Annotated in this window: 55 protein-coding genes and 1 tRNA gene (1 of these 56 running past the window's edge); 36 read left to right on the forward strand and 20 right to left on the reverse strand. The window is 68.0% G+C overall.

Annotated elements, in window-relative coordinates; all coding sequences use genetic code 11:
- Positions 1–148: 148 nt before the first annotated feature.
- Positions 149–1,003 (reverse strand): hypothetical protein, encoded by an 855-nt coding sequence (locus K2Y56_RS11050; RefSeq protein WP_292507435.1) that lies wholly within the window; start codon positions 1,001–1,003, stop codon positions 149–151.
- Positions 1,004–1,309: 306 nt separating this feature from the next.
- On the opposite strand from K2Y56_RS11050, the gene K2Y56_RS11055 reads away from it, so the two are divergent.
- Genes K2Y56_RS11055 through K2Y56_RS11065 form a run of 3 tightly spaced genes read left to right on the forward strand, consistent with a single transcriptional unit; the run spans position 1,310 to position 4,093 of the window.
- On the forward strand, positions 1,310–1,537 hold the full coding sequence (locus K2Y56_RS11055; RefSeq protein ID WP_292507436.1) for a ferredoxin: 228 nt from the start codon (positions 1,310–1,312) through the stop codon (positions 1,535–1,537).
- Positions 1,534–2,859, forward strand: coding sequence for an FAD-dependent oxidoreductase (locus tag K2Y56_RS11060; RefSeq protein ID WP_292507437.1), 1,326 nt, complete (start codon positions 1,534–1,536; stop codon positions 2,857–2,859). The genes K2Y56_RS11055 and K2Y56_RS11060 overlap by 4 nt, the downstream gene beginning before the upstream one ends.
- Entirely contained in the window at positions 2,852–4,093 is a 1,242-nt protein-coding gene (locus K2Y56_RS11065) for a cytochrome P450 (protein WP_292507438.1), read from the forward strand. Before K2Y56_RS11060 ends, K2Y56_RS11065 begins: the two co-directional genes overlap by 8 nt.
- A 198-nt stretch (positions 4,094–4,291) precedes the next feature.
- On the opposite strand, the gene panB is transcribed toward K2Y56_RS11065, so the two are convergent.
- From panB to K2Y56_RS11085, 4 genes are all read right to left on the reverse strand, one after another.
- A complete protein-coding gene (gene panB / locus K2Y56_RS11070) occupies positions 4,292–5,107 on the reverse strand; it encodes a 3-methyl-2-oxobutanoate hydroxymethyltransferase (RefSeq protein ID WP_292507439.1) in 816 nt (271 codons plus the stop codon).
- A 356-nt stretch (positions 5,108–5,463) separates the two neighbouring features.
- Positions 5,464–6,075: a rhodanese-like domain-containing protein gene (locus K2Y56_RS11075; protein ID WP_292507440.1), complete on the reverse strand. Its 612-nt coding sequence runs from the start codon at positions 6,073–6,075 to the stop codon at positions 5,464–5,466.
- Positions 6,076–6,080: 5 nt separating this feature from the next.
- Positions 6,081–6,890, reverse strand: a complete 810-nt coding sequence (locus K2Y56_RS11080; protein ID WP_292507441.1) for a quinoprotein dehydrogenase-associated SoxYZ-like carrier — start codon at positions 6,888–6,890, stop codon at positions 6,081–6,083.
- A 34-nt stretch (positions 6,891–6,924) separates the two neighbouring features.
- Entirely contained in the window at positions 6,925–7,857 is a 933-nt protein-coding gene (locus tag K2Y56_RS11085) for a quinoprotein relay system zinc metallohydrolase 2 (protein WP_292507442.1), read from the reverse strand.
- Between the two features lie 289 nt (positions 7,858–8,146).
- Here K2Y56_RS11085 and K2Y56_RS11090 point away from each other — a divergent pair, with 289 nt between their 5' ends.
- From K2Y56_RS11090 to K2Y56_RS11165, 16 genes are all read left to right on the forward strand, one after another.
- Positions 8,147–9,118 carry a GTP-binding protein gene (locus K2Y56_RS11090; RefSeq protein WP_292507443.1) on the forward strand — a complete coding sequence of 324 codons (972 nt, stop codon included), beginning with the start codon at positions 8,147–8,149 and terminating at the stop codon, positions 9,116–9,118.
- 124 nt (positions 9,119–9,242) lie between these two features.
- Positions 9,243–10,409, forward strand: coding sequence for a putative peptidoglycan glycosyltransferase FtsW (locus K2Y56_RS11095; protein WP_292507444.1), 1,167 nt, complete (start codon positions 9,243–9,245; stop codon positions 10,407–10,409).
- Entirely contained in the window at positions 10,406–11,515 is a 1,110-nt protein-coding gene (locus K2Y56_RS11100; protein WP_292507445.1) for a UDP-N-acetylglucosamine--N-acetylmuramyl-(pentapeptide) pyrophosphoryl-undecaprenol N-acetylglucosamine transferase, read from the forward strand. The genes K2Y56_RS11095 and K2Y56_RS11100 overlap by 4 nt, the downstream gene beginning before the upstream one ends.
- Positions 11,516–11,564: 49 nt before the next feature.
- Positions 11,565–12,971 carry a UDP-N-acetylmuramate--L-alanine ligase gene (murC, locus tag K2Y56_RS11105; protein WP_292507446.1) on the forward strand — a complete coding sequence of 469 codons (1,407 nt, stop codon included), beginning with the start codon at positions 11,565–11,567 and terminating at the stop codon, positions 12,969–12,971.
- A 7-nt stretch (positions 12,972–12,978) separates the two neighbouring features.
- Entirely contained in the window at positions 12,979–13,515 is a 537-nt protein-coding gene (locus K2Y56_RS11110; protein WP_292507447.1) for a DUF559 domain-containing protein, read from the forward strand.
- Positions 13,512–14,450: a UDP-N-acetylmuramate dehydrogenase gene (murB, locus tag K2Y56_RS11115; protein WP_292507448.1), complete on the forward strand. Its 939-nt coding sequence runs from the start codon at positions 13,512–13,514 to the stop codon at positions 14,448–14,450. The genes K2Y56_RS11110 and murB overlap by 4 nt, the downstream gene beginning before the upstream one ends.
- Before the next feature lie 28 nt (positions 14,451–14,478).
- Positions 14,479–14,712, forward strand: coding sequence for an AbrB/MazE/SpoVT family DNA-binding domain-containing protein (locus K2Y56_RS11120; RefSeq protein WP_292507449.1), 234 nt, complete (start codon positions 14,479–14,481; stop codon positions 14,710–14,712).
- On the forward strand, positions 14,699–15,055 hold the full coding sequence (locus tag K2Y56_RS11125; RefSeq protein WP_292507450.1) for a type II toxin-antitoxin system PemK/MazF family toxin: 357 nt from the start codon (positions 14,699–14,701) through the stop codon (positions 15,053–15,055). The genes K2Y56_RS11120 and K2Y56_RS11125 overlap by 14 nt, the downstream gene beginning before the upstream one ends.
- 29 nt (positions 15,056–15,084) lie before the next feature.
- On the forward strand, positions 15,085–16,008 hold the full coding sequence (locus K2Y56_RS11130; RefSeq protein ID WP_292507451.1) for a D-alanine--D-alanine ligase: 924 nt from the start codon (positions 15,085–15,087) through the stop codon (positions 16,006–16,008).
- Positions 15,975–16,931, forward strand: coding sequence for a cell division protein FtsQ/DivIB (locus K2Y56_RS11135; RefSeq protein WP_292507452.1), 957 nt, complete (start codon positions 15,975–15,977; stop codon positions 16,929–16,931). Before K2Y56_RS11130 ends, K2Y56_RS11135 begins: the two co-directional genes overlap by 34 nt.
- 70 nt (positions 16,932–17,001) lie before the next feature.
- On the forward strand, positions 17,002–18,324 hold the full coding sequence (ftsA, locus tag K2Y56_RS11140) for a cell division protein FtsA (RefSeq protein ID WP_292507453.1): 1,323 nt from the start codon (positions 17,002–17,004) through the stop codon (positions 18,322–18,324).
- A gap of 94 nt (positions 18,325–18,418) precedes the next feature.
- Positions 18,419–20,134, forward strand: a complete 1,716-nt coding sequence (ftsZ, locus tag K2Y56_RS11145) for a cell division protein FtsZ (RefSeq protein WP_292507454.1) — start codon at positions 18,419–18,421, stop codon at positions 20,132–20,134.
- A gap of 316 nt (positions 20,135–20,450) precedes the next feature.
- Entirely contained in the window at positions 20,451–21,398 is a 948-nt protein-coding gene (gene lpxC / locus K2Y56_RS11150) for a UDP-3-O-acyl-N-acetylglucosamine deacetylase (protein ID WP_292507455.1), read from the forward strand.
- 218 nt (positions 21,399–21,616) lie between these two features.
- The gene (locus K2Y56_RS11155) at positions 21,617–22,495 is read left to right on the forward strand and encodes an outer membrane protein assembly factor BamD (RefSeq protein ID WP_292507456.1); all 879 of its coding nucleotides are present in this window, start codon (positions 21,617–21,619) and stop codon (positions 22,493–22,495) included.
- 113 nt (positions 22,496–22,608) lie between these two features.
- Positions 22,609–24,282, forward strand: a complete 1,674-nt coding sequence (gene recN / locus K2Y56_RS11160; RefSeq protein ID WP_292507457.1) for a DNA repair protein RecN — start codon at positions 22,609–22,611, stop codon at positions 24,280–24,282.
- 96 nt (positions 24,283–24,378) lie between these two features.
- The gene (locus K2Y56_RS11165) at positions 24,379–24,600 is read left to right on the forward strand and encodes a hypothetical protein (RefSeq protein ID WP_292507458.1); all 222 of its coding nucleotides are present in this window, start codon (positions 24,379–24,381) and stop codon (positions 24,598–24,600) included.
- Positions 24,601–24,612: 12 nt separating this feature from the next.
- Here K2Y56_RS11165 and K2Y56_RS11170 read toward each other — a convergent pair whose 3' ends face one another.
- Positions 24,613–24,840 carry a hypothetical protein gene (locus K2Y56_RS11170; protein WP_292507515.1) on the reverse strand — a complete coding sequence of 76 codons (228 nt, stop codon included), beginning with the start codon at positions 24,838–24,840 and terminating at the stop codon, positions 24,613–24,615.
- Positions 24,841–25,218: 378 nt separating this feature from the next.
- On the opposite strand from K2Y56_RS11170, the gene pstS reads away from it, so the two are divergent.
- From pstS to phoB, 6 genes are all read left to right on the forward strand, one after another.
- Positions 25,219–26,253, forward strand: a complete 1,035-nt coding sequence (gene pstS, locus K2Y56_RS11175; RefSeq protein ID WP_292507459.1) for a phosphate ABC transporter substrate-binding protein PstS — start codon at positions 25,219–25,221, stop codon at positions 26,251–26,253.
- Between the two features lie 122 nt (positions 26,254–26,375).
- Entirely contained in the window at positions 26,376–27,353 is a 978-nt protein-coding gene (gene pstC, locus K2Y56_RS11180; protein WP_292507460.1) for a phosphate ABC transporter permease subunit PstC, read from the forward strand.
- A 19-nt stretch (positions 27,354–27,372) separates the two neighbouring features.
- Positions 27,373–28,278 (forward strand): phosphate ABC transporter permease PstA, encoded by a 906-nt coding sequence (gene pstA / locus K2Y56_RS11185; protein ID WP_292507461.1) that lies wholly within the window; start codon positions 27,373–27,375, stop codon positions 28,276–28,278.
- Positions 28,279–28,324: 46 nt separating this feature from the next.
- Complete coding sequence (gene pstB / locus K2Y56_RS11190) at positions 28,325–29,143, forward strand: phosphate ABC transporter ATP-binding protein PstB (RefSeq protein ID WP_292507462.1); 819 nt, start codon at positions 28,325–28,327, stop codon at positions 29,141–29,143.
- Between the two features lie 67 nt (positions 29,144–29,210).
- Complete coding sequence (phoU, locus tag K2Y56_RS11195) at positions 29,211–29,930, forward strand: phosphate signaling complex protein PhoU (protein ID WP_292507463.1); 720 nt, start codon at positions 29,211–29,213, stop codon at positions 29,928–29,930.
- A 14-nt stretch (positions 29,931–29,944) separates the two neighbouring features.
- A complete protein-coding gene (phoB, locus tag K2Y56_RS11200; protein WP_292507464.1) occupies positions 29,945–30,646 on the forward strand; it encodes a phosphate regulon transcriptional regulator PhoB in 702 nt (233 codons plus the stop codon).
- Positions 30,647–30,772: 126 nt separating this feature from the next.
- Here phoB and K2Y56_RS11205 read toward each other — a convergent pair whose 3' ends face one another.
- A complete protein-coding gene (locus K2Y56_RS11205; protein ID WP_292507465.1) occupies positions 30,773–31,312 on the reverse strand; it encodes a GcrA family cell cycle regulator in 540 nt (179 codons plus the stop codon).
- A 400-nt stretch (positions 31,313–31,712) separates the two neighbouring features.
- On the opposite strand from K2Y56_RS11205, the gene K2Y56_RS11210 reads away from it, so the two are divergent.
- Positions 31,713–32,558 carry a cell envelope integrity EipB family protein gene (locus K2Y56_RS11210; protein ID WP_292507466.1) on the forward strand — a complete coding sequence of 282 codons (846 nt, stop codon included), beginning with the start codon at positions 31,713–31,715 and terminating at the stop codon, positions 32,556–32,558.
- Positions 32,559–32,580: 22 nt separating this feature from the next.
- On the opposite strand, the gene K2Y56_RS11215 is transcribed toward K2Y56_RS11210, so the two are convergent.
- Together K2Y56_RS11215 and K2Y56_RS11220 are read right to left on the reverse strand one after the other, a co-directional pair.
- On the reverse strand, positions 32,581–33,867 hold the full coding sequence (locus K2Y56_RS11215; protein ID WP_292507467.1) for a DNA polymerase IV: 1,287 nt from the start codon (positions 33,865–33,867) through the stop codon (positions 32,581–32,583).
- Complete coding sequence (locus K2Y56_RS11220; protein ID WP_292507468.1) at positions 33,864–34,163, reverse strand: DUF3572 domain-containing protein; 300 nt, start codon at positions 34,161–34,163, stop codon at positions 33,864–33,866. The genes K2Y56_RS11215 and K2Y56_RS11220 overlap by 4 nt, the downstream gene beginning before the upstream one ends.
- Positions 34,164–34,242: 79 nt before the next feature.
- Between K2Y56_RS11220 and K2Y56_RS11225 the strand changes: the two genes are divergently transcribed.
- Positions 34,243–34,623 (forward strand): response regulator, encoded by a 381-nt coding sequence (locus K2Y56_RS11225; RefSeq protein ID WP_292507469.1) that lies wholly within the window; start codon positions 34,243–34,245, stop codon positions 34,621–34,623.
- A 69-nt stretch (positions 34,624–34,692) separates the two neighbouring features.
- Positions 34,693–36,066: a PleD family two-component system response regulator gene (locus K2Y56_RS11230; RefSeq protein WP_292507470.1), complete on the forward strand. Its 1,374-nt coding sequence runs from the start codon at positions 34,693–34,695 to the stop codon at positions 36,064–36,066.
- A 5-nt stretch (positions 36,067–36,071) separates the two neighbouring features.
- Here the strand turns inward: K2Y56_RS11230 and K2Y56_RS11235 are convergent, their stop codons facing one another.
- The 4 genes from K2Y56_RS11235 to K2Y56_RS11250 form a co-directional block, all read right to left on the reverse strand.
- Positions 36,072–37,205, reverse strand: coding sequence for an O-antigen ligase family protein (locus K2Y56_RS11235; RefSeq protein ID WP_292507516.1), 1,134 nt, complete (start codon positions 37,203–37,205; stop codon positions 36,072–36,074).
- Between the two features lie 94 nt (positions 37,206–37,299).
- Positions 37,300–37,908, reverse strand: a complete 609-nt coding sequence (locus K2Y56_RS11240) for a DUF2059 domain-containing protein (protein WP_292507471.1) — start codon at positions 37,906–37,908, stop codon at positions 37,300–37,302.
- 56 nt (positions 37,909–37,964) lie between these two features.
- A complete protein-coding gene (gene rpiA, locus K2Y56_RS11245; RefSeq protein ID WP_292507472.1) occupies positions 37,965–38,675 on the reverse strand; it encodes a ribose-5-phosphate isomerase RpiA in 711 nt (236 codons plus the stop codon).
- Positions 38,676–38,816: 141 nt separating this feature from the next.
- Positions 38,817–39,323 (reverse strand): hypothetical protein, encoded by a 507-nt coding sequence (locus K2Y56_RS11250; RefSeq protein ID WP_292507473.1) that lies wholly within the window; start codon positions 39,321–39,323, stop codon positions 38,817–38,819.
- Between the two features lie 175 nt (positions 39,324–39,498).
- On the opposite strand from K2Y56_RS11250, the gene gph reads away from it, so the two are divergent.
- A complete protein-coding gene (gene gph / locus K2Y56_RS11255; protein ID WP_292507474.1) occupies positions 39,499–40,188 on the forward strand; it encodes a phosphoglycolate phosphatase in 690 nt (229 codons plus the stop codon).
- An 8-nt stretch (positions 40,189–40,196) separates the two neighbouring features.
- On the opposite strand, the gene K2Y56_RS11260 is transcribed toward gph, so the two are convergent.
- The 5 genes from K2Y56_RS11260 to K2Y56_RS11280 all read right to left on the reverse strand — a co-directional run bounded on the left by K2Y56_RS11260 (position 40,197) and on the right by K2Y56_RS11280 (position 45,011).
- A tRNA-Val gene (locus K2Y56_RS11260) sits at positions 40,197–40,271 on the reverse strand.
- 50 nt (positions 40,272–40,321) lie between these two features.
- Positions 40,322–41,944: an iron ABC transporter permease gene (locus tag K2Y56_RS11265; RefSeq protein WP_292507517.1), complete on the reverse strand. Its 1,623-nt coding sequence runs from the start codon at positions 41,942–41,944 to the stop codon at positions 40,322–40,324.
- Positions 41,945–42,036: 92 nt separating this feature from the next.
- On the reverse strand, positions 42,037–43,011 hold the full coding sequence (locus K2Y56_RS11270) for an extracellular solute-binding protein (RefSeq protein WP_292507518.1): 975 nt from the start codon (positions 43,009–43,011) through the stop codon (positions 42,037–42,039).
- Between the two features lie 218 nt (positions 43,012–43,229).
- Positions 43,230–44,312, reverse strand: a complete 1,083-nt coding sequence (locus K2Y56_RS11275) for an ABC transporter ATP-binding protein (protein WP_292507475.1) — start codon at positions 44,310–44,312, stop codon at positions 43,230–43,232.
- 15 nt (positions 44,313–44,327) lie between these two features.
- Positions 44,328–45,011 carry an alpha/beta fold hydrolase gene (locus K2Y56_RS11280; RefSeq protein ID WP_292507476.1) on the reverse strand — a complete coding sequence of 228 codons (684 nt, stop codon included), beginning with the start codon at positions 45,009–45,011 and terminating at the stop codon, positions 44,328–44,330.
- A gap of 156 nt (positions 45,012–45,167) precedes the next feature.
- On the opposite strand from K2Y56_RS11280, the gene K2Y56_RS11285 reads away from it, so the two are divergent.
- Positions 45,168–47,351: a primosomal protein N' gene (locus K2Y56_RS11285; protein WP_292507477.1), complete on the forward strand. Its 2,184-nt coding sequence runs from the start codon at positions 45,168–45,170 to the stop codon at positions 47,349–47,351.
- A 48-nt stretch (positions 47,352–47,399) separates the two neighbouring features.
- Positions 47,400–47,762 carry an STAS/SEC14 domain-containing protein gene (locus K2Y56_RS11290; RefSeq protein WP_292507478.1) on the forward strand — a complete coding sequence of 121 codons (363 nt, stop codon included), beginning with the start codon at positions 47,400–47,402 and terminating at the stop codon, positions 47,760–47,762.
- Between the two features lie 13 nt (positions 47,763–47,775).
- Here K2Y56_RS11290 and K2Y56_RS11295 read toward each other — a convergent pair whose 3' ends face one another.
- Positions 47,776–48,177 carry a nuclear transport factor 2 family protein gene (locus K2Y56_RS11295; RefSeq protein WP_292507479.1) on the reverse strand — a complete coding sequence of 134 codons (402 nt, stop codon included), beginning with the start codon at positions 48,175–48,177 and terminating at the stop codon, positions 47,776–47,778.
- Between the two features lie 187 nt (positions 48,178–48,364).
- Between K2Y56_RS11295 and K2Y56_RS11300 the strand changes: the two genes are divergently transcribed.
- The 5 genes from K2Y56_RS11300 (at position 48,365) to K2Y56_RS11320 (ending at position 54,446) form a co-directional block, all read left to right on the forward strand.
- On the forward strand, positions 48,365–49,543 hold the full coding sequence (locus K2Y56_RS11300; RefSeq protein WP_292507480.1) for an ABC transporter substrate-binding protein: 1,179 nt from the start codon (positions 48,365–48,367) through the stop codon (positions 49,541–49,543).
- Positions 49,544–49,550: 7 nt separating this feature from the next.
- Positions 49,551–50,420, forward strand: coding sequence for a branched-chain amino acid ABC transporter permease (locus tag K2Y56_RS11305; RefSeq protein ID WP_292507481.1), 870 nt, complete (start codon positions 49,551–49,553; stop codon positions 50,418–50,420).
- Between the two features lie 4 nt (positions 50,421–50,424).
- Positions 50,425–52,887, forward strand: a complete 2,463-nt coding sequence (locus tag K2Y56_RS11310) for a branched-chain amino acid ABC transporter ATP-binding protein/permease (protein WP_292507482.1) — start codon at positions 50,425–50,427, stop codon at positions 52,885–52,887.
- A 30-nt stretch (positions 52,888–52,917) separates the two neighbouring features.
- On the forward strand, positions 52,918–53,835 hold the full coding sequence (locus K2Y56_RS11315) for a polysaccharide deacetylase family protein (RefSeq protein WP_292507483.1): 918 nt from the start codon (positions 52,918–52,920) through the stop codon (positions 53,833–53,835).
- Positions 53,836–53,912: 77 nt separating this feature from the next.
- Positions 53,913–54,446, forward strand: a complete 534-nt coding sequence (locus tag K2Y56_RS11320) for a cupin domain-containing protein (protein WP_292507484.1) — start codon at positions 53,913–53,915, stop codon at positions 54,444–54,446.
- A gap of 47 nt (positions 54,447–54,493) precedes the next feature.
- Here the strand turns inward: K2Y56_RS11320 and K2Y56_RS11325 are convergent, their stop codons facing one another.
- A protein-coding gene (locus tag K2Y56_RS11325; protein WP_292507485.1) for a DUF3616 domain-containing protein crosses the window boundary here: on the reverse strand, positions 54,494–55,397 show its 3' portion. The gene runs 161 nt beyond the window's last position; the window shows 904 of its 1,065 coding nt (coding positions 162–1,065); the start codon falls outside the window, past its right edge — the gene reads right to left on this strand; it ends in the stop codon at positions 54,494–54,496.

Here is a 55,397-nt window from a genome sequence, read left to right on the forward strand (position 1 = left end):
CTCGTGGGTGCCCGCCCCCATCGATGGCGGCCAATCCGATCCGGCCACGGCGCGCCTCGTTGGCGCCGGGTTGAACGGCTACAAACCGCCGGCACCAGCTGCCGTGCCGTGGCCGGCTGCGCCACCCCAACCCACTTCGCCGGCCACCTCAAGCTTGGTCGACAAGCTTGCAATGCATTAGATTTGAACCGGGCCACCTAACGGGGGCAGACCAGTTCGCCAGTGTGCCCTGGGTCACGAGCACGATACGACGCGACGGATCGCGCCGATCCCACCATTCCGGAAGGGCGGCGGCGACCGCCGGCACAGGGAGAGCGCCGACGAAGTGGACGCTGGGCGGCAGCGGGCCGTAATCGAACTCGAACTCCGGCACGGTGGCTTGGACGAAGGCATCGGGCAAGGTCACGATCGATTGCGTCAGCGAGGCTGGCAGCCCGGGCAATCCCTCATTGGCCAGAAGTCCATCGGTATAGCGGCGCACCGGGTCGGTGAAGGCGACATCGACGCTCGCCTTCAGGGCGCCGTAGCGAGCGGCGTCCTCGGCATTCCTGGCGGGAGGCAGGCCGAAGCCGAGCGGTGCGTTGTCGAGCCGATCGTGAAACAGGAAGCTTACGTTGTAGATCACGATCCGCGGTCGCGGTCCCGCACCGAGCAGGAGGGGCAGTATCCCGAGCACCATGCAGCCGGCGACGATCACGTCGGGCTTTTCTTCGGCGATGAGCGCGCGCAATCGTTCCGCCTGGCCGGGCATCGCGTAGACGAAGCGGCGCTCGAACTCCCGCCGCGACCGCTCGGCGCCTGCGGGAAGGTCCGTGGCCCGGAATTCCGGCTCGCCTTCCGCCGCGATCCACGCGTAGCGCAAGCCGGCCGCCTCGACTTTCGCCTCGAAGGCCGCCCCGGTCACGAACAGGACGTTATCGCCGCGTGCCGTCAGGAGACCGGCCAGCGCGAGCAGAGGATTGACGTGTCCGGTGAGCGGTGTCGCGGCGAGCAGAACCTTCATGGCGGCCTCCTGTTGCGTCGGCGGCCGACGCCGAACGGCGCTCGGCTCGGCCGATTATCGGCCATCTCGCCATCGCGTCCGGGCAGGTTACGGGTCCCGCGCGGGAGGCGAGAGGCGGCGTGAGAAACCGCACGGCTCCTCGCAACTCCGATGGAGAAGCGCCGAATGACAGGGCGGAGACAGTGCGGTTGGGAGCCCTTTCGCTCGTGCGCGTCTCACTCCGGCGTCGGCATTCGGCGAAAGCGCTGCCGAGCGATCGGATCCGAACCCTGACCCCCTGCGAGATCCAGTAGGAGCATCCTGATCGTGCGTGTCGTCGTCGACCTCAACCGCTGCCAGGGCTACGCGCAATGCTGCTACGCGGCCCCCGGTCGCTTCGAACTGCGCGGCCGCGAGATCCTGTTCTACGATCCCGCGCCGCCGAACCACGAGAGGGCGGAGATCGAACGGGCGGTCGAGGCGTGCCCGGTGCACGCCATCAGCGTAGCGTTCGCCGATATTGATCTGAAGCGCCCTCCCGGCACCGCCCGATGAGCGGAACGCCCGAACCTTTAGGGATCGCCATCGTCGGTGCGTCGCTGGCCGGCCTGCGCGGTGCGGAGGCCTTGCGCCTCAACGGCTATGACGGGCCGCTCTCGATCGTCGGCGACGAACCCTACCGTCCCTACGATAGGCCTCCGCTGTCCAAGCACGTGCTCGCCGGAGAGTTGGCGGCCGGCGCCACCCAACTCCCCAACCTCGTCAGCCTCGATGCGCGATGGCACCTCGGCCAAGCCGCGATCAAGCTCGATCGCGAGGCGCGCATCATCGCTCTGGCGGGGGGCACCGCGCTGAGCTTCGATCGACTTCTCATCGCCACCGGCGCCCAGGCGAGGCCCTGGCCCGATCCGGAGGCGGCCCGGCTCTCCGGCGTTCACACTTTGCGCGGACGGGACGATGCAGCCGACCTGCGTGCGGCGCTCGTGAAGAATCCTGGCCGCGTCGTCATCGTCGGTGCCGGCCTGATCGGCTGCGAGGCGGCATCCTGCTGCCGGGATCTCGGACTGCCGGTCACCCTGATCGATCCCAACCCGACGCCGCTCGCCCGCTCCCTCGGCGGCGCCATCGGCGGCGTGATCGCCGGATGCCTCCGGGATGCCGGCGTCGACTTCAGGCCGGGGACGCAGGTGCGGGCACTGGAGGGCGATGGCGCCGTTCGCCGCGTGGCCTTGTCGAACGGAGCGGCGATCGATGCGGATCTCGTGATCGTCGCCCTTGGCGCGGTGCGCGCCACGGGCTGGCTCGCCGCCGCCGCCCTCATGGCGGATGCCGGCGGCGTTACCTGCGATGGGGCCTGCCGCGTCCTCACCGCCGACGGAACCGCCGTTCCGGAGATCTACGCCGCCGGCGACGTCGCGCGCTGGCCGATCCCGCTCTACGACGGACGCCTCGTCAGCATCGAGCACTGGGGCAACGCCGTCGAGCAAGCTCGCCACGCCGCGCGCAACATGCTGGCCGCTCCGGACGATCAGCGGCCTTACGATCACCTGCCGGCCTTCTGGTCGAGCCAGTTCGGCATCAACATCAAGGCCGTCGGCCTGACGGAGGGGGCCGACAGCCTTGCTGTCGTGCAGGGCTCCCTCGCCGCGCGGCGCTTCCTCGCGGTCTACGGCCAGGCCGGGCGCAGCATCGCGGCCGTATCCTTCGACGAGGCGCGGTGGCTGCCGGCCTATGCCGAGCGTGTTGCGGCCCGCCGTCCGTTTCCGCCGATCCGGGATGCGAACGACCAGCCTGCGATCACCTCGCTGCCGCCCGGCTTCCCGCCCCCGCGTGCCGCACGGCACCATGGCGTGGCGATGGGAGGAGCGCATGGCTGACGACACGCTGTTCTCGCAGGTGCTGGACCCGGCCAACCGCGCGGATCCCTACCCGCTCTACGCGCGTCTTCGGGAGACGCCGGTGGCCCGCCAGAGCGACGGCAAGGTCGTGGTGAGCACCCACGCGGCGATCCGAAGTCTCGTTTTCGATCCGCGCCTCAGCTCCGAGGACCTGCCGCCCTCGCGCCGGCCGCGCACCGGCAATCCGCTTAAGGACTGGTTCCTGAACCCGCTCAAGGACCGGGTCGCCAACGCCCACCGTCCGCTGATCTTCCGGGACCCGCCGGCTCACGACGCCCTCAGGGGCTTCGTCATGGCCGAGTTCGGCGTGGAGAGGGTGCGCGCGCTCCATGGGCGGGTCTCGTCATTGGTGGACGCGCTGATCGAGAACTGCCGCGGCCGCGACGAGGTCTGTCTCGTCGAGGACCTGTCCTATCCGTTGCCCGTGGCGGTGATCTGCGACCTCCTCGGCGTGCCTGAGGCGGACGAGCCGCAGTTCCAGGCCTGGGCGACGCAACTCGCCACGGCCCTGGAGCCGGATGCGCGCGGCGACGAGGCGACCCGCCGGGCCAACGTCGCCGCGTTCGACGCGATCGCCTCCTACATGCGCGCCCTGATCAAGGCCAAGCGCCGCCACCCGACCGGCGACATGCTGAGCGGGCTCGCCGCCAGAGGCGCCTCCGGTGAAGCCCGGATGGGCGAGGTCGACCTCATCTCGACGGCGATCCTCCTCTTGGTCGCCGGCCACGAGACCACGGTCAATCTCATCACCAACGGCATGCTCACCCTCCTGCGCCACCCCGACGAGCTGGAGCGGCTGAAGTCCGAGCCGGCGCGCGCGCCCCGCGTGATCGAGGAATTGCTGCGCTATGAGCCGCCGGTCCACTTCCGGACGCGCAAGGCCCTCGGTGACATCGACATCGGCGGCACCATCATTCCGAAAGGCACGGCCATCATCCTGCTGTTCGCGGCCGCCAACCGCGACCCGGCCCGCTTCGCCGATCCGGACAGGTTCGATCCGGACCGCCCCGACATCCAGCATTTCGGCTTCGGCGGCGGCCTGCATTACTGCGTCGGCGCCCCACTCGCCCGGATCCAGGCGGAGATCGCGCTGCTGGCGCTGTGCCGGCGCCTGCACGATCCACGCCTCCTCGCCGACCCGCCGCCCTACCGCCCCGGCGCCTCTCTTCGCGGTCCGGAAATGCTTGGGATCTCGATCACCGGTATTACATGAACGAGCACGCATTCCGTCGGGTAAGCGCGCTTCTTTCTAAAGTCCGAAGATGGAAGACGGCGAGGAATCATGCAGCGACGAAATCGACCCACAGGGACCGGGAACGATCCTCGCGGAACAAGGCGTCCTCGCAGGGCCTCGGGTGAACTCAATTGTCCGGCGCAGCGTCGATATCACAACGAATGAACTAATGCCCGGTCAGTACGTGTTCTCTTCGGCCGGGAAGCGTCCGCTGCGGACCTCCTCGGCGTAGTCGCGCACGGCGGCCTCGATCTGGCCGCGCAGGCTGCCGAACCGCTTGACGAATTTCGGCACGCGATCGCTCAGACCCAGCATATCCTCCAGGACCAAGATCTGGCCGTCGCATTCGGACGAGGCGCCGATGCCGATGGTGGCTGCGGCGAGGGACCGGTCGGCCGCGATGGCGCGTGCCACCGGCTCGACGATGCCTTCGAGCACGATGGCGAAGGCGCCGGCCTGGCTGATGGCGCGGGCGTCCTCCATCAGGCGGCGCTGGCCGTCCTCGCCCCGGCCCTGGACCTTGAAGCCGCCCATCGTGTTCACCGATTGCGGGGTGAGCCCGATATGGCCCATCACCGGCACGCCGCGCTCGACGAGAAAGGCGACCGTCTCGGCGAAGCGCGCGCCGCCCTCCATCTTGATGGCGCCGGCGCCAGTCTCCTTGAGGACGCGGGCCGCATTCATGAAGGCCTGCTCGCGGCTCGCCTCGTAGGATCCGAACGGCATGTCGACGACGACGAGGGCGCGCTTCGTGCCCCGCATGACGGCTTGCGCCTGGACGATCATCATCTCGAGGGTCACCGGCAGGGTTGTCTCCATGCCGTGCATGACCATGCCGAGGGAATCGCCCACGAGGATGAAATCGCAATGCTCGTCGAGGATGCTCGCCGTATGCGCATGATAAGCGGTGAGCGCGATGATCTTGCGGCCTTCCGCCTTGCGCGCGGCCATATCGATCGCCCGAAGGCGTCGTGACGTCACAACCTGCGACATGGCTCGTCCATCCGGTTTCTCATGCCGAACCGTTCGCCGGGATCACATCTCTGCTCCGTGCAGGGCGAGGCCGCGCGATAGTGGTCGCAGGAACGCTTCTACACGTCCTTCGAGCGCGATGCACCGGATTGGATCGTGAAGTCGGCCGCGGCCAGCCAGATGAAAGCGGCCGTTCGGCGAGGGGCGCGATGGCGTCGCGGTCCCCGGTCAGTCACCGCCCTTGTGGGCGTTTTCTCCCTAAACGTCGGGTCGTCAGACGCGTGCCTTGTTTCCGCCACATCGCGTCCGAAGTCAACATGGCCATAGGGGTGGAGGTCGTTGAAGTTGCTGAATTTTCGCATCGCCTCGCGAAGTCGTCAGCGTTGTGCTCCCTCGCCTCGGACCGGCTTCGGCCGCGCTTCCCAATCCGGGTCGGGCTTGGTCGCGACGGTGGGGTGACGGTCCTGCCAGCCCTCGATGCCCTCGGGGAACCAGAACACATTGGTGTAGCCCTGCTGGACAAGGCGCTTGCCGAGATTCCAGCTGCCCCAGCATTCCGGACGGCAGAAGGCCACCACGGCCCGAGTTCGGTCGCCCGCGGTGAGCGCGGCGATCCGGGCAAGAAGCACCGCCTCCGCGGCGGGATCGAGGGGCGCTGCGCCTGCACCGGGCATCCACACGCTTCCGGGCAGGGAGCGATGGGTCGGTAGCCAGGGCCGGTTCTCGGGGAAGCCTTTCGGCCGATGGTCCTCGAGAGACACGTCGAGGAGAACCGGCTTCTCCTTCGCGATCAGTGCGTCGAGGCTGTCGAGATCGAGGACAGTCGCTCCCTGCAACGTCGCCGGCGTGTAGCCCCGGGCCGGTCCCGTCCAGAGCCCGTCCGGCTCCGGCACGTTGACCGGGGAATCCGCCGGGCCTGCCGCCATCAGCAGCAAGGACCCGGCGATGGCCACGATAGCGCGAGCCGCGCGGCCTGACAGAAAGCCCATTCCGGTCAGTTGCTGACGGCCGGAGCCGTGAAGCTGTGCTCCCAGCGGCCGTTCTGGTTGTCGATCGCCACCACGCGGATCGGCTCCTTGCCCTCCGGAACGAACGAGAAGCCGATCACCGGGTTCGAGGAGATTGAGATGTCGCCGTCGAGGGTGAAGACGTTGGACGATCCGCGCGAGACCTCGACCTTCGTGATGTAGCGCGCCGGAGTGTAGTCGCGCGTCACCTGGTTCATCTGCATGCCGCTGAAGTTCGGGTGGCGGATCATCAGGGTCGCCTCCATCGGCTTGCCCGGAGCGGCATCGCCGGCGAACTTCATGCGCATCTCGCCCATGCCCTTCATCGCCTCCTCGTCCGTCATGCCCATGGGAGCCGAGCAGCCGCCCGAGGCTTTGACGAACTTCACCGTCTCGAGGAGCTTGCCATCCTTCGTCTCGGCGATGGCATGGATATTGGTGTAGTTGTTCACCCGCACGCGCAGCTTGATCTCGCCCGGGTCGGCCGCCGGCCCGAAGGTGAACTTCGCCGCGTAGGGCGACGGGTTGTCGTCGATGACGAGGTGCAGCCCCGTGATCTTGTCCTTCTCGGGCATGGTCAGGGTGATCGGCACCAGCGAGGCATCCATGGCGCGGTTCGGCGCGTCGATCTTCACCATCGCCTCGGTCGCCTCGAGCTTGCGCTCGCCGAAGATCGAGGTCTGGATCTCCTTCCAGCGGGCCAGTCTCTCGGAATCGTCGTCGCCCGCACCGAGCGCCCAGGCGGGGCTGGTCAGGACCGAGAGGGATAGGCCGAAGGCCACGGCAAGATGTTTCATGGTGCGTCTCCTCGATGTGAAGTGTAGCGCACAATCATTCCCACTCAAGCTCCTTGTAGGCCTGAGTGACGTTGCGCCCGTGATAGCTGTCGAACAGGAGCCACTTGTCCCCCTCGTCACGCCCGACGGTCTGCACGGCCTTCTCGATCGGCATGTCGGTCGAGATGGCTTCGCGGGTCCCATCGCGAAGGACCGATAGGTAGCGGGTGAGATCGGCCAGAGCGGGCGCGAGGTCGACGAGGGTCGGGCCGTGGCCCGGCACCGCCTTGGCCGCGCCCATGCCCTTGAGGCGTTCCACCTCCTTCAGCCACCCGACGAGACTGCCGTCGAGCGAGGGAATGCGGGCGACGAAGAGCAGGTCGGCGGGAAACAGGATGCCGCTGCGCGTATCGAGCATCGAGAGGTCGCAATTGGTATGGGCGGTGCCGTGCGCCGTCAGCCGCAAGGTGCGGCCGCCGAGATCGATCTCGGCGGTATCGGCCACGTTCATCGTCGGCTTGACCACCGTCCCCGCTCGCTCTGCACCTAGAACTTCGGCGAGGCGGCCGCGATAGAACTCGCCGCGCGAATCGAGGGCGGCGCTCAAGCCGTGATGGCCGATGAAGGTCGGGTAGTCCTGAGCGAAGGCGGATGCGCCGAAGCAATGGTCCGGGTGGACGTGGGTGAGAACCACGTGGCGAATGGGCTTGGCCGTACGCTTGACGATTTCGGCGCGAAGCCAGGCGCCGTCGGCATGGCTGCCGCCGCTCTCCGTCACCAGCACGGCCTCGTCGCCGACGATGAAGCCGATATTCGCGATGGCGTCGGCGTTCTCGGCCGTGGCCTCGCCGTCGATGCCGCGCCGCATGAAGATGCCGGGGCCGATCTCCTCCATCGCGAAGGCATCGGCGGCGCGCCCGAGCGTCGGCAGGCAGCACAGGCAGAGGCCGCCGAACAGGGCCTCGCGGCGGGTCCGCGACATCCTCATCGACGAGTTAACTCTTCGGCATGAGAAACCTGAACCGGCATGGGCACTTCCTTCGCTCACCTCCCGGCCGCTCGTGCTCGGCGACCTCGGACGCGGTCGGAGGAAGCGTCCGAACTCGGCGCGGGTCAAGCCGTCGCCGACGCGTCGCCAATTGCGGTCGGATGACGTTCCCGCGACGAACGGGACGGTAAGTCCGCCCGCCGTCCTTCACACCGGCGGGGACTGATACGATATGACATCGCCGACAAGGGCGCCCCTCGCGCCGATATCCGAACCGCAAAGAGCCGCCATGTCCGACGCTGCCCAGAAGATCCCCGTCACGGTGCTCACCGGTTACCTCGGCGCCGGCAAGACGACGCTCCTCAACCGCATCCTCACCGAGAACCACGGCAAGCGCTACGCGGTGATCGTCAACGAGTTCGGCGAGATCGGTATCGACAACGACCTCGTGGTCGGTGCCGACGAAGAGGTGTTCGAGATGAACAACGGCTGCGTCTGCTGCACCGTGCGCGGCGACCTCATCCGCATCATGGACGGCCTGGTGAAGCGGCGCGGCAAGTTCGACGCGATCATCGTCGAGACGACCGGCCTCGCCGACCCGGCTCCGGTGGCCCAGACCTTCTTCGTCGACCAGGATGTCGGCGACGCCGCCCGGCTCGACGCCGTGGTGACGGTGGCCGACGCCAAGTGGCTGTCCGACCGACTCAAGGATGCGCCGGAGGCCAAGAACCAGATCGCCTTCGCCGACGTCATCCTCCTGAACAAGGCCGATCTCGTCTCCGCTGAGGATCTCGACCGGGTCGAGGGCCAGATCCGCGCGATCAACCCCTACGCCAAGATCCACCGCACCAGCCGCTGCGACGTGCCCCTCGACGCGGTCCTCGACCGCAATGCCTTCGACCTCGGGCGCATCCTCGATATCGAGCCCGAGTTCCTGGAGGAGGGCCACCACCATCACCACGACGACGAGATGCAATCGGTCTCGGCTAGGATCGACGGGCCGGTGGACCCTGAGAAGTTCATGCCCTGGATCTCGAACCTGACCCAGGTCCAGGGCCCCGACATCCTGCGCTGCAAGGGCATCGTCGCCTTTCCGAACGAGCCTCAGCGCTTCGTCTTCCAGGGCGTCCACATGATCCTCGACGGCGATCTCCAGGGGCCGTGGAAGGAAGACGAGGCGCGCGTCTCGCGAGTGGTGTTCATCGGGCGCAAGCTCGACGCCGATGCGATCCGGGCAGGGTTCTTCGGGTGTAAGGCGTAGCGGATGGGAAAAGCCCTCCCCCGCAGAGGGGAGAGGGAAGAGCGGTGCTCGCAAGGATTGGTTTACCATTCCGTCACAGGATCGCGCCGCGCCGGCCGTCTCCGGCGTTCGGAGAGCGCTCCCCATGATGTCCCGCGCGGAACGCACGCCCCTCACCGATTGGTGGTGGACGGTCGACAAGGGCCTGCTCGCGGGCCTCGCCGCGTTGATGGTGGCCGGCCTCGTCTTCCTGATGGGCGGTGGGCCGCCCGTCGCCGAGAAGATCGGGTTGCCGACCTTCTACTTCCTCAATCGCCAGGCGATCTATCTCGCGCCGACGCTCCTCATCATCGTGGCGGTCTCGTTTCTCAGCCTGCGCCATATCCGGCGCGTGGCGCTCGGGACCTGGATCGTCGGCGTCGCCCTCTGCATTCTGGCCGGCAAGTTCGGCCCCGAGATCAAGGGCGCGCATCGCTGGATCCAGCTCGGGTCCTTCGGCCTGCAGCCGTCCGAATTCGTGAAGCCCTCCTTCGTCGTCGTGGCGGCCTGGGCCTTCTCCGAGGGTGCGCAGCGCCGCGACATGCCGGGCGGCCTTCTTGCCATCCTGCTCCTGCCGATCACCATCGTGCCGCTGGTCCTGCAGCCGGATTTCGGCCAGACCATGCTGATCACCATCGTCTGGTGCTCGCTGTTCTTCGTGGCCGGCCTGCACTGGTTCTGGGTCGCGGGCCTCGGCCTCGGCGGATTGCTCGGCGTGGCGGTGGCCTACCGCTTCCTGCACCATGTCCGCGAGCGCATCACCCGCTTCATGGACAAGGATTCCGGCGACAGTTTCCAGGAGTTCTGGGCGCGCGAATCCTTCCATTCCGGCGGCTGGTTCGGCACCGGGCCGGGGGAGGGCGTCGCCAAGCGCCACCTGCCCGACGCCCATACCGACTTCATCTTCTCGGTCACCGGCGAGGAATTCGGTGCGCTGGTCTGCCTCGGCCTCGTCTGCCTCTTCGCCTATATCGTGATGCGCGGGCTGAAGCTGGCGCGGCGCACCGACGACACCTTCTCGCGCCTGGCGATCACGGGGTTGACCACATTGTTCGGCTTGCAGGCCTGCATCAACATGGCGGTGAACGTGCGGCTGATGCCGGCCAAGGGCATGACCCTGCCCTTCGTCTCCTATGGTGGCTCGTCGCTGATCTCGCTGGCCCTCGGAATGGGGTTCCTGATCGCGCTCACCCGCAAGCGGCCGCGCACGGTGATGCTGAGCCAGAAGCCGCCCGGGACCGCGCCGGCGACCGTGGCCGGAGTGATGCGATGACGGTGGCGCAGGCGACGGTGCTGCTCTGCGCCGGCGGGACCGGCGGGCACCTGTTTCCCGCCGAGAGCCTCGCTCATGCCCTGCGGGCTCGCGGCCTGCGGGTGGCGCTCGCCACCGACGCGCGGGTCGATTCCATCGCCACCGGCTTTCCGGCCTCCGAGATCGTCACCATCGCGTCGGCGACACCGTCCGGCCGCTCGCTGGTCAGGCGGGCGACTGCCCTCCTCACGCTCGGCCGCGGCTTCGGGGCCGCCGCCAAGGAGATCAGGCGCCTGAACCCGGCCGCCATCGTCGGCTTCGGCGGCTATCCGACCGTGCCGCCGATGCTCGCCGGTCAGATCCTCCGGGTCCCGACGATCCTGCACGAGCAGAATGCCGTGATGGGCCGGGCCAACGCTTTCCTCGCCCGCGGCGGGCGGGCCATCGCCACCGGCTTCCGGGAGGTACGCGGCATCCCCGACAAGGCGACGGCGCCCCGCACCCATACCGGCAACCCACTGCGCCCAGCCGTCCTGTCGGCGGCAGAGATGGCCTATCCGGCGCTCGGCGAGGTCGACGGCCTTCATCTCCTCGTCTTCGGCGGCAGCCAGGGCGCGGCCGTGATGGGACAGGTGGTGCCCAAAGCCATCGCCCAGCTCCCGGCCGACCTGAGGGCGCGGCTCCACCTCGTGCAGCAGGTCCGGGCCGAAGATCTCACCGAGGTCCAGAACCTGTATCTCGGCCTCGGCCTCGCCGGGCTGGAGACTGCGCCGTTCTTCAAGGACCTGCCGGACCGGATGGCTCGGAGCCACCTCGTCATCGGCCGCTCGGGCGCCTCGACCGTGTCCGAGCTCGCTGCGATCGGCCGGCCGGCGATCCTGGTGCCGCTACCGGGCGCGCTGGACCAGGACCAGGCCGCCAACGCCGCGACACTCGCGGCGATCGGCGCAGCTCTGGCGATTCCGCAATCGGCCTTCACGCCCGACCGCCTCACGGCGGAGCTCGTCGACCTCTTCACCACGCCGGCAAAATTGACCGCGGCGGCGGCAGCGGCCAAAAGCGCAGGCATTCACGACGCCGCCGAACGGCTCGCCGACCTCGTCGTCGCGACGGCGGCGCGCACCTGATTCCGACGGGTCCGCTTGGTCGGCCCCGCCCTAAACGAGACTGGCTCCCATGAAGCTGCCCGACAAGCTCGGCCCCATCCACTTCATCGGCATCGGCGGCATCGGCATGTCCGGCATCGCCGAGGTGATGATGAACCTCGGCTACACGGTCCAGGGCTCGGATGCGAACGACAACGCCAATGTCCGGCGTCTCGCCGAGAAGGGCATCCGGACCTTCGTCGGCCATGCGGCTGAGAATGTCGAGGACGCTGCCCTCGTCGTGGTCTCGACCGCGATCCAGCGCGACAATCCCGAGCTCGTTGCCGCCCGCGAGCGCCGCCTGCCGGTGGTGCGCCGCGCCGAGATGCTCGCCGAGCTGATGCGGTTCAAGTCCTGCGTCGCCATCGCCGGCACCCACGGCAAGACCACGACGACCTCGCTGGTCGCCACGCTCCTCGACGCCGGCAACCTCGACCCAACGGTCATCAACGGCGGCATCATCAACGCCTACGGCACCAATGCCCGCATGGGCGAGGGCGAGTGGATGGTGGTGGAGGCCGACGAATCGGACGGCACCTTCCTCAAGCTTCCGGCGGATGTGGCCATCGTCACCAATATCGACCCGGAGCACCTCGACCATTTCGGCTCGTTCGACGCGGTCAAGGACGCCTTCCGGCGCTTCATCGACAACATCCCGTTCTACGGCTTCGCCGTGATGTGCATCGACCATCCGGTGGTGCAGGACCTCGTCGGGCATATCGAGGATCGCCGCATCATCACCTATGGCGAGAACCCGCAGGCCGATGTCCGCCTGATCGACGTCGACCTCAAGGGCGGCCAGAGCCGCTTCCGGGTGATGATCCGCGACCGCCGTCCCGGCTTCCGCCTGGAGATGGAAGACCTCGTCCTGCCGATGCCCGGCAAGCACAATGCGCTGAACGCCACCGCAGCTCTCGCCGTCGCCCACGAGCTCGGTGTCGAGCCGGAGGCGATCCGTAAGGCGCTTGCCGGATTCGGTGGGGTGAAGCGGCGCTTCACCAAGACGGGCGAGTGGAACGGCGCCCAGATCTTCGACGATTACGGACACCATCCGGTAGAGATCAAGGCAGTGCTCAAAGCCGCACGCGCCTCCACCGACGGCGACGTCGTCGCCATCGTCCAGCCGCACCGCTACACCCGGCTCGCCTCGCTGTTCGACGATTTCTGCACCTGCTTCAACGATGCCGACACGGTCATCGTCGCCCCCGTCTACGCGGCCGGCGAGGCTCCGATCGAAGGCATGGACCGCGACGGCTTGGTCTCCGGCCTGAAGTCCCGCGGCCACCGCGACGCGCTGCCCCTGGAGCGCACCGAGGATCTCGCCGGTCTCGTGGCAAGCCGCGCCAAGCCCGGCGACTACGTCGTATGTTTAGGGGCCGGCACGATCACGCAATGGGCCTATGCCCTGCCGGGAGAGTTGGCGGCGTTGAAGGGGTGAGGCCGCGATGAGTTCCGGCGACCCCGAAGAAACGGGGTTCCGCCGGCGCTTGAGGCGGACCGAAACCGAAGCGGAGCGTCGATTATGGCATCGGCTACGGGACCGCCGACTTGCCGGTTTCAAGTTCATCAGACAGGTAAGCATAGGTCGCTACGTGGTCGATTTAGCCTGCCGCGAGGCGAGGCTGATCGTCGAGGCAGACGGTAGTCAGCATGCCGAGAGCCCGTACGACAAAGACAGGGATGTCTGGTTGACCAATCAGGGCTTCCGCATCCTCAGGTTCTGGAATCATCAGATCATGAATGAGATCAGCGTTGTGCTCGACACGATTCTGGCAGCGCTCCCCCCCTCTCCCCGCGGGCGGGGAGAGGACGCCGGCTCCCTTGCCGGGGCCGGCGTGAGCCCGAAGGGCGAGGGTGAGGGGGTCTCTCCAAGTGAGACTCTTCCGACGAAGCCCCCTCACCTTCGCTCCGCTCGCCTCGTTCCCGACAAGGGGAACGAGGCCCTCTCCCCGCAAGCGGGGAGAGGGGAGGAGCACGCATGACCCCCTTCCCCGACATCACTCCTGACATCCGCGCCCGTGCGCCCGCCTTGCGCGGGCGCCTCGTCGCGAACCAGTCCCTCGCCGACCTCACCTGGTTCCGCGTGGGCGGGCCGGCGCAGGTGCTGTTCAGCCCCGCCGACGAGGAGGATCTCGCCGCGTTCCTCGCCGTCATCGGTCCGGACATGCCCGTCACCGTCATCGGCCTCGGCTCGAACCTGATCGTACGCGACGGCGGCGTACCGGGCGCCGTGATCCGTCTCGGCGGCAAGGCCTTCGGCTCGGTCGAGATCGACGGGGACAGCCTGCGGTCCGGCACCGCCGTGCCCGACATGCGCCTCGCCAAGGCGGCGGCGGAAGCCTCCCTCGATGGGCTCGCCTTCTTCCGTGGCATTCCCGGCTCGATCGGCGGCGCCCTACGGATGAATGCCGGCGCCCATGGCGGCGAGACCACGGACGTGCTCGTCGAGGCCCGCGGAATCGACCGCCAAGGCAACCTTCGCATCCTCGGCCACGCCGAGATGGGGTTCGCCTATCGTCATTCCTCGGCGCCCGGCGACATCATCTTCACGAGCGCGCTGTTCAAGGGGCGGGAAGGGGATCGCGCGGCGATCGAGGCGGAGATGGAGCGGGTCACCGCCGCCCGCGAGGCGGCCCAGCCGATCCGCGAGCGCACCGGCGGATCGACCTTCAAGAACCCGCCGGGCGGCAAAGCCTGGCAACTCGTCGACGCGGCCGGCTGCCGGGGGCTCCGCGTCGGCGGCGCGCAGGTGTCGGAGATGCATTGCAACTTCCTGATCAACCGCGACGGCGCCACGGCCGCCGATATCGAGGGCCTCGGCGAGGAGGTGCGTCGGCGCGTGCGGGAGAATTCCGGAATCGAGCTTGATTGGGAGATCAAGCGGATTGGAATCGACAATGCTGGCGTAAGACGGTAAGCCGTAAGTCAAGCAACGGGGATCTCGCATGAACGCCCGTGCCATTCGAACGGCCTACTCAAAGGTCTCGGTGAAGAGCCAAACCGTTCTCCCGGCCGAGGTGCGGGAGCGGCTTGGCATCGCGCCGGGGGACCGTCTCCGCTACCTCCTCACGCCGGATGGCATTCGCATCGAGAAGGCACCGCTTGAGGGCGAGGATCCGTTCGTCGCCTTCACCGAATGGGCCGGCCCGATCGACGACGAAGACTATGCCGACCTCTGACGTCGGCATGCTCAGCCCTGGATCGGTCGTCGTCGTGCCGTTCCCATATTCGGATCGACTCGCCGAGAAGCGCCGGCCGGCGCTCGTCGTTTCCGGAGAGGCGGCCGGTCGCCTCGGCTTCGTCTGGATTGCGATGATCACGAGCGCGCGCAACACGGCGATGGCGGGCGATCTCGTGATCGAGGACTTGGCTCAGGCGGGGCTCGCCGTCCCTTCCGTCTTGCGGCCGATAAAGATCACGGCCCTCGAAACTTCGCGGGTCCTTCGGCGGATCGGCGCCCTGCATCCTGAAGAGACCGAGCGAGCCCTCGACCGGGTCCGCTCGATGATCGGCAATCCCTGAACCTAGACCTCCCTTCCAGGAGACATCCCATGCCCAAGCACGTCGCCGTCCTGATGGGAGGGTGGTCCTCCGAGCGGGAGGTCTCGCTCAATTCCGGCACCGCTTGCGCCCGTGCGCTCGAAGGGGAGGGGTTTCGCGTCACGCCCGTCGATGTCGGCCCCGATATCGCGACCGTCCTGACCGAGCTGAAGCCCGACGTCGCCCTCAACGCCCTGCACGGGCCGGCCGGCGAGGATGGGACGATTCAGGGCATGCTCGAAATCCTGAAGATTCCCTACACCCATTCGGGCGTGCTCGCCTCGGCGCTGGCGATGCATAAGGAACGTGCCAAAACGATCATGAAGGCGGCCGGCGTGAGCGTGCCGGAGGGCATCGTCGTTAACCGTCACGATGCAGCGAAGTCACACCCGCTGCCGCCGCCCTACGTCGTCAAGCCGATCGCCGAAGGCTCGTCGATGGGCGTCATCATCGTGCGCGACGGGCGCTCGCATCCGCCACAGATTCTCGGCTCGGACGAGTGGGTCTACGGCGAGCAAGTCCTTGCCGAGACTTACGTTGCGGGCCGCGAACTGACCTGCGCGGTGATCGGCGACAGGGCCCTCGGAGTCATCGAGATCAAGCCTGCTTCAGGCGAGTGGTACGACTACGATGCGAAGTATGCCGAGGGGGGGTCGATCCACGTTCTCCCGGCTGAAATTAAACCAAATGTTTACCAGCGTGTCCAAGAGTTGTCGTTAACGGCGCATCAAGCACTGGGCTGCCGGGGCGTCAGCCGTGCCGACCTTCGTTACGACGATACACCGGGTGGAACCGGTGCCCTCGTCGTCTTGGAGGTCAACACGCAACCCGGCATGACCCAGACGAGCCTTGTGCCCGAGATCGCGGCCCATGCGGGCCTGTCATTCGGTGAGCTCGTCCGATGGATGGTGGAGGACGCAACGTTGGGCCGCTGACCGGCGCCGGCTATGCCGGCGAGGGCCGAGCCCTCGCGCGCCTCTCGGGGCTCGCCGCCCGGCTTCCGGTGCTCGGCCGCCGTCTCTCTCCCTCCCGGCGCCAGCGTTTCGGAATCCCGCTCGCGCAGCGCCTGCCGCGCCACATTGGTTCCTTGGGTCTTGCCACCGCCTTCGGCGCCCTCGCGATCTCCGGCTTCGTCGCGAGCGGCCGCTACGACGGCTTCGTCGCCGAGAACGGGCGCCCCCTCGACATCCTTGCCCGTATCGCCGGGTTCGGCGTCGAGCGGGTCACCATCTCGGGGATCGCCCGGCTCTACGAGCGCGAGGTGCTGGAGGCCGCCGGAATCGACGCCCGCTCGTCCGTCGTCTTCCTCGATGTGAAGGAGGCCCGCGAGCGCCTGCTGCGGGTGCCGCTGATCGCAAGCGCCTCGGTCCGCAAGATCTACCCGAACGAGATCCAGATCACCCAGGTCGAGCGCGAGCCCGCCGCCCTGTGGCAGCGCAACGGCGAATTGTCGGTGATAGCCGCCGACGGCACCGTCATCGACGAGATGCGGGACGACCGCTACGCCTCCCTGCCGCTGGTGGTGGGCGAGGACGCGAACCTGCGCCTGCAAGACTATCTCGCCCTCATCGAAGCGGCGGGTCCTCTCGCCGAACGCGTCAAGGCAGGGACCTACGTCTCCGGACGGCGCTGGACGCTGAAGCTCGACGGCGTCGACATCCGGCTGCCCGAGACCGGTGCGCAGGAGGCCCTCGCCCGCCTCGTCCGCCTCGAACGGAACAGTCGCATCCTGGAGAAGGACATCATCGCCGTGGACCTGCGCATGCCGGACCGCGTCGTCGTCCGCCTCACCGAGGAGGCCGCCGCCGCCCGCCTGGAGTTCCAGAAGAAGCCCAAGGCCAAGGGGACCAGCACATGAGGTGCACGATCCGCCCGCCGCACCGCAGTCTCTCCGTCCCCGCCCGTCCTCGACAAGTCCGGTAAGCACCATGCACGCTCATCACGGACTGACGCCCCGCCTGAAGCCGCTCTCCGCACGGCGGAGCGCGACTCTGTCGGTGCTCGACATCGGCACCAGCAAGGTCGTCTGCCTCATCGCGGAGCTGCAGCCGGCCGAGGCGCTGTCGTCCTTGCGGGGCCGCACACACCTCGCCCGGATCATCGGCATCGGCCATCAGCGCTCGCACGGGCTGAAGGGCGGCGCCATCGTCGATCTCGAAGCCGCCGAAGGCGCGATCCGGCAGGCGGTCCACGCCGCCGAGCGGATGGCGCGGGTCGAGGTCCAGTCGGTCATCGTCAACATCTCCGGCGGCCGCATCGGTTCGCAGCACTTCGATGCGCGCGTCCCGGTGCGGACAGGGTCCGTCACCGCTGCCGACGTCGAGCGCGCGTTGGAGACGGCGAGCGCCCATGGCGTCGGTCCGGGCCGCGCCGTGCTCCACGCCCTGCCCACCGGCTACTCCCTCGATGGCCAGGGCGCGGTGATCGATCCTTCGGGCATGATCGGCGACGCACTCGGGGTCGACCTCCACGTCGTCACCAGCGAGGCGGCGGCCGCACGCAATCTCATGCTCGCGGTGGAGCATTGCCACCTCGGCGTCGAGGCGGTGATCGCGACCCCCTACGCCGCCGGCCTGTCGGCCCTCGTCGACGATGAGGCCGAGATGGGCGTCTGCGTCGTCGACATGGGCGGCGGCACCACCAGCGTCGGCGTCTTCTCCGGCGGCCATCTCGTCCATGTCGACGCCGTCGCCGTCGGCGGACACCACGTCACCATGGACATCGCCCGCGGCCTCTCGACCCGCGTCGCGGCGGCGGAACGGCTGAAAACCCTCTACGGCTCGGCGATCTCCACGGCCTCCGACGAGAGGGACATGATCGCTGTCCACGGCGTCGGCGAGGACGAGGCCGATGCCCCCACCCACGTGCCGCGCTCGCAGCTCGTGCGGATCATCCGCCCCCGCGTCGAGGAGGTGATCGAGCTCGTTCGCGATCGCCTGCGGAGCGCCGGCTTCGCGGCCCAAGCCGGGCGCCGGGTGGTGCTCACCGGGGGCGCCAGCCAACTCGTCGGCCTGCCCGAGGTCACCCGCCGTATCATGCAGGGCCAGGTCAGGATCGGGCGTCCGCTCGGCATCCGCGGCCTGCCGGAGGCGGCCAAGGGGCCGGCCTTCTCGGCTGCCGTCGGGCTCCTCGTCTACCCGCAGGTCGCCCATGCGGAGCATTTCGAGCCGCGCGGGCAGGGCGCTTTCGCGGCGACCGGAACGGACGGCTACCTCTCGCGCGTCGGACGCTGGCTCCGCGAGAGCTTCTAAACCAAAGCCGGGCAAGCCCGGCGCAAGCAAATCGGCGCTCTTCTTCGACGGGGCGTCAAAATGAAACGTGAAAGGCACGCGAGGCTCGACACCCATGGCCATCTCCCTGCAAGCGCCGGATATCCGCGAACTCAAGCCCCGCATCACCGTCTTCGGTGTCGGCGGAGCCGGCGGCAATGCCGTCAACAACATGATCGAGTCGGGCCTGCTCGGCTGCGAATTCGTGGTCGCCAACACCGACGCCCAGGCGCTGACCTCCTCGAAGGCCGAGCGCGTCATCCAGATGGGCCTCAACGTCACGCAAGGTCTCGGCGCCGGTTCGCACCCCGAGGTCGGATCGGCCGCGGCCGATGAGGTGATCGACGAGATCCGCGACCAGCTCTCCGGCGCCCATATGTGCTTCATCACCGCAGGCATGGGCGGCGGCACCGGCACCGGTGCGGCTCCGGTCATCGCCCGGGCCGCCCGCGACATGGGCATCCTCACCGTCGGCGTCGTGACGAAGCCCTTCCAGTTCGAGGGCGTTCGCCGGATGCGCACGGCCGAGGCCGGCATCCAGGAGCTCCAGGCCGCCGTCGACACGCTGATCGTGATCCCGAACCAGAACCTGTTCCGGGTCGCCAACGAGAAGACCACCTTCGCCGACGCCTTCGCGATGGCCGACCAGGTGCTCTATTCGGGTGTCGCCTGCATCACCGACCTGATGGTCAAGGAAGGCCTGATCAACCTCGACTTCGCCGACGTCCGCGCGATCATGCGCGGCATGGGCAAGGCGATGATGGGCACCGGCGAGGCCTCCGGCGAGAATCGCGCCAACCGCGCCGCCGAAGCCGCCATCGCCAACCCTCTCCTCGACGACGTCTCGATGAAGGGCGCCCGCGGCCTGCTGATCTCCATCACCGGCGGCAACGACCTTACCCTCTACGAGCTCGACGAGGCCGCCACCCGGATTCGCGAGGAGGTCGATTCCGACGCCAACATTATCCTCGGCGCAACCTTCGACGAGAGCCTCGACGGCATCATCCGCGTCTCGGTCGTCGCCACCGGGATCGAGCCGGCGCTGATCACCGCCAATGGCGGCCAGAGCAGCACCGAGATCGCACAGACCGAGCAGCGGATCGCGGAAGTGGCCGAACGTCTGCGGGCGGAAGCGAGGGCGCGGGCCAGCCAGCCCGCGCCGACCTTTCGCGCCGCCGGCGGCGAGGTAGCCCCTGCACCGGTTGCGGCCGCTTCGCCTGTGCCGGAGGCCATGGCGCCGAAGCCCGAGCCCGTGCGGTTCGAGGCTCCGGCCCCCCAGCCGGTGCGCGACGAGGTCGTGCTCACCCAGACCCAGCCGCGTGCCGCCGTCGCCTACGAGCCGCCCCTGGCGCCTGTGCAGGAGCCGTCTCCGATGCCGGCCGCCGGTCCGTACACGCCGCCTCGCCCGGCGGTGCCGGTGGCCCGCGCCCCTCGCATGCCGCAGATCCAGGACCTGCCGATGCCGGCCCAGGCCCAGCTCCGCGCCAAGCAGGGCGAGGAGCCGATCGAGCAACCGGTGGATTCGAAGCGCATGACCCTGTTGCGCCGGCTCGCGACCGTCGGCTTCGGTGGACGCCGCGAGGATGCGGAGCCGGCACAGCCCGCTCCGGTCCGCGCCCCGGCACCGCCCGTCCATGCCGAGCCCGCCAAGCGTCCCGCAGCAGCTCAGGTGCCGCAGTATCGGGCGCCTCAGGGGCACCTCGACGCCCAGGGGCGTGCGCTGCCGCAAAACCGCATGATGGACGACGACCAGCTGGAGATCCCCGCCTTTCTGCGACGGCAGGCGAACTGATCCAGCAGGCGGCAGGCCGCAGCGGCATTTAGGCAACATCCCCGGGGTTCCAGGACCCCGGGTTTTCGCTTGCGTTAAGTCTTTGGCGGCAAATTGGAATCGCGATCGCTATCGGAAAGCGTGTCTGTAACAGTACGTAATAAACCGTGATTTGGACGCTTTGGACGGCGCGGCTATAGGGGCTGAGGAACGAGAAAAGGCGCGGCGGTTTCGCCGTCAGCGCTCGCAGAGGCTTCAAGCAGCGGACGGATCGAAGGGCTTCGCACCTGCCATGATGCGGCAGTGCGGTATGCAGATCACGGCCGGGGGCTATGGAATGCGAACGAACCAACAAACGACTTTAAAGGCGCCGGTGACCCTCAGCGGGATCGGCGTGCATTCCGGCAACCCGGTGGAGATCACGCTCCGGCCGGCCAGCGCCAACCATGGTATCGCCTTCCTCCGCACCGGTATTTCGAGCGGTAACGACCGTCTCATCAAAGCCCATCACGCCTGCGTCTCCGCCACCGAACTCTGCACGGTGATCGGCGATGTCGAGAGCGGCGCGGTCGCCACCATCGAGCACCTGATGTCCGCCTTCTTCGGGCTCGGGATCGACAACGCCCTCGTCGAGATCGACGGCCCCGAGATGCCGATCCTCGACGGCAGCGCCCTTCCCTTCGTGAATGCCATCGACGCCGCAGGTACCACGAGCTGCGGCGCCAAGCGCCGCTGGATCAAGGTGCTCAGGACGGTGCGAGTACAGGTCGAGCGCTCCTTCGCTGAGCTTCGCCCCATCGACCGAGGCTTCCGCCTCGACGTCGAGATCGATTTCGAAAGCCCGGTGATCGGGCGCAGCCGCAAGGCGATGGACCTGACGCCGGCCTCTTACCGCCGCGAGATCGCGCCGGCCCGCACCTTCGGCATGATGCGCGACGTCGAGCGCTACTGGAAGGCGGGCTTCGCCCTCGGTGCCTCCCTCGAGAACACCGTGGCCGTCGGCGAGAACGCGGTCGTCAATCCCGAGGGGCTCCGCTTCGCCGACGAGTTCGTCCGCCACAAGTTCCTCGACGCGGTCGGCGACCTCGCACTGGCCGGCCTGCCTATACAGGGCGCCTATCGCTCCTATTGCGGCGGGCACCGCATGAACGTCGCGATCATCGACGCTCTCCTGGCCGACCGGGCCAACTACGCCATCCTCGAAGGCGCCGGCACCCGCCGCGAGGCCGCCATCGCCGAGTTCGGCACCGGCCTGACCCTCGCCGCCTTCGCGGGCGACCTGTAGCATTCCAGACACGCCCGGCATGCCGAATGCGGGTATCGCGCCGCCGCCGCTTTCGCGCCCAAATCTGCCGTCAGACGTTCATCGTCTGTGAACGGTACCGCTGTCGCTGGTGACTCCCACCGTGATTCTGGCGATCTTGCCGGCTCCGTTCGATCGAGACTCATACAATGGCTGACGATGCGCGCCGGAAGGGCCGTATCCGTTGGGGGATGACAGGAATGGCCTTGGCTGATCTCAACCGCTCCGCGCTGGCGGCCGCGATGCTCGCCGTCTGCGGCCTCGGCCTCGGCGGCTGCGACGCCCTCGATTCGATCAACCCCTTCGCCGAGCGCTACAAGCCAGAGGTGATCCCGGACGTCCCGGCCAACACGCTCTACAGCGAGGGCCTGGCCAGGATGGAGGACCGGGATTACGAGGCTGCTGCCAAGAAGTTCGAGGCCCTCGACAAGCAGTATTCCTATTCCGAATGGTCGCGCAAAGCGCTGCTGATGACCGCCTACGCCAATTATGAGGGACAGAAGTACGAGGACGCGATTTCGGCCTCGCAGCGCTACATCAAGCGTCATCCGGCCAGCAAGGATGCGGCCTACGCCCAGTATTTGATGGCGATGTCGCACTACAAGCAGATCCCCGACGTCAGCCGCGACCAGGATCGTGCCGAGAAAGCCCTCGTCGGCCTGCAGGAACTCGTCCAGAAGTATCCGACTTCGGAATACGCCGCCGACGCCAAGGCCAAGATTCAGATCACCCGCGACCAGCTCGCCGGCAAGGAGATGGAGATCGGCCGGTTCTACCTGGAGAAGCGCAACTTCCCCGCGGCGATCAACCGGTTCCGCGACGTCGTCAGCAAGTATCAGACGACGCGCCATGCCGAGGAAGCCCTCGAGCGCCTGGTCGAGGCCTACATGGCACTCGGCATCACCGCCGAGGCTCAGACCGCCGCGGCCGTGCTCGGACACAACTTCCCGGACAGTCCCTGGTACAAGGATGCCTACAAGCTCCTTCAGTCCGGTGGTCTGGAGCCGCGGGAAGAGCGGAGCTCCTGGCTCAGCAAAGTGTACCGGTCGGTCATCGGCCGCACCGCCGAAGCGCAGTAAACGCGTGTCGCCGCGACGCTGACGAAGCCCGCGGCGATCTTTTGAGGTGAAGCGCGCGTCGCTTCGCCTTAAACAGCGGCCAGACGCCCTCCAGCCAAGGCCCCGCACGCGGCATGCTGATCCAGCTTGCGATCCGCGACATCGTCCTGATCGATCGACTCGAGCTCGGTTTTCGCGAAGGCCTCTCCGTCCTGACCGGCGAGACCGGCGCCGGCAAGTCGATCCTTCTCGATGCCTTCGCCCTTGCCCTCGGCGGCCGCGGCGATGGCCGACTGGTGCGCCAGGGCGAGAGCCAGGGCGGCGTAACCGCGGTCTTCGACGTTCCCCTCGACCATCCCGCCCGTCTCATCGCGGCCGAGTCCGACCTCGACACCGAAGGCGACATCATCCTGCGCCGCGTGCAGATGTCGGATGGGCGCACCCGCGCCTTCGTCAACGACCAGCCGGTGGGAGTCCAGGTGCTGCGGGCGGTGGGCGCTTCGCTCGTCGAGATCCACGGCCAGCACGACGACCGCGCGTTGGCCGATTCGGGAACGCATCGCGCCATCCTCGACGCCTTCGGCGGCCTCCTCGGGCAGGTCTCGCAGGTGGGCGAAGCGGCAAAGTCCGTCCGTGCCGCAAAAGCGGCGCTTGCCAGCCATCGTGCTCGCGTCGAGGCGGCGCGCAAGGAATCCGATTTTCTGCGCCACGCCGTCGCCGAGCTGGAGATCCTCGATCCGAAAGCCGGCGAGGAAGCGCAGCTCGCCGAGCGCCGCAGCATCATGCAGCAGAGCGAAAAGGTGGCGCGCGAGCTGAACGAAGCGCTGGAGGCCACCGGCGGCGCCCATTCCGGCGTGCCGCACCTGTCCTCGGCCCTGCGCAAGCTGGAGCGCCGATCCTCCCAGCTTCCCGCCCTGGTCGATCCCTGCATCGCCGCACTTGATGCGGCCCTCGTCGCCCTCGACGAAGCCCGAGCGGTCCTCGATGCGGCGGTGAGGGAAACCGAATTCGATCCGCGGGACCTCGAACGGACCGAGGAACGCCTGTTCGCTCTGCGCGCGGCTGCGCGCAAATACGACGTCGCAGCGGACGACCTCGCGCAGCTGCGCGAGCGCTATCTGGCTGACGTCGCCGCCATGGATGCCGGCGAGGAGGCCCTCGGCGGCCTCGAGGCGGCTCTCGGGACGGCCGAGACCTCCTATCTCAAGGCCGCCACCAAGCTGAGCGAAGGCCGCCGCAGGGCTGCGCGCAATCTCGACGCCGCCGTGAAGGCCGAATTGCCGCCGCTGAAACTCGAACGCGCCCGCTTCATCACCGAAATCGTCAGCGACCCAGAATCGCGGGATGCCGGGGGCCTCGACCGGGTCGAGTTCTGGGCGCAGACCAATCCCGGTACCCGCGCCGGGCCGATGATGAAGGTCGCCTCGGGCGGCGAGCTCTCGCGCTTCATGCTCGCCCTCAAGGTGGTGCTCGCCGACAAGGGCTCGGCCCCGACCCTCATTTTCGACGAGATCGATACCGGCGTCGGCGGGGCCGTGGCCGATGCCATCGGCGCCCGCCTCGCCCGTCTCGCCGCCCGGGTGCAGGTCGTCGCCGTCACGCATGCTCCCCAGGTGGCCGCGCGAGCCGGCACCCATTTCCTCATCGCCAAGGACGCGGTGAAGGGTGGTGACCGGGTCGCCACCAGGGTTGCCACATTGGCGCCTCCGGCCCGTAGGGAAGAGATCGCCCGGATGCTCGCCGGAGCGACGGTCACCGACGAGGCCCGCGCCGCGGCGGCGAGCCTGATCGAAGCTGCCGACGCATGAGGAAAAAATCTTAACGCTTTGTTAACCATGTTAGCGGACCGTGGGTCCTCACGCTCGCCTCGGGAGTCGGAAGAGGGCGGCTGGGTGGATCGCGACATGGACATCATTACGGATTGCGCCAACGATTCGGGTCAGACGGATACTCTGCCGCAATCGATCGGCCTGCCGACGATCACCCACGATGCCCGCGCCCGCCTGGGGACCGAGCTACGCTCGCTCTACGCGGTGCTGTGCGACGCCGAGCCGATCACCGATACCCAGGTCGAACTGCTCCTCCGGCTCCGCCACCGCGAACGCGACCGCCTTCGCGTCGCCTGAAGCGGAATCGGCTTACCAGCGTCTCGCGCCGGGCTGGCGCTTGTACTCCGCCGCCCTGAGCTGCGTGAGGATCCGGTCGAGCCTCGTCAGAAGCGCCGGCTCGTCCCGCTCTGCCTTAGCGACATCCTCCGAATCCTGTCCATAGAGCCGGCGTTGCCGAACCAGGACGAGGTCCCGTTCGACCGCTTGGCGCTCCGCATGGAGAGCGAGAAAAGCCGCGTCTTCGGGAGAATCGGCCATCGGCTCATCGATCGTATCGTTCGCCACGGTTCGCCACCTCCGCAGATGAGCCCCGTTCTGGGCCTTTCCTCTGCGACGAGGACAGAGCTGCCCGTCGTCCGGGACAATAAACGCACGAAGGGGCCGAACCGTGCCGTCCACCGCTCATGTGAATGATGAGCGGATCGGGGACACCTTGTTGAGCGCGGCCGCGGTCGCTGTCATCCATTCGTCATGTCAGCGTCATATGGCCGGCATCGTCGAGACGGTAACGGTCCGCCAGCCGCCGTCTACAGCGGTGCCGGTCCTGAGGGCGACCGGCGAACCGAAGGGTTCGCCGACCCGCGTGGACATGTCCGTCACGGATGATCGGCGACCGAACGAACCTGGAGAAACTCCATGAAACCCTTCGCCTACGCGCTCGCCCTCGGGCTCGCCACCGCGCAGATCGCGACCTCAACACTTGCCGCCGACATCACCGGCGCCGGCGCGACCTTCCCCTTCCCGGTCTATTCGAAATGGGCGGAGGCCTACCGCAAGGATACGGGCACCGGCCTGAACTACCAGTCGATCGGCTCGGGCGGTGGCATCAAGCAGATCCAGGCCAAGACCGTCGATTTCGGCGCGACCGACGCTCCCCTCAAGGGTGAGACCCTCGCCAAGGATGGCCTCGTGCAGTTTCCGACCGTCATGGGCGGCGTCGTGACCGTCGTGAACGTCGCCGGCGTCGAGCCGGGCAAGCTCAAGCTGACCGGCGAGCTCATCGCCGACATCTACGCCAACAGGATCACCAAGTGGAGCGACCCCAAGATCGCCAAGATCAACGAGGGCCTGAAGCTCCCCGACTCGCCGATCACTCCGGTCTACCGCTCCGACGCATCGGGCACGACCAACATCTTTACCACCTACCTGAGCTCGGTCTCCGAGACCTGGAAGAAGGAATTCGGTGCGGCGACGACCATCTCCTGGCCGGCCGGACAGGGCGGCAAGGGCAACGAGGGCGTCACCGCCACCGTCAAGCAGGTGCCGAACTCCATCGGCTACGTCGAGTCGGCCTATGCCAAGCAGAACAAGCTCAGCTACACGCTGATCCAGAACAAGGCCGGCAAATTCCCGCAGCCCGACGACAAGTCGTTCCAGGCCGCCGCCGCCAGCGCCGACTGGAAGTCGGCTCCGGGCTTCGGCATCGCGCTGACCAACCAGGGCGGCGACGACGCCTGGCCGATCACCGCGGCCACCTTCGTCCTCGTCTACAAGGAGCCGGCTGACGTCGCGAAGACCGCCGAAGTGCTCAAGTTCTTCGACTGGGCCTACAAGAACGGCGACAAGCTCGCTGTCGACCTCGACTACGTGCCGCTGCCCGACAACGTCGTCGCCCTCGTCAAGAACGAGTGGAAGGAGATCAAGGGCAAGGACGGCAAGCCCGCGATCTAACTCGATCCGGTCACAAGAGAGGCCGCCGCGAAGGCGGCGAGAATCGCTCGGCGAGACGAGGGACCCCCCTCGTCTCGCCTCCCGCCGCACGGTACGAGACCGCGTGAAGAGAAGATCCTCGGATGGCCGCCTTGACTGAACAGATCGCTCTGGCCCGCAGCGCAGATGCGCCGGCCCGCAAGACACCAGGCGGCATCGGCGACTCGCTGTTTCGTCTCGCCTCCTACGGCTCGGCCCTCCTCGTCCTCCTCTTCCTCGTCGGAATCCTCGGCTCGATCGCTTATGGTGGCTGGCCGGCCTTCCGCGAATTCGGCCCCGGCTTCATCACGTCCAGTGCCTGGAACATCGGCCAGGAACAATACGGCGCCTTTGTCGCCATCATCGGCACGATCGCCTCGGCCTTCCTCGCCCTGCTGATCGGCGTCCCGCTCTCCCTTGGCATCGCGGTCTACCTGACGCAGCTCTGCCCCGGCTGGGCGCGGAAGCCCGTCTCGATGACGATCGAGCTTCTCGCCTCTGTGCCGAGCATCATCTACGGCATGTGGGGTCTTTTCATCTTCGCCCCGCTCTTTGCCAGCTACGTCCAGATCCCGGTCTCGAGCCTCGTCGAGGGGATGCCGATCGTCGGCACGTTGTTCTACGCCCGCGTTCCCTCGGGCGTCGGCATTCTTACCGCCGGCATCATCCTCGCCATCATGATCGTGCCCTTCGTCGCTTCGATCACCCGCGACATGCTCGATCAGATCCCGACGGTTCTGCGCGAGAGCGCCTACGGCATCGGCTGCACCACCTGGGAGGTGGTCCGCCACGTCCTCGTACCCCAGGCCTCGGTCTCGATCATCGGCGCGATCATGCTCGGCCTCGGCCGCGCGCTCGGCGAGACGATGGCGGTGACCTTCGTCATCGGCAACGCCAATCGCCTCTCCGCCTCGGTCTTCGACCCCGGCTCGACGATCGCTTCGCGCATCGCCAACGAGTTCAACGAGGCCGACGGCATGCAGCTTCACGCGCTGATGGCGCTCGGCTGCATCCTTTTCGTCGTCACCTTCATCGTCCTGATCATCGCCCGGCTTCTGGTCCGGCGCGTCAAGGTCGCCTGAACGCAGGGAAATCGTACCGATGGACTCTGCAAATCCTCTCACCGCCCCCACCGTACGGGAAGCGGCACCGATCAGCGCGAGCCGCGTCCGCTCCGGCCGCCGGGTCGCCGACAAAATCCTCGTGGTGGCGAGCACCGTTGCCACCTTGATCGGCATCGTCGTCCTCGGCTCGATCCTCCTGATGCTCATCGTCGAGGGCGTGAAGGGGTTCTCCCCGCTGCTCTTCACCGAGCCGACGCCGGGCCCAGGGTCGGAAGGCGGCGGCATCGCCAACGCCATCCTGGGCAGCCTTGTCCTGACCTTCATCGGCATCGTCATCGCGACGCCGATCGGCGTGCTCGCGGGCACCTACCTGGCGGAGTACGGCCGCGCCTCGAAGCTCGCCGACCTGATCCGCTTCCTCAACGACATCCTGCTCTCGGCACCCTCCATCCTGATCGGCCTGTTCGTCTACACCCTGATGGTGAGGACCATGGGCAGCTATTCCGGATGGGCCGGCGGCGTCGCGCTGGCGATCATCGCAACGCCGGTGATCGTGCGCACAACCGAGGACATGCTCCGGCTGGTGCCCTCGACCCTGCGCGAGGCGGGCGCGGCCCTCGGCGCCCCGCCCTCCATCGTGATCAAGGCGATCACCTGGCGCGCGGCCAGCGCCGGCATCGTCACGGGCATCATCCTGGCCCTTGCCCGGATTGCCGGCGAGACCGCGCCGCTCCTGTTCACGGCGCTCAACAACAATAGCTGGTTCTCGCCCAACCTCATGGGCGGAATCCCGAACCTGCCCGTGATGATCTACCAGTTCGCCCTCTCGCCCTATCCGAACTGGCAGCAGCTCGCCTGGGCCGGCGCCCTCCTCATCACGATCACGATCCTCGCGCTGTCGATCGTGGCCCGCTTCGTCATCAAGAGCGAGCGCGCGCGCTGAGCCGCGAGCGTCGCCCCCGCCCATCTCCGTCGAAGGACGAATGACCATGAACGCGCCCACTGAGATCACCCAAGCGCAGCTCACAGGCCGCCACCAGGCCGACGAGAACGCCCCGATCCGCATCGCCGTGAAGGACCTCAACTTCTATTACGGCAGCTTCCACGGCCTGAAATCGGTCAACCTCAACTTCCACGACCGGCAGGTGACGGCGCTGATCGGCCCGTCGGGTTGCGGGAAGTCGACGCTGCTGCGCACCTTCAACCGCATCTACAGCCTCTATCCCGAGCAGCGCGCCGAGGGGCAGATCATGCTCGACGGCCGCAACATCCTCGACCCCAGGATCGACCTCAACGAGCTGCGCTCGAAGATCGGCATGGTGTTCCAGAAGCCGACGCCGTTCCCGATGTCGATCTACGACAACGTCGCCTTCGGGCTTCGCCTCTACGAGCGCCTGTCCAAGGCCGATCTCGACATCCGCGTCGAGGAATCCCTGCGCAAGGCTGCACTCTGGGACGAGGCGAAGGACAAGCTGAAGCAATCGGGCATGGGCCTCTCGGGCGGCCAGCAGCAGCGCCTCTGCATCGCCCGCACGGTGGCCCAGCGTCCGGAAGTGATCCTGTTCGACGAGCCGACCTCGGCCCTCGACCCGATCTCGACGGGCCGCATCGAGGAACTCATCGAGCAGCTTCGCTCCGAGTTCACGATCGTCATCGTGACCCACAACATGCAGCAGGCGGCCCGCATCTCGCAGTTCACAGCCTTCATGTATCTCGACGAGCTCGTCGAGTTCGGCCCGACCACGCGCATCTTCATGAACCCGGAGAAGCGGCAGACCCAGGATTACATCACCGGCCGCTTCGGCTGAGCCTGGAACCCCGTCAAAGCCATCGGCTGGCTGTGCCCGTCAGGGCCAGCGTTCGAGGAGTGCGAGCATGTCCGACCATATCGTCAGTTCCTACGACAAAGACCTCGAGGATCTGCGCCGCTCGATCTCCGAGATGGGCGGCATCGCCGAGAAGATGATGAACGAGGCGGGCCATGCCCTGGTCCGGCGCGACACTGAGCTCGCCCAGGCCGTCATCGCCGCCGATGCCCGCCTCGACGTGCTCCAGCGCGAGATCGAGGAGCGCGCCGTTCTTCTCATCGCCCGCCGTCAGCCCCTCGCCATCGACCTGCGCGAGACGATCTCGGCGATCCGGGTCTCAAATGATCTGGAGCGGATCGGCGACCTCGCCAAGAACGTCGCCAAGCGCGTCGTCGCCATCGCGAGCGAGATCCAGTCGCAGAAGATCGTGGTCGGCCTGCAGCATATGGGCGACCTCGTCCAGGAGCAGCTCAAGGACGTGCTCGACGCCTATGCCAGCCGCGACATCAAGGCGGCTCACGACGTGTGGGAGCGGGACGGGGCGATCGACGCCCTTTACAACTCGCTGTTCCGCGAACTCCTGACCTACATGATGGAAGATCCGCGCAACATCTCGTTCTGCACGCATCTCCTGTTTTGCGCCAAGAACATCGAGCGGATCGGCGACCACACCACCAACATCGCCGAGACGATCCACTACCTCGCCACCGGCGAGAACCTGCCGACGGATCGCCCGAAGAACGACGCGTCGAATTACACCATGGTCGAGCCCCCAGCCGGGGCCTGATCCTCAGAGACCACATGAGTACGCGCATTCTGATCGTCGAGGACGAGGAGGCCCTGACCCTCCTCCTCCGCTACAACCTCGAAGCCGAAGGGTTTACCGTCGACTCCGCCGCCCGTGGCGACGAAGCCGACCTGCGCTTGCAGGAACAGCTTCCCGACCTTGTCCTCCTCGACTGGATGCTGCCGGGCCTTTCGGGGATCGAACTTTGCCGGCGCATCAGAGCGCGGCGCGAGAGCGAGAGCCTTCCGGTCATCATGCTGACCGCACGGGGCGAGGAGGGCGACCGCATCCGCGGTCTCGGCACCGGCGCCGACGATTACATCGTCAAGCCGTTCTCGGTACCCGAACTGCTCGCCCGCGTCCGGGCGCTGCTGCGCCGCGCCAAGCCCGCACACGTCGCCAACATGCTGGTGGCTGGCGACATCGAGCTCGACCGCGTCAGCCATCGCATCCGGCGCCAGGACCGCGAGATCCATCTCGGGCCGACCGAATTCAAGCTCCTCGAGTTCCTGATGCAGAGCCCTGGCCGGGTCTTCTCCCGCGAGCAACTCCTTGACGGGGTCTGGGGCCACGACGTCTATATCGACGAGCGCACCGTCGACGTTCATGTCGGGCGCCTGCGCAAGGCGATCAACCGCCCCCGCCAGAGCGATCCGATCCGCACCGTGCGCGGCTCGGGCTATTCCTTCGACGAAATGTTCACCGTCGATGCGTGAGACTGGCGCTTCGTAAAACACCCTTGCCGCTCTACACTCGCCCTCACCGGTCGCTGTGTGGCGGCTCGGGACGAGATCGGATTCAATGCGATCAGTCCGATCCAGGCCGGCTCCAGCCGGGGATGGTCAGCGGAACCCGCCGACCCTGCGGTCGCGCTTGCGCTCTGCGGCGGGCTGGTAGGCGATCTCGGCATGGTGCGTGCAGTAGGGCAGCCCGGTGATCGACCTGTCGCCGCAATAATGAAAGTCCGTCGAGGTCGGGTCGCTGAGCGGCCAGCGGCACATCGACTCCCTCAGATCCATGATCGTGACCCGGCGCGAAACAGCAATGGCGGCCGTCGGGGACGCGGCGGGCATCGAAGGCTGCGGAGCCGGAACAGGCCGTTCGGCCGTCACCGGGACGAGATCGGGCGGCAGGGTCGCGTCCTCGATAATCGTCTCCACCGCGGTCTCGATCTCGCGCGTCGCCTTCTTGCGCGGGACGGCGGCGGGCTCGCCGGCCTTGACGCGCCCCGACAGCCCGAGGCGGTGGACCTTGCCGATCACGGCGTTGCGCGTGACTCCGGTGAGTTGGGCGGCGATCTGGCTGGCGCTCAGACCCTCCTCCCACAGCCGCCGAAGAAGCTCGACACGCTCATCGGTCCAGCTCGGGACTGTTTCCGCCATTGCCCCCTCCGACATTCGTCAATTCTTTCGGCCTGACGCAATACATAACCGAGGCTGCTTCCTGAAGATCTTTCGGGAAGAAAGCCAGCAATTCTTTGCGATGGTGCATTATGATTGGAAAATTGTACGCATTTGACGCGACCAACTTTCCGTGAACGACGCCGATCTGAAACACCGTCCGACGAACGCTTCCGGAACCTTCAGGCTTCGGTCGCCGAGGGCGAACCCTAGGCGACGGACGAGAACGTACAAGACGGGCTTGGCCGGACGCAAGGGAGAGCGTGGCCGTGATCGGCCTTTCCACTGACAAACCCGGTCGGGCAGGAGGGCAGCCGCATTGCCGCCCTCCGCGGCATGATTATGTGTGGGGTGGGCCTTGGGCCCGCCCAGGGGAGAGCAAATGCAGTTTCGACGGATCGCGGCCAGCGCGATACTCTTGTCCGGCCCCTTAGCCGGAGTTGCTCAGGCAGAGCCGGCCCGAAAGGACGCGGTGAACCTCGCGGGCCACCGGGCCGTCTACGAGTTGTCGCTGGCGGAGAGCAAGGCCAGCCGGGCGGTGGAGAGCGCGCGCGGCCGCATCGTCCTCGATTTCAGCGGCGATGCCTGCAAGGGCTACACGATGCAGACCCGGCAGGTCACGCAGCTCCAGAGCGGCGAGAGCGGCAACCGGACGTCCGACCTGCGCAACACGACCTTCGAGAGCGGCGACGGGCGTAGCTTCCGCTTCAAGACCGCGACCCTCCTCAACGAGGCCCCGAGCCAGGCCGTGGACGGGACCGCCGAGGTCGGCGCTGACGCGACGAAGGTGCGGCTCAAGGAGCCGAAACGCGACCAGTTCGAGGCCCAGAACCCTGTGCTGTTTCCGAGCCTGCACATGCGCCGTCTGATCGAGGCGGCGCGGGCAGGCGAGACGACGCTCTCGGTCAAGGTGTTCGATGGCTCCGATGACGGCCGGAAGGTCTACGACACGCTGGCGGTGATCGGTCGCAAGAGCGAAACTCCGCCGAAGGGCGAGGGCGACAAGCCCCTGCGCGAGGGCGAGATGACCACGATGGCGCGATGGCCCGTGACGCTGAGCTATTTCACGTCGGGCGGCGGCGAGCGCACGCCGGTCTACGTCCTGACCTTCGATCTCTACGAGAACGGCGTCAGCGGGGCCCTGCGCCTCGATTATGGCAGCTTCGCCATCGTGGGCGACCTGACGCGCCTCGACATGGCAGCCCCGGCGAAGGATTGCGCGCCCTGACGCATCTTCGCGGCGAAGGGGTTTAGCGGCCCTGCGGCTTCGGCCCCCCCGCCTTCGCCGTGAAGGAGAGGCCGCGCTGGACCGCGGCGTCCCCGAACTTCGCTCGAAGACGATCCAGGGCCGCCTCCCTCTGGCCTATCAGCGTCAGGTCTCCCTCGAGGAGGTCGCCGCGGTCCGCCTCGGCGGCGGGGCGCAGATCGCCGGTGCCGATGCCGATCAGTCGGTAGGACGTGCCGTCGCAGGCCTCGCGCAGCAGAGCCTCGGCGACAGGATAAAGGCGCGCGGCGAGCTGCGTCGGGCTGAGGCCCGCGCGGCTGCGGCTCCTGATGCGAAACTCCGAATCCTTGAGCTTCAGGGTCACGCTGGTTGCGGCGAGCTCCGCGCGTTTCAGGCGCTGCGATACCCGCTCGCATTGCCGCCAAAGGATCGGACGCAGGTCCGCGAAGGCGGAGAGATCGACGTGTAGCGTGGTCTCGGCCGAGACCCCCTTCGTCTCGCGCTCCGGCCGCACCGCGCGTGAATCCATGCCCCGCGCCAGAGCAAGAAGCCGGCCGGCATCGCGCCCGATCGCCGCGTGAAGCCGATCGGGATCGACGCGGATGAGGTCGCCGACCTTGGCGACGCCGAGCTTGGCGAGACGCGCCTGCGAGGCCGGCCCCACTCCCGGAAGGATCCCGACCTTGCGCCCGGCAAGAAAGGCTTGCGCCTCGCCGGGCCCGAGGATCGAGAAGCCGCGCGGCTTGTCGAGATCGGAGGCGATCTTGGCGAGGAACTTCGCGCCCGAGAGGCCGACCGAGACCGTGATCCCGATCTCGGCTTCGACGCGCCGGGCGAACCGGACCAGGGTCAGCGCCGGGCTCGTCCCATGGAGGCGCGCCGTGCCGGAGAGGTCGAGGAAGGCCTCGTCGATGGAGAGCGGTTCGACCATCGGCGTGAGGTCGCGCATCATCTGCCTCACCTCGCGTCCGACGCGGGCGTATTTCGCCATGTCCGGCCGCAGCACCACCGCGTCCGGGCACGCCTTGAGGGCGGCGAACATCGGCATCGCCGAATGGACCCCGGAGACCCTCGCGAGATAGCAGGCGGTGGCGACGACCCCGCGCCGTCCGCCACCGATGATGAGGGGCCGGTCGATGAGGGTCGGGTCGTCGCGCTTCTCGATCGCCGCGTAAAAGGCGTCGCAATCGACATGGGCGATGGCGAGGCTGTCGCGCTCGGGGTGGCTCAACAGACGCGGCGAGCCACAAGCGAGGCAGCGGGGCAGCCCGATGGCCTGCCCCGCGCTGCAATCGCGGCAGACCGCATTCAAGCGCCGAAATCCTCGGGCTCGGGCGGAGCGAGGCGACGCCATGCCAACGCGACGCGTTCCGGCGGCAGGTCGAGGGCGGCGGCGCAGGCGGTCAGCACCGCCTCGTCGCCGACGACGTAATCGAGCACGCCTGCGAGAAAGCCGGGTTCGCCAGCGCTCGCCCGCAGGTTCTCCGGGCTCAGCCCGGTGACGGCGAGGAATGGATAGAAGCGGTCCTCATCCCCAGCGATCCACCCGAGAATCGCGAGGGCGACCTGCTCCGCCGAGTCCTGCCCTTGATCCGATTTGCGTTTCATCAACATGTACCGATTAGTTCTGATCGGGCGGGGCTGACGTCTTTCAGAATGAGCCGCGGATTTGCCGGGACATCGGGCCATGAAGAAGACGGTTTTGATCGTCGAAGATAATGAGCTGAATATGAAGCTCTTCAATGATCTGTTGGAGGCCCACGGTTACGCCACCCTCAAGACCGCCAACGGTATCGAAGCCATCGCCCTCGCCCGTGCCCACCACCCCGACCTCATTCTCATGGACATCCAGCTCCCCGAGGTCTCCGGCCTCGAAGTCACGAAATGGCTCAAGGAGGACGACGAACTCAAGTCCATCCCGGTCATCGCCATCACGGCTTTCGCGATGAAGGGGGACGAGGAACGGATTCGTGAAGGCGGCTGCGAGGCCTATCTCTCGAAGCCCATCTCGGTCGCAAAGTTTCTTTCAACGGTTCGCACGTATCTTGGGGATGAGCGGGCGCCCTGACCGGCGCGCGACGGTCTTGCCGACGTCTGTCCGATCGCCGGCCGATCGCTTGTGGAGTGCCGAGGAACGATGTCCGCCCGGATCCTGATCGTCGACGACCTCGTGCCCAACGTGAGGCTCCTCGAAACCAAGCTGTCGCTCGAATATTTCGATGTCCTGGCCGCGATGAACGGGCCGGATGCCATCGCGATCTGCGAGAAGGGTCTCTGTGATCTCGTCCTGCTCGATATCATGATGCCGGGCATGGATGGGTTCGAGGTCTGTCGCCGCCTCAAGAACAATCCCGCCACCGCTCACCTCCCGGTGGTCATGGTCACAGCGCTCGACCAGCCATCCGACCGCCTGCGCGGCCTCGATGCCGGCGCCGACGGCTTCCTGACCAAGCCCATCGACGATACCGCCCTGTTCACCCGCGTCCGCAGCCTCGTCCGGCTGAAGGCCGTGACCGACGAACTGCGCAGCCGTGCCCTCGCTTCGCGCGACATGGGAATGGGCGACGCGATCGCGCTCGCCACCGCCGAGAACGGCCAGAATGCCAACGTCCTCCTCGTCGACGACCGGCCGCGCTCGGCCGAGCGCCTCGCGGCTGCGCTCCTGCAGCAGCACACGGTCACCGTCGAGCCCGACCCGCACAAGGCGCTCGTGCTCGCCACCGAGGGCGGCTTCGAACTCGCCCTCGTCAGCCTGGACCTCGAGGGGTTCGACGGCCTTCGCCTGTGCAGCCAGCTCCGCTCCCTCGATCGCACCCGCACCATGCCGGTGATCATGATCGCCGAGCACAACGACCGGACCCGGGTCATACGCGGCCTCGAATTCGGTGTGCACGACTACCTGATGCGGCCGGTCGACAGGAACGAACTCGTCGCCCGTGTGCGCACCCAGGTGCGCCGCCGCCGCTTCTCGGAAGTGTTGCGCGGTGCCGTCAACGCCTCGATGGAACTCGCCATCACCGACGGCCTCACCGGCCTGCACAACCGGCGCTACCTCGACAGTCATCTCGGTGCGCTGTTCGAGGAAGCACAGCTTCGCCAGCGCCCGGTCTCGGCGCTCCTTCTCGACATCGATCGGTTCAAGACGATCAACGACACCTACGGCCATGATGCCGGCGACGAGGTGCTGCGCGCCTTCGCCGAGCGCATTCGGACCCATACCCGCGGTATCGACATCGTCGCCCGCTACGGCGGAGAGGAGATCGTGATCATCCTGCCGGATGCGGATGTCGATGGCGCCCACCTCATCGCCGAGCGCATCCGCGAGCGCATCGAGGCGACGCCGTTCCTGATCCAGAGGGAGACTCGCAGCGTGCCCGTCACGGTGTCGATCGGCGTCTCCGCACGCCGGGCCGAGGACACGAGCCCCGCCGACATGATCAAGCGTGCCGACGTCGCCCTGTACCGTGCCAAAGCATCGGGCCGAAATCGCGTCGAGGCCGAAGCGGCCTGAGTGCCTTACGCCTCCGGTTGACGAACCGTACTCTCGCGCCACCAGGCGATCGCAGCTCCGAGCCCCGCGGTCCACCACGACTGCCAGGCGCCGTGCTCGACGAAGGCGATGGCTGCGGCTGCGGCCACGAGGGAGAGGGCAGGCAGGTGACTGGCGCGCGGCAAGGCGGCCAGAGCCGTGAGCATCAGCATCAGGATGGCGCCCGCAAGCGCCGCACCGATGATGCCGAGTTCGGCCCAGACCTGCAGGAAGCTGTTGTGAGGGTGCCCGACGGCGAGCATCTCTCTGAACTCGGGCGCGAGCCCGGCCGCGGCCGGCACCTCCGCGAACCGCGCCGAGGTTCCGTAGCCGGCTCCACGCCATGGTTCGGCTGCCACCGCTGCCCCGAAGCTCTGGGCAATGGCGACGCGCGCGCGTGAACTGCTCTGGACAAGGCGCTGATGCGCCGCCTCCGGCATGAAGCGCTGCAGGACATCGCCTTCGATGGGAGCGATAGTCAGGGCGAAGCCGAGACCTGCCCCGGCGAGACCGAGGGCCACGCGTTTCGGCGCCAGCCGCACGACGAGCGCGGTCGCGAGGGCAGCGACGAGCCCAAGGCTCGCTGCCCCGCTCACCGAGCGCAGGATCGCCGCGAGGCAGAGAGCGACGACGACGATGACGGCCCAACGCTGCCGCCGCATCGTCAGCAGGCCGGCGAGGGGGATGCCGATCAGCAGGATCGTCATCGCCGGTCGGTTATGGACGAAATAGGCGATCCGGCCGCCGAGCAGCCTGCGCAGGGCGAGGTCGCTGGCAAGGTCGACGACGATGAAGGCGCAGGCGAGCGCCAGCATCCAGGCTCCGAGGCTCGCCGCGCCCGGCGCCATCCGTCCTGGAGCCAGGCGCGCGAGGAGATAGGCCCCCGCCAGCGTCGGCGTGAATTCGCCGGCGACCTTCAGCGACAGCCCGGGAAACGGGCTCCAGGCCAGGGAGAGGCCGCACCAGCCGAGGAAGGCGAGGGCGCAGAGGCCGAGCGGCGTGGTCAGGGGTGCCGACAGGTTCCGCCAAGCGCCTCTGCGGTCCTCGATGAGGGCTGCGGCGAGGAACAACAGGGCGGCAAGGCCGACGACGACGGGGCTCGACCGATTGGCCAGGGCCATCGCCGCCGGCACGGCGCACAGCACCACGGTACCGGCCCTGCTTAGGCCCTCCGCGCGCGTGCCCGTGGCGGCGCGAGACGCCGTGGTCACGGGATCACTGGAGCTGGTGGCCGCGCTTTGCCATCTCGGCCCTGACCCGGACCATGACGTATTCCGACACCTCCTGCGTCCAGGTCTGCATCGCTCCCACCATCTCGTCGAGGACCTGCGGCTGGGTCTCGACGTAGCGCTTGCCCGCGGGCGAGCGGAAGAAGGTGACGATCTCGTTCAGCTCTGCCTCGGTCAGGCGCCGTGCGTAGATCCGCGCCGCCGTGTCGATCATCGACTGCTTCTGCAACTCCATTTCGGGATCGAGGCTGATCAGCACCTCGTTGAGATCCTTGATCAGCTCGGGCCGAGTCACCGCCGCCTGCCGGATCTGCTCGCCAAAGGCCGGGATGATCGAGTCGAATGAGCGCGCGATGCCCGAGCTCAGCATGACTTCGCGGGCCAGAGCGAGATGGGACGGGCTGATCGCCGGCGTCTGGGCGGCGGGCGTCGGGGGCGCAGCAGGCGGCGTCGCGGGCTTGGCGGCGGGTTTTGCCGGCGCGGGCTTCTGGGGCTGTTGTTGCGCCGTCGCGGGCCCCACGGCGAGGCCCGCCACGATCAAGGCGAGCGCGGCCGAGTGAAGGAGCCGATGGCGGAAGGTGGGGCGGCGGGACATGGCGTGCTCCGAAAAGGCGGCGTGATCAATGGGGAGAAGAGGGGAGGGAGCAGGTCTCAGACCGCGCCGAGGCGCTCGATCCGTGCCGTATCACCCTCGGCTCGCGCCAGGATCGCGCCTGTGGCGAGCCCGATGAAAAGACCGTGCTCGACGACGCCCGGCACCGCCCAGAGGGCCGCCGACAGGGCCGGCGCATCGGGGATGCGGCCGAGATGGGCATCGAGGATGAGGTGGCCGCCATCTGTGAGGAACGGCGCGCCGTCCGCACCTTTGCGCAGGGCCAGGGCGCCCGCGGAGCCGGTCCGCGACAGGGCCGTCTCGATCGCGCCGCGGGTCGACCCCAGCCCGAAGCGGTTCACCTCGATCGGGAGCGGGAAGGCGCCGAGCATCGGCACGCGCTTGGCCGCATCGGCGATCACCACCATGCGCCGGCTCGCATGGGCGACGATCTTCTCGCGCAGCAACGCGCCGCCGCCGCCCTTGATCAGGCTGAGCGCCTCGTCGATCTCGTCGGTGCCGTCGATGGTGAGGTCGAGTTCGGGTGTCTCGTCGAGGGTCGTCAGTCGAACGCCCGCGGCCTCGCAGGCAATGCGCGTCGCCTCCGAAGTCGGCACGCCGATCACGTCGAGGCCGGCACGCACGCGTTCGCCGAGCAGCGCCACGAAAACGTTCGCGGTGGAGCCGGTGCCGATGCCGAGCCGCATCCCGTTCTCCACGAGACCGACGGCGCATTCGGCAGCGGCGCGGCGCAGGTCCGGGCCGCTCACGCCGCGGCTCCGGCGGCAGGGGAAAGGAGGTAGGGCATGGGAGGCTCGGATTCTTCGCGGCAGGGCTGCCCGTAGCATGGCAGGAAGGCCCGGCAAACGCCGCCGCGGCTTTCCCGAGGTACTATCATGGCGCTTTTCGTCTCACGGGCGCCCCTGCGGCGGGGTCACGCTCGGCGCCGCCCGTCCCGGCGCCGCCCCGGGTATCGCGGTGACGTCCTCGGGTTCGGTCGGGTTGGACTGTGCGGTGCAGACCACGGCGCTCTTCTGGAGCTGCACGTAGCAGATGCTCATCTCGCCGGTGCGGTAATTGACCCGGAACACGCCGGCTTCACGGCTGTGTCGCGTCGCGACGAGGCCATATTGCGAGGGCGGCTGCGCGCTCGCGCCCTCGCCGGCGCCGTAGCAGACGGTGACGCCGACGCTGCCGGCCGCGCCTTCGCGCAGGCCGTACTGGCAGGAGGTGACTTCCCCCGTCACCGTATCGACGCGGTAGACGCGGTTGAGGTCGATCTGCGGCGCCGGCACGAACTCGTAGGAGCCTGCCGCAGCCGGGTCGGCGAGAACAAGAGTCGAAGCGAAGACGCCCGCTGCGAGACAAGCCGTCCAGCCCGACATCCATACGAAACGATACGCGACCCGACCCGTCATCTTTTGGCCCTGACCCTGATACGTCGCCACGACTGACGCTGCGTGACTTCTGATGCTCGTGACCGGTCGCCTAGCCGGGCCTTGCGGCGCAACCGTGACCCTCGGCCGCCGGCCTTGCGGTGCCTCACCTCGCCGGCTAGCCAGAACCCAACCCCATCCGACATCGCGAGACGTCATGCCAAGCCTGCCCCCCATCGTCGTGTTCGACCTCGACGGGACCCTTGCCGAGACCGCGGGCGACCTCGTGGGCACCCTCAACGCGATCCTGGAGCAGGAGGGTTTGAAGCCGTTGCCGTTGGAGAATGCCCGCGACATGATCGGCGCTGGTGCCAAGGCGCTGATCCAGCGGGGCTTCTCTGCGGCGGGCGAAGATTTGGACTCCGCACGTCTGGAGCGTTTGTTTGCAGAGTTCCTCGATCATTACGGACGCAACATCTGCATCCACTCGCATCTCTATCCCGGCGTGCTCACCGCGCTCGACGAATTGAGCGAGCGCGGCTTCCGGCTGGCGGTCTGCACCAACAAGGTCGAGGTCCATGCGGTGGAACTGCTGACCTTGCTCGGCGTTGCCGGCCGTTTCACCGCCATCTGCGGCCGGCACACCTTCCCGTTCTTCAAGCCCGATCCGCGCCACATCACCATGACGGTCGAGCAGGCCGGAGGCGATCCGGCCCGGGCCGTGATGGTCGGCGATTCACGGGCCGATATCGACGCGGCCAAGGCCGCCGGCATGCCGGTCGTCGGCGTCACCTTCGGCTATACCGACACGCCGGTCGATGCCCTCGGGGCGACCCGCGTGATCTCGCATTACGACGATCTGGTGGAGGCGGTGACCGCTGTGGTGCCGCTCGGCGCGGCGGCGTGAAGACGGAATGGTGGGCGCGACAGGGATCGAACCTGTGACCCTTCGCGTGTGAAGCGAATGCTCTCCCGCTGAGCTACGCACCCGGACCGTCGGGCCTTCTAGGGCCGTGCGAGCCGGCCCGTCAAGGGTCAGCCTATCTCCGTCGGCCGGGTCCGTCGAGGCGCAGCAGCAAGGCCACCGGGATCAGGCCGACGAGGACGATGAGGAGGGCAGCCACGGTGCCGTCCTCATAGGTGCCTCGCGCGGCCTCGCCATAGAGGTGGGTCGCCAGGGTCTCGACGTTGAGCGGGCGCAACAGGAGCGTCGCCGGCAGTTCCTTGACGCAATCGACGAAGATGAGGAGCGCGCCGCTGAGCACCGCCGGCCAGGCGAGGGGCAATTGCACCTGCCGCAGTGCGGCGGCCGGGCCGCGCCCGAGCATCCGCGCGGCGTCGGGCATGCTCTGTGGCAGCCGCGCGAGGCCGGCCTCGCAGGTGCCGATGCCGACGGCGAGGAAGCGGACCAGATAGGCGGTGACGAGAGCGCTGCCGGTGCCGAGGCCGATGAGCGCCGGGCTTGTCCCGAAGGCTGCCTCGGTGAAGCGGGACAGGCCTTCGTCCGCGAGCGCCAGGGGTCCGAGCAGGCCGACGGCCAGGATCGTCCCGGGGAGTGCATAGCCGAGGCTCGCGATGCGGATGAGGGCGCCGCCGATCCGCGGCGAGGCGAGGCGAGGTGCCGCCGCGACCAGCAACCCGATCACCGTGGCGATCACCGTGGCAATCGCGGCGTACAGGATGGTGTTGAGGATCTCCGCCGGCAAAGTCGACGGCAGACCGACGCGGAGGAACCGCGCCACCGCTCCGTGCGCCAGATAGGCGGCGGGGATCAGGAAGCCGATCGCCACCGGTGTCAGCCCGAGGCCGAAGGCCAGGGCGGCACGCCAGCCCGTCAGGGTCTGTCGCACCATGGGCCGAGGTGAACGCGCCGTGGCGGCGTAACCGCGGCCACGCCTCGCCCAGCGCTCGGCCGCGACGAGGGCGAGGACGAGGACGAGCATCACGAGGGCGATCTGCGCGGCCCCGGGCAGGTCGGAGCGATTGATCCAGGTCGCGTAGACCTGAACCGTCAGGGTCCTGACCCCGAGGAATTCCGCTGCGCCGACATCGTTGAGCGCCTCCATCAATGCGAGGCTGACGCCGATGGCGATGGCCGGGCGCGCCAGCGGCAGCGCGACCCGCAGGAACACGGCGCCAGGTTGGTGCCCGAGGGTCCGGGCGGCCTCCACCAGGCCACCGGCCTGCATCAGGAAGAGCGCCCGCGTCGGCAGGTAGACGTATGGATAGAGAACGAAGGCCAGGAGCACGATGCAGCCCGGCATCGAGCGAAGGTCCGGCAGGACGAGATCGCCCGGCCGCGCGACGCCGAGCAGCCCCCGCATCGCGGACTGAACCGGCCCGATCGGGTGCATCAGGTCGAGATAGGCGTAGGCGACGATGTAGGTCGGCACCGCAAGCGGCAGCAATAGGCCCGCCTCCAGCCAGCGCCGGCCAGGAAAGGCGTAGGCGGAGACGAGCCAGGCGCTGCCCGCGCCGATCACCACCACCAGCACCCCGATCCCGGCGAGGAGGAGGCCGGTATCGCGCATGGCCTGAGGAAGGACGTGGGCGGCGAGATGCGGCCAGAGCTCGCTCGTTCCCCCCAGCGCCGAGACGCCGAGGGAGACGATCGGGCTCAGGATCAGTATCGCGAGCGCGAGGCCCCCTCCGATCCAGGCCAGGCGGCCGAGGGGAAGGCTGAAGGTCCGGCGGCCGCTGGCCTCGACACCGACCGGCGTCAGACCATGCGCCGCCGCGGTGAGCGCGGAGCCGGTCAGTTGTCGAACCCAACCTTGTCCACCAGCAGGCTCGCCGCCTTGCGGTTGCGGGCGATGTCGGCGATCGAGACGGTGTCGATGGTCAGCGGACCAAGGGCGGCGAGCAGGGGCTCGACCGGCGCGCCGGCCTTGACCGGGTACTCGAAGTTACCCTTGGCGTAGAGGCCCTGCGCCTCGTCGGAAACGAGGTATTCGAGGAGCTTGACCGCGTCGTCGCGGTTCGGCGCGTTCTTGGCGACCACCGCGCCGGAGACGTTCACGTGGGTGCCGCTGCTGCCGAAGGTCGGCAAAACGACCTTGATCGCCTCGCCCCAGGCCTTCTGCTCGGGGCCGCCGCTGCCCGAGCGCATCAGCCCGACATAGTAGGAGTTGCCGATGCCGATGGCACAGGTGCCGGCGAGGATGTCGCGGGCGACGTCGCGGTCGCCGCCGGCCGGCTTGCGGGCGAGGTTGGCTTTCACGCCCTTGAGCCACTCCTCGGTCTTCTCTGGACCGTGCTTGACGAGGAAGTGGGCGATCAGGGCGGTGTTGTAGGGATGCTGGCCCGAGCGCAGGCAGAGCTTGCCCTTCCATTTCGGGTCGGCGAGCTCCTCGTAGGAGATCGCCTTCAGATCGGCGAGGTTCTTGTCGGCATAGGCGACGCGCGCGCGCATCGAGAGAGCGAACCAGCGACCTTCGGGGTCGCGCAAAGCGGCCGGGATCGCCGCTTCGAGCACGGGGGAGCGCACGGGTTGAGCGAGGTCGCGATCGACGAGCTCGATCAGGTTGCCCGCATCCACCGTCATCAGGACGTCGGCCTTGGAGCGCGGCCCTTCGGCGGCGACGCGCTCGGCGAGACCCTTCTCGACGAAGGCGGTGTTGACCGCGATGCCGGTCTTGGCCGTGAAGGCCTCGATCAGAGGCTTGATCAGGCCGGGCTCGCGAGTCGTGTAGAGGTTGACCTCGGCGGCCTCGACCGTATTCGCCGCCATGAGCGAGGCGGCACTGAAGAGGGCCACCCGCAGCGTTCCCGAGACCGATCGACCGAGCATCATCCGAACCTTCGTTGCATCAAGCGTGATAACGAGGGCTGCTCAGAAGCACCGGAATTAGAAAACCGCAAGCACGATCTCTTTTATTTAAAACACTTAAAAACTACAGATCTGCATACTCATCGGCTTTGCCCATCCGCGACGTTTGGCCGAATGACTTAATCCGGCTGCGGCATAAAGAAAAAGCGGCCTTCTTCTGTCGTTCCTAGACCGATCATGTCGCCCGCGGATGCCGGCATGTCGTGGGGTACCGCGACGCTCAACAGCGCATCGAGGCCCGCCACGGCGACCACGAGGAGAGCGCGGCTGCCCAGGAAGCGTCGCTCGAGTACCCGGCCGGCCGCACCGCATCCGACAGCTTCGGCCCGGATGGCCTCGGGCCTGAGACAAACCAGCACGGGATCGCCGTCCGAGAAACCCGGTGCAGCGAGGGAACCGAACGGCGTCTCGACCCGACCTCCTTCGCAGCGTCCCTCGACCTCGACGAGGTCGCTGAAGAATCGAGCGGCGAAATACGTCTCCGGACGCCGGTAGAGCTCCTCCCCGGTGCCAACCTGGATCGTGCGGCCGGCCTGCATCAGGACGATGCGGTCGCACAGGGCCAGCGCCTCTTCGGCGTCGTGGGTGACGAGGAGTGCCGTGGCGCCGCTCGCCCTCAGGACCGAGAGCGTATCGGCGCGGACATGGTCGCGGGTGCGCCGGTCGAGATTGGAGAACGGTTCGTCGAGCAGCAGGATGCGCGGACCCGGCGCCAAGGCGCGTGCCAGGGCCACCCGCTGGCTCTCGCCGCCCGACAACGTTTCCGGATAGCTTTCGGCCCGCTGGAAGAGGCCGACCTGTTCGAGCCGTGCCCGGACGATTGCCTGCGCTTCGGCTCCGGGTACCCGATTCAGGCCGAAGCGCACGTTCTCTGCCACGGTGAGATGCGGGAAAAGCGCGTAATCCTGGAACATCAGCCCGACGCCACGGGCTTCCGCCGGCACGCCGCCGCGTCCGCTGACGACCCGCCCGTCCAGAGCCACGGTGCCGCGATCGGGCTGCGCCAAGCCGGCGACGACGCGCAGGAGCGTGCTCTTGCCGCAGCCGGAATCGCCGAGGACGGCGACGATCTCGCCCGCCCGGACGCCGAGTGACACCTCGTCAAGGGCGCGGCTTCGCCCGAATCGCAGGCTCACCCCATCGAGGGCGAGCCGCATCGGCCCTGCCTCGGCGCCGCCTCCGCTCATATCCGTCTCGACCATGCCGGCGGTCGCTCCTCATCGGCTCGATTGCGTCCCTCGCGCAAAACGCCCGAACCGGACGAAATGCAAGGCTTCGTCGATGACGAGGCGGTGGTTCATCATCAGGGCATGGGTCGCCGGCAGGGTGACGTGGTCTGTCATGCCGCCGAGCCGGGTGCGCGCTACCGCGACCCGGCCGTCGTGGGGCTTCGGCAGCAGCTTCAGCCAGGATTCGAGCGGCGTCAGGGAGCGATCACCGGCGATGATCCCGAGCGGGTAATCGACCTGGCCGAGCAGCGCCAGCAACGTCTCGTCCTGTCGCGTCACGAGTTGCGCGCCGGCCGGCCCGAAGAAGCGCCGATAGGCCCACAGCCCTCCGAGGCGGTCCGCGATCTCGCTGCCGAGATTGGGCGGCCCGAGCATCACCACGCGGCCGAGGCGCCCGGGGCGGTGCCGCGCAATCAGGCCTCGGGCGAGAAGGCCGCCCATCGAATGCGTCACGATGTGGAGCTGCGCGACCTCGCGACCGAACGCCGAAACCGACGGGACGATGCCTTCGATCAGATCTTGGATCGCCGCCGTCCGGGCCGGGTAGTCGATGTTCAGCGTCCTGTAGCCGGCTGCGCCGAATGCCCGCTCCATCCGGCCCAGCGAAGTTGCGCGGCGGGCGATGCCGTGAAGGAGGAGCACGCCGTCAGGCGTCGTCTTGGTCGATGTCATGCTGTGTTCGATTGTCCCTGTCGGACGCAGCCCTACGGATTAGATGAGCATGCCGCCTGAGGCACTCCGACACCAATGAACCTGAAGTCTGGATGCCATCGCGGAACGGATCAAGAACGGCTATAGACTGACCATGAGCACGGAACGGTTGCCTCTATGCCCAGAACCGCCGAGATCCTGATCCCGCTGGCGCTCGACAGCGCCTATAGCTACGCCGTGCCCGAGGGCCTGTCCCTGGCGCCGGGCGACGTGGTTCAGATCCCACTCGGGCCGCGCGAGACCGTGGGTGTCGTCTGGAGCGTCGAAGCCGGCCGCTCCGGTTCCAACCTCCGGCCCGTGACCGGTCGGATCGAGGCGCCCTCACTCTCGAGTTCCCTGCGCGAGCTCGTCGATTGGCTGGCGCGCTACACACTCGCGCCAAAGGGTTCGGCCCTTGCCATGGCCCTGCGCCTGCCGGACGAAGGGGCGAGGGTCGAGACGGTGCGGGTCGGCGTCCGCTCCTCCGGAAAGCCGCCGGCGCGGCCGACAAGCGCCCGCAGCAAGGTCCTGGAAGTCGCCGCCGACGGGACGATGCGGGGCAAGAGCGCCCTTGCCAAGGAAGCGGGTGTCTCCCTCAGCGTCGTCGACGGGTTGATCGACGACGGCGCACTGGAGGCTGTGGCGCTGGCGCCGGAGCCTGTCGCACTGCCGCCGGACTCGGATCACCCACGGGTTCCGCTCTCGGAGGCACAGGCCGAAGCGGCCAAAGACCTGATCGCGAAGCTCAATCCTCCCTCGTCGGTGGGGGAGGGCGCGCCGCCCACCATCCTTCTCGAAGGCGTCACCGGCTCGGGCAAGACCGAGGTCTATTTTGAGGCGGTGGCCGATTGCGTCCGGCGCGGCCGCCAGTCCCTGATCCTGATGCCGGAGATCGCGCTCACGGCGCAGTTCCTCGACCGTTTCGCCGACCGTTTCGGCGTCCGCCCGGCGACGTGGCATTCCGGCATCGGGGCTAAGCGCCGCGAGCGCCTGCGGGCCGGCGTGGCGGCGGGCGAGGTCGACGTCGTGGTGGGGGCCCGCTCGGCCCTGTTCCTCCCCTTTGCCAAACTAGGCCTCATCGTCGTCGACGAGGAGCACGAGGCCGCCTACAAGCAGGAAGACGGGGTCCATTACCACGCCCGCGACATGGCGGTGGTGCGCGGCCGGCTCGAAGGCTGCGGCGTCGTCCTCGCCTCCGCGACGCCCTCGATCGAGACGCGGGTGAACGCGGAACAGGGACGCTACCGGCATATCGTGCTACCCGAGCGCTTCGGCGGGCGTCGCCTGCCGCAGATCGAGGCCATCGACATGCGCCTCGACAAGCCGGAGCGCGGCACGTTCCTGGCTCCCGGCCTCGTCGCCTCGGTGCGCGAGGCGGTGGCGGCCGGCGAGCAGGCGCTGCTCTTCCTCAACCGGCGCGGCTATGCCCCGCTCACCCTGTGCCGCGCTTGCGGCCACCGCTACCAGTGCAAGCAGTGCTCGACCTGGCTCGTGGAGCACCGTTTCCGCCGGGCCCTCGTCTGCCACCAATGCGGCTATGCCGAGCGCCGTCCGGAATCCTGCAGCGCCTGCGGTACCTTCGACAATCTCACCCCCTGCGGCCCCGGCGTCGAGCGCATCGCCGAGGAGGTCGCCGGCCTCTTCCCCGATGCCCGGGTCATCGTGTTGTCGAGCGACTTTCCCGGCGGGGCCGAGCGGCTTCGGGCCGAACTCCAGACGGTGGCCGAGGGCGGCTGCGACATCGTCATCGGCACCCAGTTGGTGGCGAAGGGCCACAACTTCCCGCATCTCACGCTCGTGGGCGTGCTCGATGCCGATATCGGCCTGACCTCCGGCGATCCGCGCGCGGCCGAGCGCACCTTCCAGCTGCTGCAGCAGGTCACGGGTCGGGCCGGGCGCGGCGACAAGCCAGGGCGCGCCTTGATCCAGACCTTCCAGCCCGAGCATCCGGTCATCGCAGCCCTGCTCTCGGGCGACGCCGAGCGGTTCTATGCCGAGGAGATCGAGGCCCGGCTCGAGGCGGGGCTGCCGCCCTTCGGACGCCTTGCCGCTCTCATCGTCTCCGCAAACGACCGCGAGACCGCCGAGGCCCATGGCCAGGCGCTGGCCCGTGCCGCCGAGCCGCCGGCCGGAATCATGGTCCTCGGGCCCGCCGAGGCGCCGCTGGCGCTGATCCGCGGACGCTACCGCTTCCGTCTTCTGGTGAAGACGGCCCGCGCCATCGACCTGCAGACCTACCTGCGCGATTGGCTCAAGCGGGCACCGAAGGCACGGGGCAACGTCCGGGTGGCGATCGACGTGGACCCGCAGAGCTTCCTATAATGGTGCCCGGCCCGCCCTCCGGCGGGCCTGTTCGAGGAGGTTGCCCGCGTGCTGACCTATCAGAAGAAGCCGGATTCGAATGTCGCCGAGATCATCGTCGACGGAAAGATCACCGATGCGGAGATGGACGCCGTCATCGCCTCCATGAAGGCCGATTTCGACGCCGGCACTAAGCTGAGGCTTCTCCAGGACATCCGTACCTTCGAGGGAATGGAGCCGGCCGCGTTCTTCAAGGACGTCCGCTTCGGGCTCGCCCTGCTCAAGGGCGTCAGCCACGTCGCTGTGGTCTCCGATGCGCAATGGGTCCGGATGATGGCGGAGACCGCCGGCCGCCTGTCGCCGGCTCAGATCAAGGTGTTCGAGCGCCCGCGGCTGGAGGAAGCCCGGTCCTGGCTCGCCTCGGCGACGTAGGGAGCTTCTGGCCTCAGGCCGTGATCCCGTGCTTGGTCAGAAGCCGCTCGGCGCTGTCGTTCCAAACCTCCATGGTGACGATGACGCCGTCGCGGACCGTGAAGCGGTCGACGTAGCGGTTGCCCTCGAACGGCGTGCCGTCGGGCCATTCTCCGTAGAGGGTGCCGAGGCTGTAGATGGTCGTGAAACCGTCGCCCGGCACCACGTCGAGGCGCTCCATCCGCTTCTTCACCCAGGCGTAGCGGCCAGCGTTGAAGGCCGTGACCTCGCGGGGATGGTGGAACAGCCGCGCCCCCGTGAAGGTGATGGGGATGCCGGGTGCCATGTAGCTCGCCGCGCGTTCCGGATCGGGCACCATCGAGGCTTCGAGATAGGCAGTGACGATGGCGGCGTCGCGCGTCGTGTCGGTGGTCATGCTGCAACTCCCGTGGGGCGGCGAGGATCGCCCATATCAGCGCCAAAGTGCATGCATCAAGTGTATGCACTTTGGCGCTGATATGGGCATGTGGATCGGCACTGGCCGAGTTTAGCGAGCGTCCTCAAGGCACGAGCCGATGGCACGGCCGTTGCGGATGCCGGTGCACGCCAGCCGGAGAACGCCCATGACCCGCCCCTCCTTGACCCGCCACCTCGTCCTTTCCACGGCGGTCCTGATCGGGCTGAGTCTGATTCCGGGCGCCCATGCGGCGGAGACGCTGAAGATCGGTCTCGTCACGGCGCTGAGCGGACAATCGGCCAAGTCCGGCGAGGCGATCTCCCGCGGCATCGGTCTCGCCCTCGACGAGATCAACGCCAAAGGCGGCGTCCTCGGACAGCCTCTGGAACTCGTCGCCCGCGACGACGAGGCCAACCCGTCGAAGGGCGTGCTCGCCGCCCGCGAACTGATCCAGCGCGTCGGCGTCGTGGCGCTCGTCGGCGGACTCGACACGCCGGTTTCGATGGCGATCGTGCCGATCGCCAACCAGATGAAGGTGCCGTTCCTGGGCCCTTGGGCAGCCGGCACCGGAATCACCCGCAACGGAGCCGCCGACAACTACGCCTTCCGAGTCTCTGCCGTTGACGCCCTCGTGGGCGAGGCGCTCGTCGCCTACGCGGTGAAGACCTACGGCGCCAAGAAGCCTGGCATGATCCTCGTCAACAACGCGTGGGGCGAGTCGAACGAGAAGGGCCTGAACGCTGCCCTCAAGACCGCCAGCCTCGCCGCGGCGGGTATTGAGAAATACGAGGCCGCCGACGTCGACATGGTGCCCCAGCTCACGAGGCTGAAGGAGGCGGGCGCCGATGCCCTGTTCCTCGTGGGCAATGTCGGCCCCTCGGCGCAAGTGGTGAAATCCCTCGATCGGATGGGATGGTCGGTGCCGGTCGTGTCGCATTGGGGACCGGCCGGCGGACGTTTCGACGAACTCGCCGGCCCGAGCGCCGCCAAGGTCCATTTCATCCAGACCTTCACGTTTGCCGGCAATTCTTCGCCCAAGGCGACAGCGGTGCTCGCGGCCCTCAAGGCGAAGTACCCGGCAATTAAGTCGATGGCCGACGTCACGCCGGCGGTGGGCATCGCCAACGCCTACGACGCGACCCATCTCCTGGCGCTGGCGATCACTGCGGCAGGCTCGGCCAAGGGACCGGACGTTCGCGACGGCTTCTACAAGGTCGGGACCTATCCGGGCCTGATCAAGACCTACGAGAAGCCCTTCGCGCCGGGCCAGCACGATGCGCTCGGGGCTCAGGACTACGTCTTCACGCGCTTCAAGGACGGCGAGATCGTCGCGGTCACGAACTGATCCGCCCATGCTGACCGGAACCCTCGTCAGCGGCCTCGGCCTCGGCAGCATGTATGGGCTGATCGCGCTCGGCTTTCACGTCACCTATGCGGTCTCCGGTACGGTGAACTTCGCTCAAGGGAGTGCAGTCACCCTTGGGGCGGTTCTCGGCTACGCCGTCGGCATCACCCTCGGCTGGCCGATGCCGCTGGCGGTCCTGCTGGCGCTCGCCGGCTGCGCGCTGCTCGGCCTCGTCGTCGAGCGGCTGCTGGTCCGCCCCTTCGTCGAGCGCGGCTCGGATTCCTGGCTCCTCGCGACGGTGGCCGGTGGGATCATCCTCGACAACGCGATCCTCTTCACCTTCGGCAAGGAGCCGCGAAGCCTGCCCTCGGTCCTGGCGCAGAAGCCGGTCGAAATCCTCGGCACAGGGATCTACCCGCTCCAGCTCGTCATCCCCGTCGTCGGGCTCGGCCTCGCCTTCGCCATCCAGACGGTCTTCCGCCGGACCGACCTGGGCCGCGTCCTCCTCGCCGTGGCACAGAACGCGGATGCCGCCCGCCTGATGGGGATCGACGTCCGCCGCACGGTCGCCTGCGCCTTCGCGCTCTCGGCGCTGCTCGCGGGCGTGGCCGGCCTGCTGATCGCGCCGCTTTTCTCGGTCTCGGCCGAGATGGGGACGCTGTTCGGCATCAAGGCCTTCGCAGTGGCGATTCTCGGCGGAATCGGCTCGGCCACGGGCGTGGTGCTGGCCGGCCTCCTCTACGGCCTCGCCGAGGCTTTGGTCACGGCGTATCTCGGCTCGGCCTACACGCAGATCGTCGTGTTCTCCGTGATCATCCTGGCGCTCGCCCTGAGGCCGGATGGCCTGCTCGGCCGCGCTGCCGTCAACAAGGTCTAGGCAGATGCTGCGCCACAAGGCGGCGATGCCCCTCGCCATCGCCGGCCTCACCGTGTCCGGCCTCGCCCTGGTCATGGGATCGGCCGGCTACAGCCATTTCGTCATCGCCCTGGTGGCACTCACGGTCATCGCCGGCACCGGGCTCAACGTGCTCCTCGGGCTGACCGGGCTGATCTCCTTCGGGCATGCTGGATTCTATGCCATCGGGGCGTATGCCAGCGCCATCCTGACCCTCGCCGGAGTGAGCTTCTGGCTGGCACTCCCTGCCGCCGCTCTGCTCGGAGCCGGCGTCGGCGGCCTCCTCGCCATCCCGGCCATGCGAGTGAAGGGCCCATACCTCGCCATGGTGACGATCGCCTTCGGGTTCATCGTCGAGCATGGATTGATCGAGGGCGGGGCGCTCAGCGGCGGCCAGAACGGCCTCGTCGTGACCAGCGGCCCGAGCCTGTTCGGCAGGCCCCTGATGGAGCGCGAGCTCGCCCTGCTCGCGGTCCTCGGCGCGGGCGCGGCCCTGCTCGGGTTCCATTATCTCGCCCGCAGCCGTCTAGGGTGCGCCATGCGGGCGGTGCGCGATGCCGACGTCGCCGCCGCCTCCCTCGGCTTCGACCCGGTCAGGGTGAAGACCCTCGCCTTCGCGATTTCGGCCGCCCTGACGGCGCTTGCCGGCGCGGTTCTGCCGCCCCTGATGCTGTTCATCGCGCCGAGTTCCTTCCCGTTCTCGCAGTCGATCCTGTTCGTCCTCGCCGTCGTGGTCGGAGGCGCAGGGACCGTGCTTGGGCCGCTTGTCGGCGCCCTGGTCACCGTGCTCCTGCCGGAAGCCCTGTCCGGCCTCGCCGAGTATCGACTGCTGTTCTTCGGGATCGCGACCCTCGTGGTCCTGTGGCTGGTGCCATCGGGTCTCATCGGCAGCCTGGCCCGCCTGCTGCCGAAACCCGCCGCCGAACCGGCGCGGCCCTCTCCCGACGTGTTACGGCTCCTCTCCGTGAAATCCGCCGATCCCCTGGTCCTCGACGGTCTCGGGATCACCTTCGGGGGCATCCGCGCGGCCCAGGACGTGTCCGTCGCTGCACAGCCCGGAGCCGTGACCAGCATCATCGGCCCCAATGGCGCGGGCAAGACCACCGTCCTCAACATGATTTCCGGCTTCTATCGCCCGGGCACCGGCGGCATCCGTTTGGCCGGGCAAGACCTCGCCGGGCAGCCAGCCCATCGCATCGCCCGAGCCGGCATCGCGCGGACCTATCAGACCACGCGGCTGTTCGGCTCGCTGAGTGTCCTCGACAACGTCCTGCTGGCGCTCGAGCCGGGCCGGCTCGGGCGCATCCCTCGACGGAACGATCTCCGGGTCGCGGCGGCGCTCCTCGACTTTGCCGGCTACCAGGGCCACCTCGACAGGCCGGCTGCCGAACTTCCCCATGTCGACCGCCGTCTCGTCGAGATCGCCCGCGCCCTCGCCGGAAGGCCGCGTGTGCTTCTTCTCGACGAGCCTGCCGCCGGACTGACCCGCGGCGACACCGACGCGTTGGGTGGGCTCCTCCGCCGTATCGCCGGCTGCGGCATCGCCGTCGTTCTCGTCGAGCACGACATGCCGCTGGTGATGAGCGTCTCCGACCACATCCTCGTCATGGATGCCGGACGGCCGATCGCGTCCGGTCTGCCGACGGCGATCCGGCGGGATACGGCTGTCCTGCGGGCCTATCTCGGCGGTGCCGACACGCCGGCGAGGCCGCGGGACACTCCATGGCACGGCCCAGCCGACGCGGTACTGTTCGCCCAGAACCTCAGCGCCGGCTATGGGGCCGCTCCTGTCCTCGACGCCGTCGCGCTCGACGTCCGCCCCGGCGAAACCGTCGCCCTGCTCGGCGCCAACGGTGCCGGCAAGTCCACGGCGATGCGTGCGCTGTCAGGTTTGCTGCGGCCCGTCGCCGGCACCATCCTCCTCGATGACCGGCCGGTCTCCGAATTGCCGGCGCACCGGATCGCTCGGCTCGGCCTGGCGCTTGTGCCCGAGGGGCGGCAGGTCTTTCCGGAACTCACCGTGATCGAGAACATCCGCCTCGGCGCCCATGGCCGCTCCGGCGCGATCGAGGCGGCCGAGGTCGAATCCCTGCTCGACCGGTTCCCCCGCCTGCGCGAGCGTTCGTCGAGCCGCGCCGGGCTGCTCTCGGGCGGCGAGCAGCAGATGCTCGCCATCGCGCGCGGGCTGATGGCGAAGCCGCGCATCCTCCTCCTCGACGAGCCGTCCCTCGGTCTGGCGCCCGCCATGATCAACGCCCTCTATGCCGTGGTGGCGGAGCTGCGCGACCAGGGCACCACCATCCTCATCGTCGACCAGATGGCGGCTCTCGCACTGACGGTCGCGGACCGTGGCTACGTCCTCGAACAGGGCCGCGTGGTCACTTCCGGCACGGCGGCCGATCTCGCCGCCGACGAGGCGCTGGAAGCCGCCTATCTCGGGGCGGCCTGATCGTCTCACCGCATCACGAAGACAGCACCCATGGACACGACTCCCGGACACGGCCGCTACGGCTACAGCGCCCTTCCAGACCGCCCCCTCTACGATTGGCCGGGCGGCAAGCGGCTTGCCGTCTATCTCGCCCTCAATCTCGAGACCTTCGATTTCGGCTCCGGCCTCGGCGCGGAGCTGGCGCCGGGAGGCCCTCAGCCTGATGTCCTCAACTATGCCTGGCGCGACTGGGGAAACCGCGTCGGCGCCTGGCGGATCAGGGATATGCTGGATGCCCTCGACATGCCCGCGAGCGTGCTCGTCAACAGCCGCCTCTACGAGGATTGCCCCAGCCTCGTCGAGGCGTTCCGGGCGCGCGGCGACGAGATCGTCGCCCATGGCCGTACCAATGCCGAGCGCCAGGGCGTTCTCGACGAAACGTCCGAGCGCGCCTTGATCGAGGAGGCGACGCGCATCCTGGCCGATCAGGAGGGCGTCGCGCCCGCCGGGTGGCTCGGCCCATGGATCTCGCAGTCGAAGGTGACGCCGGACCTCCTGGCCGAGGCGGGGTATCGTTACCTTCTCGACTGGGCCCATGACGACCAGCCGGTCTGGTTCGCCACCCGCGAGGGAGGTCGCATCCTCTCGGTGCCCTATCCGCAGGAACTCAACGACATCCCGGCCGTGGTGGCGCGCAAGGATACGGGCCGCGCCTTCGCCGAGGCGATCGTCGACGCCTTCGACGAGATGCTGGAGCAATCCCGGACCGCGCCGCTGGTGATGGGCATCGCCCTCCATCCCTACATCGTCGGCCAGCCTCATCGCCTTCGCCCGCTCCGGGCCGCGCTCCAGCACATCGCCGCCCATCGAGAGGCGATCTGGCTGACGACGGCGGGCGGGATCGCCAGTTTCGCGGCAGGGGTCCGGGAGATTCCGCTGGCGGTCCAGGGTTCGGAACCGGCGAGATGAACCGGCGGCCGGTGATGCCGGCACGGACGCCTCTGCGCTAAGGTCCGCGCCCGAACCACCTCGGCAGGAGACCTGACATGCACGACGAGACGGGCCACACCGACGACCATGGACACGGGCACGAGATCGAGACCGGTGCGGCGCCTTCCGGGCGCTGGAAACATGACGGCATCCGCGTCATCCCCGGCGACAAGCTCGATCCGAATACCGCGCAGACGCCGGGCATGTTTCGTCAAGCGGCGATCAATCAGGCCCGCGTCGGTGCCCAGAAGATCTGGGCCGGTACGGTGGCGATCGAACCCGATGCCAAGACCGGAGTCCACCACCACGGCGAGCTCGAGAGCGTGATCTACGTCGTCTCAGGCCGCGCCCGAATGCGCTGGGGCGACCGGCTCGAGTTCGTGGCGGAAGCCGGGCCCGGCGACTTCATCTTCGTGCCGCCTTTCGTGCCGCATCAGGAAATCAACGCCGATCCAAGCCAGCCCCTGCAATGCGTCCTGGTACGCTCCGACAACGAGGCGGTGGTGGTGAACATCACCGATGTCGAGCCGGTGGAGCGGCCAGAGACCGTCCACTGGGTCGATCCCATCCATAAGCATCCTGACGTTTGAGAGCGGGCGCCGAGGGCTCCATTCCATATCCGGGACCTTCTGATCCCTCAGGGCGCTTCGATCAGGACCACACGCGGCCCGCCCTCGGGAGGACCATCGAAGAGGACGAGGAGCCTCAAGCGTCCATCGGCCTGATCGAGGGGCACCAGCGCCTCGGGTTTGACCTTCCGCCCGAAGGCCGGGATGACCCCGAGGGGGCGGCTCGCCGCGCCGTCCCACCATCTCACGACGTAGTCGCCACTGGCCACAGCGTCGTCAGATGGATCCTTCAACGGGCCACCGAGAACGAGGAAACCATTCTTGAAGGCGACGAGATCGCGGATGCCGCGGCCATCGCCGAGGTCGAGGCGGTGAAGCTTCGCCTGGCCCGCCGCTCCGTCGAACAGGACATCGAGGGGAACCGACAGGATCACGGCCTCGCCGCTGGGCAGGATCGGCCCGCGCAGGCCGGCATAGAGGCGACCGCCACGGATGGCTGCGCCCTCGATGTCGACGCCGCCACCAGCGAGCGCCCCATCGAACGAGGGACCCAGGATCGGCTCGGCCCTGATCACATCCGAAAGGGTGAGCGAGCGCTTCACCGTCGCGGGCTTGGCGAGCCGGCCGACCGTGTCGACTGAAGTGACATCGAAGGTCACGCGGAAGAGGTGGCGCCGCGCCGCGGTCTTGGCTTCGGTCTTCGCATCCCCGGCGCCGCCGTCCCTGTGCCGCGGCCGTCCATGCGAGCCCATGACGTAGAATGCGCCCTCGGCATAGGCGACGGCCTCGGCATCGAGTTCGAGGAGATCGCCGTCGAGCGACGCATCGGTGAGCCGGATGAAATCGCCTGCGACGAGGCGGCCGTCATAGAGCACGACGATCTGGGCACCCTGGCTCGAATCGTCGGCGACGACGCAGACCCGTGGAAAGCCGAGCTCGGTCGCGCAGGCGATCCCGCTGACATCCTTCGCC

The sequence above is a fragment of the Methylobacterium sp. genome (assembly GCF_019745455.1).
GTDB lineage: Bacteria > Pseudomonadota > Alphaproteobacteria > Rhizobiales > Beijerinckiaceae > Methylobacterium.

Coding starts and splice junctions, on each gene's coding strand:
- K2Y56_RS11235 (WP_292507516.1), bottom strand. CDS start 37,205: ATGGCCCTGGCCAATCGGTCGAGCCCCGTCGTCGTCGGCCTTGCCGCC.
- K2Y56_RS11275 (WP_292507475.1), bottom strand. CDS start 44,312: ATGGTCGAGACGGATATGAGCGGAGGCGGCGCCGAGGCAGGGCCGATG.
- K2Y56_RS11220 (WP_292507468.1), bottom strand. CDS start 34,163: ATGAAACGCAAATCGGATCAAGGGCAGGACTCGGCGGAGCAGGTCGCC.
- murB (WP_292507448.1), top strand. CDS start 13,512: ATGACCCCCTTCCCCGACATCACTCCTGACATCCGCGCCCGTGCGCCC.
- K2Y56_RS11065 (WP_292507438.1), top strand. CDS start 2,852: ATGGCTGACGACACGCTGTTCTCGCAGGTGCTGGACCCGGCCAACCGC.
- K2Y56_RS11230 (WP_292507470.1), top strand. CDS start 34,693: ATGTCCGCCCGGATCCTGATCGTCGACGACCTCGTGCCCAACGTGAGG.
- K2Y56_RS11050 (WP_292507435.1), bottom strand. CDS start 1,003: ATGAAGGTTCTGCTCGCCGCGACACCGCTCACCGGACACGTCAATCCT.
- K2Y56_RS11205 (WP_292507465.1), bottom strand. CDS start 31,312: ATGGCGGAAACAGTCCCGAGCTGGACCGATGAGCGTGTCGAGCTTCTT.
- ftsZ (WP_292507454.1), top strand. CDS start 18,419: ATGGCCATCTCCCTGCAAGCGCCGGATATCCGCGAACTCAAGCCCCGC.
- K2Y56_RS11135 (WP_292507452.1), top strand. CDS start 15,975: ATGGATGGTGGAGGACGCAACGTTGGGCCGCTGACCGGCGCCGGCTAT.
- gph (WP_292507474.1), top strand. CDS start 39,499: ATGCCAAGCCTGCCCCCCATCGTCGTGTTCGACCTCGACGGGACCCTT.
- phoU (WP_292507463.1), top strand. CDS start 29,211: ATGTCCGACCATATCGTCAGTTCCTACGACAAAGACCTCGAGGATCTG.
- pstB (WP_292507462.1), top strand. CDS start 28,325: ATGAACGCGCCCACTGAGATCACCCAAGCGCAGCTCACAGGCCGCCAC.
- K2Y56_RS11210 (WP_292507466.1), top strand. CDS start 31,713: ATGCAGTTTCGACGGATCGCGGCCAGCGCGATACTCTTGTCCGGCCCC.
- K2Y56_RS11295 (WP_292507479.1), bottom strand. CDS start 48,177: ATGACCACCGACACGACGCGCGACGCCGCCATCGTCACTGCCTATCTC.
- K2Y56_RS11120 (WP_292507449.1), top strand. CDS start 14,479: ATGAACGCCCGTGCCATTCGAACGGCCTACTCAAAGGTCTCGGTGAAG.
- K2Y56_RS11305 (WP_292507481.1), top strand. CDS start 49,551: ATGCTGACCGGAACCCTCGTCAGCGGCCTCGGCCTCGGCAGCATGTAT.
- pstS (WP_292507459.1), top strand. CDS start 25,219: ATGAAACCCTTCGCCTACGCGCTCGCCCTCGGGCTCGCCACCGCGCAG.
- recN (WP_292507457.1), top strand. CDS start 22,609: ATGCTGATCCAGCTTGCGATCCGCGACATCGTCCTGATCGATCGACTC.
- pstC (WP_292507460.1), top strand. CDS start 26,376: ATGGCCGCCTTGACTGAACAGATCGCTCTGGCCCGCAGCGCAGATGCG.
- murC (WP_292507446.1), top strand. CDS start 11,565: ATGAAGCTGCCCGACAAGCTCGGCCCCATCCACTTCATCGGCATCGGC.
- K2Y56_RS11130 (WP_292507451.1), top strand. CDS start 15,085: ATGCCCAAGCACGTCGCCGTCCTGATGGGAGGGTGGTCCTCCGAGCGG.
- panB (WP_292507439.1), bottom strand. CDS start 5,107: ATGTCGCAGGTTGTGACGTCACGACGCCTTCGGGCGATCGATATGGCC.
- K2Y56_RS11170 (WP_292507515.1), bottom strand. CDS start 24,840: ATGGCCGATTCTCCCGAAGACGCGGCTTTTCTCGCTCTCCATGCGGAG.
- lpxC (WP_292507455.1), top strand. CDS start 20,451: ATGCGAACGAACCAACAAACGACTTTAAAGGCGCCGGTGACCCTCAGC.
- K2Y56_RS11315 (WP_292507483.1), top strand. CDS start 52,918: ATGGACACGACTCCCGGACACGGCCGCTACGGCTACAGCGCCCTTCCA.
- K2Y56_RS11155 (WP_292507456.1), top strand. CDS start 21,617: ATGGCCTTGGCTGATCTCAACCGCTCCGCGCTGGCGGCCGCGATGCTC.
- K2Y56_RS11280 (WP_292507476.1), bottom strand. CDS start 45,011: ATGACATCGACCAAGACGACGCCTGACGGCGTGCTCCTCCTTCACGGC.
- K2Y56_RS11250 (WP_292507473.1), bottom strand. CDS start 39,323: ATGACGGGTCGGGTCGCGTATCGTTTCGTATGGATGTCGGGCTGGACG.
- K2Y56_RS11165 (WP_292507458.1), top strand. CDS start 24,379: ATGGACATCATTACGGATTGCGCCAACGATTCGGGTCAGACGGATACT.
- K2Y56_RS11085 (WP_292507442.1), bottom strand. CDS start 7,857: ATGAGGATGTCGCGGACCCGCCGCGAGGCCCTGTTCGGCGGCCTCTGC.
- K2Y56_RS11270 (WP_292507518.1), bottom strand. CDS start 43,011: ATGGCGGCGAATACGGTCGAGGCCGCCGAGGTCAACCTCTACACGACT.
- K2Y56_RS11285 (WP_292507477.1), top strand. CDS start 45,168: ATGCCCAGAACCGCCGAGATCCTGATCCCGCTGGCGCTCGACAGCGCC.
- K2Y56_RS11100 (WP_292507445.1), top strand. CDS start 10,406: ATGACGGTGGCGCAGGCGACGGTGCTGCTCTGCGCCGGCGGGACCGGC.
- K2Y56_RS11310 (WP_292507482.1), top strand. CDS start 50,425: ATGCTGCGCCACAAGGCGGCGATGCCCCTCGCCATCGCCGGCCTCACC.
- pstA (WP_292507461.1), top strand. CDS start 27,373: ATGGACTCTGCAAATCCTCTCACCGCCCCCACCGTACGGGAAGCGGCA.
- K2Y56_RS11300 (WP_292507480.1), top strand. CDS start 48,365: ATGACCCGCCCCTCCTTGACCCGCCACCTCGTCCTTTCCACGGCGGTC.
- K2Y56_RS11075 (WP_292507440.1), bottom strand. CDS start 6,075: ATGGGCTTTCTGTCAGGCCGCGCGGCTCGCGCTATCGTGGCCATCGCC.
- K2Y56_RS11110 (WP_292507447.1), top strand. CDS start 12,979: ATGAGTTCCGGCGACCCCGAAGAAACGGGGTTCCGCCGGCGCTTGAGG.
- K2Y56_RS11125 (WP_292507450.1), top strand. CDS start 14,699: ATGCCGACCTCTGACGTCGGCATGCTCAGCCCTGGATCGGTCGTCGTC.
- phoB (WP_292507464.1), top strand. CDS start 29,945: ATGAGTACGCGCATTCTGATCGTCGAGGACGAGGAGGCCCTGACCCTC.
- K2Y56_RS11080 (WP_292507441.1), bottom strand. CDS start 6,890: ATGAAACATCTTGCCGTGGCCTTCGGCCTATCCCTCTCGGTCCTGACC.
- K2Y56_RS11095 (WP_292507444.1), top strand. CDS start 9,243: ATGATGTCCCGCGCGGAACGCACGCCCCTCACCGATTGGTGGTGGACG.
- K2Y56_RS11090 (WP_292507443.1), top strand. CDS start 8,147: ATGTCCGACGCTGCCCAGAAGATCCCCGTCACGGTGCTCACCGGTTAC.
- K2Y56_RS11225 (WP_292507469.1), top strand. CDS start 34,243: ATGAAGAAGACGGTTTTGATCGTCGAAGATAATGAGCTGAATATGAAG.
- K2Y56_RS11320 (WP_292507484.1), top strand. CDS start 53,913: ATGCACGACGAGACGGGCCACACCGACGACCATGGACACGGGCACGAG.
- K2Y56_RS11060 (WP_292507437.1), top strand. CDS start 1,534: ATGAGCGGAACGCCCGAACCTTTAGGGATCGCCATCGTCGGTGCGTCG.
- ftsA (WP_292507453.1), top strand. CDS start 17,002: ATGCACGCTCATCACGGACTGACGCCCCGCCTGAAGCCGCTCTCCGCA.
- K2Y56_RS11240 (WP_292507471.1), bottom strand. CDS start 37,908: ATGTCCCGCCGCCCCACCTTCCGCCATCGGCTCCTTCACTCGGCCGCG.